Source organism: Arcicella sp. GW458-12-2-14-TSB2 (genome assembly GCF_059423785.1).
In genome coordinates, this window is record NZ_JBWKYN010000027.1 from 1 (window position 1) to 41,791 (window position 41,791).

General features: G+C 35.9%; 32 protein-coding genes. 21 read left to right on the top strand and 11 right to left on the bottom strand.

Annotation, left to right across the window (positions count from 1 at the left end; all coding sequences use genetic code 11):
* Nucleotides 1-120 precede the first annotated feature (120 nt).
* Nucleotides 121-786: a peptide-methionine (S)-S-oxide reductase MsrA gene (gene msrA / locus AC07XN_RS06060; RefSeq protein WP_309920945.1), complete on the bottom strand. Its 666-nt coding sequence runs from the start codon at nucleotides 784-786 to the stop codon at nucleotides 121-123.
* 136 nt (nucleotides 787-922) lie between these two features.
* Here msrA and AC07XN_RS06065 point away from each other — a divergent pair, with 136 nt between their 5' ends.
* Complete coding sequence (locus tag AC07XN_RS06065) at nucleotides 923-1,681, top strand: phosphatase PAP2-related protein (RefSeq protein ID WP_309920948.1); 759 nt, start codon at nucleotides 923-925, stop codon at nucleotides 1,679-1,681.
* Nucleotides 1,682-2,100: 419 nt separating this feature from the next.
* Nucleotides 2,101-2,916 (top strand): phytanoyl-CoA dioxygenase family protein, encoded by an 816-nt coding sequence (locus AC07XN_RS06070; protein WP_309920951.1) that lies wholly within the window; start codon nucleotides 2,101-2,103, stop codon nucleotides 2,914-2,916.
* 75 nt (nucleotides 2,917-2,991) lie between these two features.
* On the opposite strand, the gene AC07XN_RS06075 is transcribed toward AC07XN_RS06070, so the two are convergent.
* Entirely contained in the window at nucleotides 2,992-3,639 is a 648-nt protein-coding gene (locus AC07XN_RS06075; RefSeq protein WP_494742394.1) for a VTT domain-containing protein, read from the bottom strand.
* Nucleotides 3,640-3,756: 117 nt separating this feature from the next.
* Nucleotides 3,757-4,518: a phosphosulfolactate synthase gene (locus AC07XN_RS06080; protein WP_323246672.1), complete on the bottom strand. Its 762-nt coding sequence runs from the start codon at nucleotides 4,516-4,518 to the stop codon at nucleotides 3,757-3,759.
* Nucleotides 4,519-4,838: 320 nt separating this feature from the next.
* On the opposite strand from AC07XN_RS06080, the gene AC07XN_RS06085 reads away from it, so the two are divergent.
* The 8 genes from AC07XN_RS06085 (at nucleotide 4,839) to AC07XN_RS06120 (ending at nucleotide 12,963) form a co-directional block, all read left to right on the top strand.
* On the top strand, nucleotides 4,839-5,261 hold the full coding sequence (locus tag AC07XN_RS06085; RefSeq protein ID WP_309920959.1) for a DUF2147 domain-containing protein: 423 nt from the start codon (nucleotides 4,839-4,841) through the stop codon (nucleotides 5,259-5,261).
* Between the two features lie 46 nt (nucleotides 5,262-5,307).
* Nucleotides 5,308-5,922 (top strand): TetR/AcrR family transcriptional regulator, encoded by a 615-nt coding sequence (locus AC07XN_RS06090; RefSeq protein WP_309920960.1) that lies wholly within the window; start codon nucleotides 5,308-5,310, stop codon nucleotides 5,920-5,922.
* On the top strand, nucleotides 5,915-6,361 hold the full coding sequence (locus AC07XN_RS06095; RefSeq protein ID WP_309920962.1) for a PaaI family thioesterase: 447 nt from the start codon (nucleotides 5,915-5,917) through the stop codon (nucleotides 6,359-6,361). Before AC07XN_RS06090 ends, AC07XN_RS06095 begins: the two co-directional genes overlap by 8 nt.
* A 95-nt stretch (nucleotides 6,362-6,456) precedes the next feature.
* Nucleotides 6,457-7,866: a TolC family protein gene (locus AC07XN_RS06100; protein ID WP_494742395.1), complete on the top strand. Its 1,410-nt coding sequence runs from the start codon at nucleotides 6,457-6,459 to the stop codon at nucleotides 7,864-7,866.
* Between the two features lie 15 nt (nucleotides 7,867-7,881).
* Complete coding sequence (locus AC07XN_RS06105) at nucleotides 7,882-8,445, top strand: glutathione peroxidase (RefSeq protein ID WP_494742396.1); 564 nt, start codon at nucleotides 7,882-7,884, stop codon at nucleotides 8,443-8,445.
* Between the two features lie 31 nt (nucleotides 8,446-8,476).
* Nucleotides 8,477-9,526 carry an efflux RND transporter periplasmic adaptor subunit gene (locus AC07XN_RS06110; protein WP_309920970.1) on the top strand — a complete coding sequence of 350 codons (1,050 nt, stop codon included), beginning with the start codon at nucleotides 8,477-8,479 and terminating at the stop codon, nucleotides 9,524-9,526.
* A 31-nt stretch (nucleotides 9,527-9,557) separates the two neighbouring features.
* The gene (locus AC07XN_RS06115) at nucleotides 9,558-12,623 is read left to right on the top strand and encodes an efflux RND transporter permease subunit (protein WP_494742397.1); all 3,066 of its coding nucleotides are present in this window, start codon (nucleotides 9,558-9,560) and stop codon (nucleotides 12,621-12,623) included.
* A 91-nt stretch (nucleotides 12,624-12,714) separates the two neighbouring features.
* Entirely contained in the window at nucleotides 12,715-12,963 is a 249-nt protein-coding gene (locus AC07XN_RS06120) for an acyl carrier protein (RefSeq protein WP_494742398.1), read from the top strand.
* A 125-nt stretch (nucleotides 12,964-13,088) separates the two neighbouring features.
* On the opposite strand, the gene AC07XN_RS06125 is transcribed toward AC07XN_RS06120, so the two are convergent.
* Nucleotides 13,089-14,354: an aminotransferase class V-fold PLP-dependent enzyme gene (locus tag AC07XN_RS06125; RefSeq protein ID WP_494742399.1), complete on the bottom strand. Its 1,266-nt coding sequence runs from the start codon at nucleotides 14,352-14,354 to the stop codon at nucleotides 13,089-13,091.
* A 141-nt stretch (nucleotides 14,355-14,495) separates the two neighbouring features.
* On the opposite strand from AC07XN_RS06125, the gene AC07XN_RS06130 reads away from it, so the two are divergent.
* The gene (locus tag AC07XN_RS06130; protein WP_494742400.1) at nucleotides 14,496-15,206 is read left to right on the top strand and encodes a pseudouridine synthase; all 711 of its coding nucleotides are present in this window, start codon (nucleotides 14,496-14,498) and stop codon (nucleotides 15,204-15,206) included.
* A 29-nt stretch (nucleotides 15,207-15,235) separates the two neighbouring features.
* Here the strand turns inward: AC07XN_RS06130 and AC07XN_RS06135 are convergent, their stop codons facing one another.
* Nucleotides 15,236-15,943 carry a hypothetical protein gene (locus AC07XN_RS06135; RefSeq protein ID WP_494742401.1) on the bottom strand — a complete coding sequence of 236 codons (708 nt, stop codon included), beginning with the start codon at nucleotides 15,941-15,943 and terminating at the stop codon, nucleotides 15,236-15,238.
* Between the two features lie 228 nt (nucleotides 15,944-16,171).
* On the opposite strand from AC07XN_RS06135, the gene AC07XN_RS06140 reads away from it, so the two are divergent.
* The 3 genes from AC07XN_RS06140 (at nucleotide 16,172) to rpsJ (ending at nucleotide 18,023) form a co-directional block, all read left to right on the top strand.
* Complete coding sequence (locus AC07XN_RS06140) at nucleotides 16,172-17,005, top strand: helix-turn-helix domain-containing protein (RefSeq protein ID WP_494742402.1); 834 nt, start codon at nucleotides 16,172-16,174, stop codon at nucleotides 17,003-17,005.
* 87 nt (nucleotides 17,006-17,092) lie between these two features.
* Entirely contained in the window at nucleotides 17,093-17,596 is a 504-nt protein-coding gene (locus AC07XN_RS06145) for an SgcJ/EcaC family oxidoreductase (RefSeq protein ID WP_494742403.1), read from the top strand.
* 121 nt (nucleotides 17,597-17,717) lie between these two features.
* On the top strand, nucleotides 17,718-18,023 hold the full coding sequence (gene rpsJ, locus AC07XN_RS06150; protein ID WP_184135098.1) for a 30S ribosomal protein S10: 306 nt from the start codon (nucleotides 17,718-17,720) through the stop codon (nucleotides 18,021-18,023).
* Nucleotides 18,024-18,097: 74 nt separating this feature from the next.
* On the opposite strand, the gene AC07XN_RS06155 is transcribed toward rpsJ, so the two are convergent.
* Nucleotides 18,098-19,822, bottom strand: coding sequence for a M3 family oligoendopeptidase (locus AC07XN_RS06155; protein ID WP_494742404.1), 1,725 nt, complete (start codon nucleotides 19,820-19,822; stop codon nucleotides 18,098-18,100).
* A gap of 182 nt (nucleotides 19,823-20,004) precedes the next feature.
* Between AC07XN_RS06155 and recQ the strand changes: the two genes are divergently transcribed.
* A complete protein-coding gene (gene recQ, locus AC07XN_RS06160) occupies nucleotides 20,005-22,149 on the top strand; it encodes a DNA helicase RecQ (protein ID WP_494742405.1) in 2,145 nt (714 codons plus the stop codon).
* 492 nt (nucleotides 22,150-22,641) lie between these two features.
* Nucleotides 22,642-25,530 (top strand): PAS domain S-box protein, encoded by a 2,889-nt coding sequence (locus AC07XN_RS06165; protein ID WP_494742406.1) that lies wholly within the window; start codon nucleotides 22,642-22,644, stop codon nucleotides 25,528-25,530.
* A 71-nt stretch (nucleotides 25,531-25,601) separates the two neighbouring features.
* Here AC07XN_RS06165 and AC07XN_RS06170 read toward each other — a convergent pair whose 3' ends face one another.
* The 3 genes from AC07XN_RS06170 to rhaT form a co-directional block, all read right to left on the bottom strand.
* Entirely contained in the window at nucleotides 25,602-27,128 is a 1,527-nt protein-coding gene (locus tag AC07XN_RS06170; protein WP_309920999.1) for a response regulator, read from the bottom strand.
* A gap of 5 nt (nucleotides 27,129-27,133) precedes the next feature.
* Nucleotides 27,134-28,273 (bottom strand): FIST signal transduction protein, encoded by a 1,140-nt coding sequence (locus AC07XN_RS06175; protein WP_309921001.1) that lies wholly within the window; start codon nucleotides 28,271-28,273, stop codon nucleotides 27,134-27,136.
* A gap of 446 nt (nucleotides 28,274-28,719) precedes the next feature.
* The gene (gene rhaT / locus AC07XN_RS06180; protein ID WP_309921006.1) at nucleotides 28,720-29,796 is read right to left on the bottom strand and encodes an L-rhamnose/proton symporter RhaT; all 1,077 of its coding nucleotides are present in this window, start codon (nucleotides 29,794-29,796) and stop codon (nucleotides 28,720-28,722) included.
* Between the two features lie 388 nt (nucleotides 29,797-30,184).
* Here rhaT and AC07XN_RS06185 point away from each other — a divergent pair, with 388 nt between their 5' ends.
* Together AC07XN_RS06185 and AC07XN_RS06190 are read left to right on the top strand one after the other, a co-directional pair.
* Complete coding sequence (locus AC07XN_RS06185) at nucleotides 30,185-31,195, top strand: GntR family transcriptional regulator (RefSeq protein ID WP_309921010.1); 1,011 nt, start codon at nucleotides 30,185-30,187, stop codon at nucleotides 31,193-31,195.
* 184 nt (nucleotides 31,196-31,379) lie between these two features.
* Entirely contained in the window at nucleotides 31,380-31,823 is a 444-nt protein-coding gene (locus AC07XN_RS06190) for a transcription elongation factor (protein ID WP_494742407.1), read from the top strand.
* On the opposite strand, the gene AC07XN_RS06195 is transcribed toward AC07XN_RS06190, so the two are convergent.
* Nucleotides 31,801-32,694, bottom strand: a complete 894-nt coding sequence (locus AC07XN_RS06195; protein WP_309921017.1) for an AraC family transcriptional regulator — start codon at nucleotides 32,692-32,694, stop codon at nucleotides 31,801-31,803. The genes AC07XN_RS06190 and AC07XN_RS06195 overlap by 23 nt on opposite strands.
* Before the next feature lie 255 nt (nucleotides 32,695-32,949).
* On the opposite strand from AC07XN_RS06195, the gene AC07XN_RS06200 reads away from it, so the two are divergent.
* The 3 genes from AC07XN_RS06200 to AC07XN_RS06210 all read left to right on the top strand — a co-directional run bounded on the left by AC07XN_RS06200 (nucleotide 32,950) and on the right by AC07XN_RS06210 (nucleotide 38,939).
* Nucleotides 32,950-33,786: a sugar phosphate isomerase/epimerase family protein gene (locus tag AC07XN_RS06200; protein ID WP_494742408.1), complete on the top strand. Its 837-nt coding sequence runs from the start codon at nucleotides 32,950-32,952 to the stop codon at nucleotides 33,784-33,786.
* Nucleotides 33,787-33,878: 92 nt separating this feature from the next.
* Nucleotides 33,879-34,988: a Gfo/Idh/MocA family protein gene (locus tag AC07XN_RS06205; RefSeq protein WP_494742409.1), complete on the top strand. Its 1,110-nt coding sequence runs from the start codon at nucleotides 33,879-33,881 to the stop codon at nucleotides 34,986-34,988.
* Between the two features lie 231 nt (nucleotides 34,989-35,219).
* Complete coding sequence (locus AC07XN_RS06210) at nucleotides 35,220-38,939, top strand: PVC-type heme-binding CxxCH protein (RefSeq protein ID WP_494742410.1); 3,720 nt, start codon at nucleotides 35,220-35,222, stop codon at nucleotides 38,937-38,939.
* Nucleotides 38,940-39,092: 153 nt separating this feature from the next.
* Here AC07XN_RS06210 and AC07XN_RS06215 read toward each other — a convergent pair whose 3' ends face one another.
* The gene (locus tag AC07XN_RS06215; protein ID WP_494742411.1) at nucleotides 39,093-41,582 is read right to left on the bottom strand and encodes a bifunctional glycoside hydrolase family 9 protein/polysaccharide deacetylase; all 2,490 of its coding nucleotides are present in this window, start codon (nucleotides 41,580-41,582) and stop codon (nucleotides 39,093-39,095) included.
* Nucleotides 41,583-41,791 lie beyond the last annotated feature (209 nt).

A 41,791-nucleotide genomic window follows, 5' to 3' on the forward strand; every position in this document is an offset into this window, starting at 1 on the left:
ATTTAAATCAAATCAGGCTAAATAAATGTCTGATTACCGACTTCATTTATTTTTATGTACAAAAACAAAAAAGGTTAAATTTTCTCAAATTTAACCTTTTAAATAATTGTCTTTATTGAACTAGTTCATTTTCTTCAAATTCTCTTTGAATATCTTCGTAAATTTTTCTAGTTTCGGCTTTATCACTACTTGGCAATAAGGATTATGACCATTCAATTCATAATAATCTTGGTGATAATCTTCAGCAGGATAAAACACAGAAAATGGAGTAATTTCTGTAACAATCGGATTCGGGAAAACATGTTCAGCATTTAGTTTAGCTTTCCAAGCCTCCGCAGTTTTTTTCTGGGCTTCGTTATGATAAAAAACGGCAGAACGATATTGTGGTCCTTCATCAGCACCCTGACGGTTTAAGGTAGTAGGGTCATGGGTTTTCCAGAAAATTTCTAAAATTTTATCAAACGATATTTTCTTAGGGTCAAAAGTTACTTGTACTACTTCAGCATGACCCGTAAGACCCGTACAAACTTCTTTGTAAGAGGGGTTTTTCACCTTTCCTCCAGAATAACCTGATTCTACTTTTACAACACCTTCTACTTGTTGAAAAATAGCTTCCACACACCAAAAGCATCCCGCACCAAACGTAACTACTTCTGTTCCCTCAAGATTGACTTTTTCATTGTTCATTTTATTCTTATTTTTCTGATTATCAGAACTTTTAGCACATGAAATATTTACTAACAATGTAAATATTCCAAGAAGTATGATATTAATTTTTGTTCTCATTGTTGATAACGTTTAAAACTTCATGTAAGTTTGTATTTTTTATGAAAGTATTTCTTACAACGATTATATCCCTGTAAGATTACATACGTAAAAATAATATCCAAAGATAGTAGCAATTAAAAAATTAGATTGTCTGATGAACGACATACTTACAAAATCAGAACCACAAAAAACATCAAAAAGTTACTTTAAAGTTGTTCAACAACGCTGGAAAGATGCTATCCAGACAGATGGCTTCATTATTAAATTACTAACAGCAGTTGGTATTGCTTTTTTGGCTGCCCCAAAATTTCCTTCTTATTTTATTAATATTCAAAAACGTGATGGTGCTTACCTTTCTGATGTCGTATTAAACCATATACCAGCGTTTGATGTTTCAACGCCAATTTTTGCTATTATCTACGGGATGCTCGTATTCCTACTTTGTAGGGTAATTGTTAAGCCAAAATTATTTTTACTTTTCTGCTTAACGTTTGTGATTGAAACAGTATTGAGGATGTCATGTATTTATTTTTTTCCCTTAAATCCTCCTATTGGTTTAGTCCCTTTGCATGATACTTTTGCCGAGTTATTAATCTATGGAGATACAGAACCTATCACAAAAGATTTATTTTTTTCTGGTCATACAGCAACGATGGTAATGATTTGGTTGTTTCTTGAAAAACGTTGGGAAAAAACGTTAGCGGCTATTGCATGTATCACATTGGCAATATTATTGCTAGTTCAACATGTACATTATACCGCTGATGTTATTGGTGCATTTTTCTTTACTGCACTTTCTTATGTGATTGCACGTTATATCAATAAACAAAAATGGCCCGTTACTTGTGGGGTAATATTAGTATTTTTCTTTATATTAGAAACCCTTTTCTGGCTTAGCAATAAAATAATTTAAGTCCAAAAATTGTAAACCGTTGTATTTTAAGGAGATGATAGAAAATATATTAATTAATCCCTTAATTTTGCAAGTCAAAAAATTAGTAGACAATAGAATTTGATTGAGCATTTTTTAGTTTACAACCAATATTTGTTAATTAACAGAGGTAAATTGTAAATTTTCTAATGAAAAATTTACAATTTGATTACATTCAATTAATTTGCATTGTTTTACGGAAAAAGGAGACTAGCTTCCCCTATTCCGAAACTAAGTAAATGTAGTTCTGCCCAACTACGTTTATGAAACGATTGTAAAATCGTTAAACTTTATTTTGTACAATTTTTTACAAAACTGATTTGGTTTCACAAATTAGTCTTGTATCAGGAACTTTCTATCAAATATAGTTCTTGCAAACCACTTTAATTCAGGGTAAAAATATGGTAAAGTTTGAGTACAAAACCTTCCAATTAGGGGAGAAACTAACACAAGAGCAGAAAGATTATTTCCGCAAGTATGGTGTAATTCAATTTAAAAATTTCATTAATGCTGAAACCATACAAAAGTGTATCAGCGAATTAGATAAAATTGAAAAGCAATGGTTGGCTGATGGCATTGAGAAAATCAATGGCATTCCGTTGAAGTTTGGTAAAGACGAACACGGTAATAAAATGATTCAAAGAATGTGCTTTACCAATAAGTACAGTACTTTCCTAGGTGAATTCTTGAAAGATCCTCGCTTACAAGTATTGGTTGAGTTATTGGCTCCTTATGATGGTCGTATTAGCGACAACGAAAAGGATGGTCTTGTCTTTAATCATTATGTGAATGCTCCAAATAGTAAATTCACACAAATGGGGTGGCATACAGACAGCCCTCGTGATTTATTCTTAGGTCAGAAAATTCTTCCTATGTTAAACGTAGGAGTGCACTTAGATACTTGTCCTACTTCTAACGGAGGATTAAGAGTATTACCGGGTACACAAAACCAAAGTGTTTTGAAACTTTTGTTTGGTAAAAAACAATTTATCGACCATACCCCTGATACAAAGGAAGTTGGTTTTGAGATTGAAGCAGGAGATTTAACTGTACACGATGGTCGTTTGTGGCATAGAGTAGAGGTTTCACCATATGTGGGTGAAAAGTCTCGTCGTAGAGTAATGTATGTACCTATCATCACAGGTAAATACATGCCTAAAAACGAAAACAGCAAAACACCATTTTATCACCGTTTTGCAAAAGTTGTTCAGAAATAAGCAATTAGAAATAAAACTAAAAAGCCTGTGGAAAGTATTTTCTACAGGCTTTTTAATTTATCATTACTTAAAAATCTATTTCGATTTCGAAAATTTTGCTTTTACAAAAGCGAAAATCATTGGCACTACTGAAAATGCTACAATACCAAACACAACTTTTTCAAAGTTATGTTTTACCCATTCGTTATTTCCTAAAAAGTATCCAATGAGTGTAATTGAGCTTACCCAAAGTGTAGCACCTATTATACAAAAAGTGATATAAGTACTATATTTCATACTTCCAGCCCCAGCTACAAAGGGTGCTACTGTACGAACAATAGGAACGAAACGAGCCATGATAACAGTTTGCCCGCCATGTTTTTCATAAAATTCTTCTGTCTGTAAAATGTGTTTTCGTTTTAAAAAAAGAATCTTATCCTTCGATTTAACATATTCACTGAAATATTTTCCAACTAAATAATTAACGTTATCACCCAGAAGTGCCGCACCAATCAATAGAGGAATCACAAAGGTAATTTCTATTTTTCCCGTTGCAGCAGCCAATACACCCACCGCAAAAAGCAAAGAATCGCCCGGTAATAAAGGCATTACGATAAACCCTGTTTCAACAAAAATAATCAAGAAAAGTAATCCATAAGTAACGGCTCCGTGTTCACTGATAAAATCAGAAAGTGCTGTGAGTGGGTCATGGAGGAGTTGTGAGAAAAAATTGATAATTTCCATTTGTTCGTTGGGTTTGTTTAGTAAGTATTATACATTAAAAATCAGTTATGAGAAAAGGCACTTCTTGCATTCGCCTTCACTAATAACTGATTCTTTCTGTTTGTTGATGTTGAGTGGTTACTTATCCAAAAAATGAGTAAATGTATCACCTCTTAATCCTAGACGAATGGTCTCTAAAGAAATCACTTCGTGTGGAGCAATATTGCCAACGTTTACATTAGCCCCTACCAACTTCACGAACCAAACTTGTTGAGATTTTTGCGGAGCTTCCCAAATGATTTTCTCTTCTGGAATCTCTGTAAGAATTTCTTCTACCAATCCCTGACGAACTTCACCTGATGCACGGAACAAACCAACGTTTCCGCCCTCGCGCGCTTCGCCAATTACTTTCCAAGCACCTGCCTCTAGCTCAGCTTTCATCAATTTAATCCACTTGTATGGAGGAATGATTTTAGCTTCGTCTTTAGAACCTACTTCAGAAAGTACAGTTACTTGCTGGGCTAAAGTTCTGATATATTCGCATTTATCATCTTGTTCCATTTCTAAAGAACCATCAGAAACTTCAGCATACTCCATTCCAAATTGATCTAAAATACGACGGTACTCATCAAATTGTTTACGAATAATAAAAGCTTCAAATAAAGTCCCTCCAAAATATACAGGAATCCCTGCTGATTTGTAAACGGCTAATTTTTCTTTCAAGTTTGGTGTTACAAACGATGTAGCCCATCCTAACTTTACAATGTCAGTATAAGCAGCACTCGTTTCCAAAAAATCCTCTATCTGTCTGATACTTAGACCTTTGTCCATCACCATTGTGTATCCTTTTTGGCGTGGTTTAGTAGTTCTCTCAGGAATTTGAGTAAGTGGATAATTCATATTTTGTTATCGGTTATCAGTTGTCACCTGTCGTTTTTCGGGTATTGATTTCCAAATTTTTACTTAAAAAAAAGCACATTATTTAATCAATACAAGAACGTGAACTGCAAAATTAAATATATCCTTGCTATCCAGCAAATTAGAATGTTCATATATTGTGTTAATTCAATACAAGACACATATAACACTCTATAAAACAACCACTTAACTTTTTTTGAAAAATAATTTTTCTTAGATTTATAAAAATTTAACAAAAAGGTGTTCTTTTTATAAACACTGTTCATTATTTTTGTGCCGTATGATTTTAAACTTCTAAAAATATGAAAAATTCAATTAACACGATTATTATGTTTCTGTTAATAATCAATCTTGGCAAGGCACAGTCTGTTAATAAAGATGCTATTTTAGGAGAATGGCTTTCTGAAGAAAAAGACGGGAAGGTGTTAATTTTTAAACAAGGAGAAAAATATTTTGGAAAAGTAATTTGGGGAAAGTCTGCTGGAAAAAAAGATGAGAAGAATCCAGACCCTTCGCTAAGAAACAGAGATATTATCGGTTCTACTATTTTAAAAGACTTTAGTTTCAAAGGAAAATCATGGGAAGGCGGAAACGTTTATGACCCTAACAATGGTAAGAGTTACTCTTGCACGATGAAGCTAAAGAGTAATGACGAATTAGAAATCAGGGGTTATGTTGGTATTTCTTTATTAGGAAGGTCAACAGTATGGACAAGAGTTAAATGATTTTTGTGGAAATTGTATCCACATTTTAAAATCGAACATTCAAAATATGGGTATTATCGAGAGAAAAGAAAGAGAAAGGCAAGAAGTTCGGTCATTGATTTTAGAAGCTGCACAACAGGCCTTTATAGAAGACGGCTACGAGAAGGCTTCTATCCGTGCCATTGCCGACCGTGTGGAGTATAGTCCAGCAACAATATATCTTTATTTTAAAGACAAAAGTGAGATTTTCTTTGCTGTTCATGAATTAGGTTTTGAAAAATTAATACTGGAAATGTCTGATGCGATTGAGGGCATAAAGAATCCCCTTGAAAAACTTCGTCAGCAAGGATATGCTTATATGAAGTTTGCTTTGGAAAACCCAGCCATGTATGATTTGATGTTTATCCAGAATGCACCTATGGAAGCCATTTTTGACAATGAAGAATGGGCCTGTGGTCATAGATGTTTTGAACTTATCTGCACTATTGTACAAGAATGTATTGATAATAAGTTAATCAAGATTTCTGGATTAGAATTAGCAACTATGTCGATTTGGTCGTTTATGCACGGTTTAGTTTCACTTAAAATAAGGAATAGATTTAAAATGTTCCCACAAGAACACATTCAACAATTAATGTCTGCTTCAGTGGAACAGATGATAGAACTTATTCAACATGACTAATCCATCGCTTGATTTTTTCACTAACCTTGTCGGCAAACCCTTAGCCGAAAATAGTCCTTCGCCTGTTTCAAAATGGCTAGATGGCATTTTGGTTAGCCTTGAACATGGTTCTATTACGGTAGAATACACCATTCGCAAAGATATGTGTAACCCTGCCCATATTCTTCACGGTGGCGTAGCAGCTACGATGATGGATGATATTATCGGGATGACAATCTTTAGTATGGGGCATACGGCTTTCTATAGTACTGTCAATCTTTCGATTGATTACCTATTTTCTGCTAAAATTGGAGAAAAGGTTACCGCAAAATCCAAGATAATCAGAGTAGGCAAAAAAATAGCCCATGCCGAAGGCGAAATCAGGAACGAACAAGGGACGATTATTGCAAAATGTACGACTAATCTGGTATCTACCAGCAACGAAATAAAGTCCTTATAATTTATTCATCTAAAAAGCACTATTCCATCATTTCAGATTAAGTGCTTTTTATTTTGCTTAACAACTAAACACTGTTTATATTTTAAATAACGTTTATGAAAACCCTAAAAATTTACGCAAACCCTTTTATAGCAATCAAGCTTGCCAATAATAAAGTGGTTTTACTATTGCTTGTAAGTATTGGCTTCTTGATAGATGCGAAGGCTCAATCAGATATTTTAAACCAATATGTACAAGAAGGTTTAAAAAATAGCCAGATTATTAAACAGCAACAATTCTCTTTACAAAAAGCTGTATATGCCCTTGAGGAAGCGAAGGCACTCTTTAAACCTAATGTTAGTTTCAACACTACTGTTTCGGCTGCACAAGGTGGGCGTAAAATCGAAATTCCAGTAGGTGATTTGGTAAACCCTGTTTACACAACCTTAAATGCACTGACCAATTCAAATAAGTTTCCACAAATCTCTAATACTTCTGAGCAACTCGTCCCTAAAGATTTTTACGATTTGCGTTTCAAAACCACTATGCCCATTTTGAATGCTGAGATTAGGTATAATCAAGCCATTAAAAAAGAGCAAATAACGGTACAACAAACCGAAATTCAGGTGTATAAACGTGAATTAGTACGCGATATCAAAGCTGCCTATTTTAATTATTTAAAAGCTACCGAAGCCGTTAAGGTGTATGAAAATGCGCTAAAAATTCTTCAAGAAAGCGAACGGGTAAATGAAAGCTTGATTAAAAATGGTTCGGCTAATCCAACCGTTCTGGTACGTACCCGTAACGAAATCGCTAAAATTGATGCTGAAATTAGCAATGCCAAAGGCAATCAACTGAATGCGGCTGCGTATTTTAATTTTTTATTGAACAAAGATTTTAGTTCCAACATTGTAATCGAAAAGCTCAATACATCTTTACTAGACTTGAACCTTGAAGATGGGCACCGAGAGGAACTAGATAAGATTCAGGCAGGAATCAATATCAACAAACAGCTTGTAGGGTTGAGCCAATCTTATAAAAAACTAAAAGTTGGGGCTTCATTAGATGTAGGTTCGCAAGGACGTTTTGCACAAATAGCGAGTGCGGATAAAAACTTCTTTAGCCCAAATGCCTTTGTATTAGTTGGTGTTTCGTTCGACTTACCTGTCTATTCATTTGGGAGAAATCAGTTAAAAGTAAAACAGTCGGAAATGGATTTAGCAGCTTTAGATACCCAAGCACAACAGGTAAAAAACCAATTGGCACTCCAGACCGAAATGGCACAAAATTCATTGAGTTCATCTAAAAAAGTATTTGAATCTAAGGCTTCGCAAATATCAACTGCTGAAAGATATTACCGTGATATGCTCCGCAGATACAAAGAAGGCAACCTAAGCTTTATAGAATTGCTAGATGCTCAAACACAAATCACCACAGCACAATTACAACAGTCTATTTCTCTTTATGATGTTTGGCTAAAATGGACTGACCTAGAAAGAGCCAAAGCTAGTTACGAAATCAAATAACCCTACTAAGAAATCATGTTTAACACGATAAAAAGCATTTTCAGAAACGTTACTGAAAAAAATAATATCATCGCCCGCCCCAAAACGGCAAAAGCTGGCAAGAAGTCATTTTATGATTTAACCATCAAAAATCTGACAGGTAAGAAAGACATCAGCTTTGCTGATTTTAAAGGCAAAAAAGTATTGATTATCAACACGGCTTCTAAATGTGGATACACACCACAATATGAAGACTGGCAAAAATTTCATGAAAAATTTGGAGATAAAGTAGTTGTTATCGGTATGCCCGCCAATAATTTTCTAGCACAGGAATCTGGCAGTGCCTCTGAGATTGAAGAATTCTGCCAAGTAAACTATGGCGTTTCATTCACGATTACAGAAAAAGTAAGTGTTTCTGGCAAAGACAAACATCCTATTTATCAGTGGCTTTCAGATGAAAACAAAAATGGCTGGAACAATATAGAACCAAGCTGGAATTTTTGTAAATACTTAATCAACGAAAAAGGAGAATTAACGCATTTTTTTGGTTCAGCCGTTAAGCCCGAAAATCCTTCTTTCAAACAAGCTTTAGCATTCTAAATCAATTTTTAAGAATAAATATTCAAAGGATATGAAAAAAATTATCACTTATTCTATTGGCTTTTCCTTACTGTTTTCGTTACTGGTAAGTTGTGGCAAAAAAGCACCAGAAAAAAAATCTTTGGCAGACGAAGATGTAATCGCCGTAAAATTGGCGGACGTTGTCCAAGGTAATTCAAATGAAGTCATCAAAGCCTCTGGGTTAATAGCTTCGTTGCAAGAGGCTCGTTTATCGTTCAAAACAGGAGGAATCATCGCCAAAATTTATGTAAAGGAAGGTCAGAATGTTTCGAAAGGGCAACTATTAGCCTCGTTAAACCTTACTGAAATCAATGCACAAGTACAACAAGCTTCTGAAAGTGTACAAAAAGCCGAACGTGATTTAAGAAGAGTGACCAACCTTTATAAAGATTCTGTAGCTACCCTTGAACAAGTTCAAAACCTAACTACCGCTTTGAGTGTAGCCAAACAAAACTTTGAAATTGCGAATTACAATCAGGGATTTTCTAAAATCTATGCTACTTCAACAGGTGTCATTGTAAAAAAGCTCATGAATGAAGGCGAATTAGCTGGTCCAGGCACTCCTGTATTTTTTATGAATGCAACCAGTGCTAACGACTGGGTACTGAAAGTGGGTGTTGCTGATAAAGACTGGACACGCCTTCATTTAGGGGATAAAGCTACTATTCAATTAGATGCTTTTGCGGATACTCCATTTACGGCTACTGTCTCTAATCTATCACAAGGAGCAGACCAAAGCTCAGGGTTATATCAGGCAGAATTAAAGTTAAATACGCAAGGTAAAAAAATAGCTACGGGGCTATTCGGTAATGCCATCATTACGCCAAATGCTATCCATCAAAATACCTTTGTGCCCATTGATGCCGTCATTGAAGGTAATGGAAATGATGCTTTTGTGTATACAGTTGAAAACGGAAAAGCACACAAAGTGGCAATTAAAATACTTTCTATCAATAGTGATAAAGTATTTATCCAGCCTCCATCTGTACCTATCACACAAGTAATCACTGGCGGGTCTGCGTATTTAGTAGAAGGAAGCAAGGTTAAAATCATTCAATAAAAAGAGAGTTTCACACTCAAATAAAATTATTATGAAAATCTCTGAATTCTCAGTTAAAAATTACCAATTCACGCTGGTCGTGTTTTTGGGTATTCTTTCAATAGGAATTTACTCCTTATTGAATATGCCTCGTGGAGAAGACCCTGAATTTTCTTCTCCTCAGTTTGGTGTCACGGTTATTTATCCAGGAGCTTCCCCTAAAGATGTTGAACAGTTAGTAGCCGATGTAGTAGAAAAGCGTATTAACGAATTAGATAATATCGAAAGAGTTAGAACCAGTATTTATGATGGTGTAGCTATTTTTCAAGTAGAATATGCTTTTGAATCGGACCCAGAGGAAAAATACCAAGAGATAGTGCGTGAAATGAACGCCGTCAGAAAAGAGTTACCCGCCGACGTGCTAGATGTACGCATAGAGCGGTATCAGCCCGACGGTGTAAATATTTATCAATTTGCCTTAGTGTCTGAAAACCTCCCCTACTCTCAATTAGAAAAGTATGCCGACGATTTGGAAAAAACGTTAGAGAAAAATCGTTCTCTAAAAAATATTAAAAGTTGGGGCTTTCCTCAGCGAAAGATATCGGTAGAGTTGAATCAGGCAAAATTGGCACAAGACAAAATACCTGTAAACAGAGTATTAGGAGCGATTCAGTCTGAAAACGTCAATATTCCGGGTGGTTCACTGAATCTTTCAAACAAAAAATTTAATGTAAAAACCTCTGGAAATTTTAAAGATATTGAGGAAATCAAAAATGTCATTGTTTTTACCAACGGTACTAAAATCGTTTACCTTAAAGACATTGCCGAAGTAAAATATGCCTACGAAGACGAAACGCATAAAACACGTTTAAACGGACACAGAAGTGTATTTGTAACGGCCTGCCAGAAGTTTGGGCAAAACATTATCAAAGTACGTGCACAGACTGACCCGAAAATCGAGGAGTTTAGAAAGACTTTACCTAAATCCGTAGACTTGGTAAAGGTATTCGATCAGGCAGAATCTGTTGATAAACGTTTGATGCGTTTCGCCAAAGATTTCGGCATTGCCATCCTATTGGTATTGATTACCCTTTTGCCTTTGGGTTCTAGGGCTAGTTTAGTAGTAATGATTTCTATTCCGCTTTCATTGGCCATTGGTTTAGCACTTTTATATGCCTTAGGTTTTACCATCAACCAACTTTCTATCGTTGGAATGATTGTAGCATTGGGTATTTTGGTGGATGACTCTATCGTGGTCGTCGAAAATATCGAACGATTTATGCGGATGGGGATTCCTAAAAAACAAGCAGCGATTGATGCCACCAAACAAATTAGCTTGGCCGTAGTAGGTTGTACAGTGTTGTTAATCTTTGCGTTTTTACCTGTAGCTAACTTACCAGAAGCCGCTGGAAAATTTATCCGTAGCTTGCCTATGGCTGTAAGTGTTACGGTATTGGCTTCTATGGTTGTAGCCCTAACTATCGTACCGTTTTTATCAAGTGTTATCTTAAAAAATCATGAAAATGCTGAAGGTAATTTCATTTTAAGAGGCATGAAACGTTTGATTTCCGCTACTTATGGTAAATTGATGGATTGGTGTTTACAACATCCTAAAATCACTTTAGCAGGTGCTTTAGGCATCTTTGTAGGTGTGATGATGATTGCCAAATTCTTTTTAGGCTTCTCGCTTTTCCCTACTTCCGAAAAGCCCATGTTTTTGGTTAACGTAACAACGCCTGTTGGAACCAACCTAAAAGCAACCAACGAAGTAGTGCGTTTTGTAGAAAATGAACTAAAAAAAGAGCCAGAAATTAAAAACATAGCGGCCAATATTGGTAGAGGAAACCCTAGAATTTACTATAATGTAATCGGTGGAGCAGAATCTGAAAATTTTGGACAGCTTTTTGTTCTTTTACAAGATGTTGAAACAAAGGAGAAAAAGCAGATAATAGATAGATTGAGAACTCAGTTGGCTAATTATCCCAATGCTAAAATTGAAGTAAAAGATTTTGAACAAGGCCCACCTTTGGAAGCACCGATTGCTTACAGAGTTTTTGGGAATAATTTAGATAGCTTAAGAATCATAGCGGGGCAAATTGAAAAGATTTTAGCAGCTCAAGAGGGCTCTATTTATACTGACAATCCGCTAAGAGTTCAACCAACTGACCTAAGAGTACATATTAACAAAGAAAAAGCTGGTTTGTTAGGCGTAAACATTTCTGAAATAGACCGCACAGTGCGTTTGGGCATTGCGGGGTTGAATGTAGGTACTTATCGTGAAGAAGGACAAATCGATGACTATAACATCAATGTTTCGATTCCAAGAACAGATACCAAACAGAATTTTGAGGTATTTGACAATCTGTATGTAAATAATGCCTTAGGAACGGCTATTCCTATTAAACAATTGATTGAAGTGAAATTTGAAACTTCGCCCAACCAGATAAAACATTATAATAAAGACCGATATGTAACCATTTCTACCTTCTTGAAGTCTGGTTATAACACTGCTAAAGTGAATCAGGAATTAATTCAGAAATTGAATAAATTCAAATTTCCACAAGGTTTTTATTATACAGTATCGGGCGAAGCAGAAAATGCAGAAAAATCTTTCGGAGGCATAGGGGTAATTATCCTGATAACTGTCTTTGGGATGATTGCTATTCTTATCTTAGAATTTAGGAATTTCAAATCAACGCTTATTGTACTTTCTGTAATTCCTTTAGGAATTGTTGGAGCCATTGCTGGGCTATTAATTGCAGGAGAAAATTTATCGTTTACAGCCGTAATTGGTTTTATAGCCTTAATTGGTATAGAAATTAAAAACTCGCTCTTATTGGTAGATTTCACGAATCAACTCAGAGAAGATGGAATGGAATTAGACGAAGCTATTCACCAAGCAGGTGAAATTCGTTTCGTGCCTATTTTATTAACATCATTCACCGCCATCGGAGGTTTAATTCCATTGGTTATTGAATACTCTGATTTGTACTCGCCTTTGGCAATTGTACTGATTGGTGGTATTACAAGTTCTACACTGTTGGCTCGTTTGGTTACACCAGTTATGTATAAGTTACTTCCACCAAGTGTTAGTAAAAAAACAACACTGGCTGAATAAGCTTTACAAGCCTAAGGTGGAAATACTATTTGAATATCATTGAGCGTTTTAACAGGGAGAATTTTATCTATTAAATTAAAATTTAAAATCAATGAAATTCAGCACGAGCAAACTTATTCAATTTTTATCACGGAATTTTTATATAAATCCGAGATTAATTGCACCACAGAAACGTTTTTATGCAGATTTGGGGATGAACTCGTTAGAGTTCCTTGAATTGATTGTCTATTTAGAAAATACTTATGGAATTGTTTTGCCAGATAATGAGGTGGATAAAATTCAGACGATAAAGCAACTCTCTGAAGTAATGGAAGCAAACCTTGTTCGTGTAGAAGCTTAAGCAGTAAAGCATGGCTTTTGGGAAGAGTTTAATATAAATTTAATCTTGACCAAAATCATTTAATTTTCATCAAAAAAGGGTTTAGCAATTACTTAGTAGCTAAACCCTTTTTTGATGAAAAACATTTATCCAGCTATTTCATTCAACGCTTTTACAAAAGCATCTAACTCTTGGGTAGTAATATATAAATGTGGGGTTACTCTAACACCCATGACATTAGCTTTCTGATTAGCAATTGCCACTGTGAAGATTTTGTATTTATCAAAAAGAAGCTTTGATAATTCAGGAGGGGTTTTCCCTTTTACGCCCACATTGGCAATACCACAACTACGGGCATTTTCTTTAGGAGTATTAAGGATGATGTTTGGATTATCTCGTACTTTATCTGTCCAATATTTTTGAAGAAATCTTAACCGAGCTTCCTTTCGTTGAATACCAATTTTTTGATGAAATTTAATGGCATCCTGAATGGCTAAGTCTGTAGCAACAGGTACGGTTCCTGTATGGTTCAGTTTACGAATATCGTCATCGGCAAACCCCATATCTCCATACAATTGCCAAATTTGTTTGATTTTATCTTTCCTAACATACAGAATCCCTGCCCCTAGCGGATTTCCTAACCATTTATGTAAACTACTACCATAATAGTCGCAACCGCCAAGGTCTGCAATCTTAAAATCTAAATGACCAAAAGCATGAGCACCATCTACCATTACTTCTACCCCATGACGGTGTGCCATTTCTACAATTTTCTTAACAGGTAAAATCTGACCTGTAATATTTATTAAGTGGCAAATCATCAACAAACGAGTTTTGGGCGTAATAGCTTTTTCATACACCTCCACAATTTCTTCGTCTGATGTTGGATGATTGGGTACTGACACCATTTTATTCACCATGCCATATCTGCGGGCTTGTAGCCTGAACATATCCAACATCGCACCATAGTCTTGTTCAGCCATAATGGCTTCATCACCTTCTTTCCAATTGATGCCTGCAATGATAGTATCTAGTGACTCAGTAGTATTCCGTGTAATAATCAGTTCTTCATACGAACAGCCGAGCAAGTCTGCTAATTGTTTTCGGGAAACCAATTTATCATCAAACTGGCGAGTACGCATGTAGTAAGAGGACACCTTGTTTACATCACGTATGTGTTGAATATAACTTTCTAATACTTCGTTGGAAGCTAAAGAATAATAGCCATTTTCAAGATGAATAAAATCATGGGTAAAGTTATAGGCTTGTCGGATGTTTTGCCAAAAGGCTTCGTCTTCGGCTAATTGCTGGGCAGGAATATCAATGGTTTTAGCCAGCAGGCTTTCAATATCCAGCATCGAAATGGCGGAAATACCTGTAAATGTTTTTAGGAATTGACGTTTGGAAAGCATGGGTACAGTTTGGAGAAGAAGTATTAAATAGTTTTGCTTTCCTTGAAATTACAGAATAAATAAGACTTAAAAAATGGAATTTACTAAATTCGGTAAAAAGCATCGTAAATTGCGTCAATATTTGATGTAATCTCACGCTGAATGTCTCAAGAATTTCCACCACTTCCTATACTTTTCCAAGACGAACATTTTGTTGCCATTAACAAACCACATAATTTACTGGTACATCGTTCATCTATTGCTGCCGATGAAAGTGTTTTTGCACTGCAACTATTACGAGACCAATTGAATTGTTGGGTAAGTCCTTGTCATCGTTTAGACCGTAAAACCTCAGGCGTATTATTATTCGCTCTTTCGGCAGAGGCAGATAAAGAGGTAAAAAAACAATTTGAAGCTCATACTATCCAAAAGAAATATTTAGCCTTAGTAAGGGGTTATTTACCAGAAACGGGTATGACTGATAGACCTTTGGAACGTGAGAAAGGGGGATTTCAAGACGCCATTACTCATTTTAGATGTTTGCAACAAGTAGAACTTCAGATTGAAGTAAGTCGCTATCCAACTTCACGATATTCTTTAGCAGAAATTTCACCAGAAACAGGTAGAATGCACCAAATTCGTAGGCATTTTGCTCAATTAAGGCATTATTTGATAGGCGATAAAACCTATGGGGAATGTAAGCATAATAAGATGTTTGAAGAAAAATTCGATTTACATACCATGCTTTTACATGCTCAAGAATTAGTATTTACCCATCCATTTACGCAAGAAAGTATTCGAATCATTGCTCCGATGAACGAAGAATTTACTCGAATACTTGCTGCCATTGGTATGAGTACCGAAGGACTTTAATGCTGATGCATTAAAAGTCCTTCGCTAAACTAGATACCTCCTTGTACTTCTTGAACTGTTGCTCTTAAACCTGTATAATACAAGGTAGTAGTTGCTTCAAAACCAGAATCAGTACCAATAATCAACCAAATATCTCCTTTTGCATCCGTTTTACCCGTAAATACGCCTGATTTTCTGATTAATTTATACTCACTTTTCTCGGTACCATTGGCAATGTTACCATACACTTTCATGTCGTCTCCGCTAGTAGCTTGTTGTATTTTTTTAATATTCATTTTGTAGTGATTTGATGTACTATCTATCACTTTTTTAGGCTCGATTGAGGTAAGGCCTAAACCAAAATAAACACTTTCTCCTGGTGCGCCACCCACACCCATGGCATTTGAAGGAGCATTAGAAGCAAACTCAACTTCAAAATTTATCGAATATTTCTGATTTGCTTTCAAGCCAGAATATTTTCTGGTGATATACATAAACAAATCATCGCTATGATTATTACCCGAAATTCTAAGTGCTTTTTTGGTCGTATCCAATGGCATTGGCAACTTAGCCTGAGCAAATTTTAACTCATAGAAATCTTCAGCACCTACAGGGTAATCTGCAAAATCTCCTTTCCATCCCTCTATTGAAGTATTAAAATTTTCGCCAATAGTGTACGTCGGAATGTAAGGAGTACTATCCATCGAACATGAGAATAGTAGTGAGGCTGCGAATACACTTAAAATGATTTTTTTCATGATTTTTTTAAAGTTTGTTTCCTCAATGACCCCAGTATAGTTGGAATAGTTGGAAAATATTTCTTTATTTTTTTTGAAAAAATAGCTATCTTTATGATAATCAACACAATAAGAAACATTAAATTTAAAACTCTTATTGAACTGTTATGCTTTAATATTCATCGGTTGACAAACACCTTTATCGTAGCAACGTAATACTTTATATGTTCATTCTTTCAAAATAAAGGTATGTTTTACAAAATTTTTCAGCCACATCCAGCTCTGCGAGAGTTTGTAAATAACATCATGGTTTTTCAATTAGACATTCCTCTAAGTGAAAAACCACCAACTATTTCGTTCCCTCCTTTGGCTGAACAATGCCTTTATTTTTATCCTTTTGAAGTACCCGAAAGTGAGTACTTGACAACCAATAAAAAAGTAATTCTTCCACAAAGTATTCTGGTTGGTCCGCAAATCAATAGGATAAAACTAAAAATGCCTCATCGGAATTTTACAATTAAAGTAGGTTTTCAGCCAGGCGGATTATATCGTTTGTTGGGCATACCCATGACCGAAATGATTATGGATGAATCGTTAGAAAGTACATATTTTTTAGATAAAAATATCAAGTTCATAATTGAACAATTACAAGAAACGGCTTCTTTAGAAAAGTCGCTCGAAATTATCCAAAACTTCCTTTTGAGTAAGCTAAAAGTATTAAAACCAAAACTCCCATTAGACGCTGTCTTACCTTTGATAAACAAAAGTGGAGGCTTAGTAAATATCGACACCATCGCCTCGCAAGCTTGTATAAGTAATCGCCAATTAGAGCGTTTGTTTTTACAACGTTTGGGACTTCAACCCAAATTTTTTACAAGAATGATACGTTTTGCGAAGGCTTGGACTATTAAAGAAAAATTTCCTGACACAAAATGGACAACGATTGCTTATGAATGTGGTTATTTTGACCAAATGCATTTGATTCGAGACTTCAAAGCTTTTTGTGGAATCTCTCCTTCTGTTATAGAAGCAGAATTCAAAAACTCTCCATATTATCTAGGAAATCACTTTTATGACGACTGATACGCTCTTCAAAGATGTCGTATTTGTACTATTCTTAGGCGAACTAACAGCCTAATTTTGTAATCATAACGCTAAAAAAATATGATTATGAAATCTTTACTCCTCTCTTTTCTTTTACTCGCTAGCCCCTATTTTGGCTTTGCTCAAGACCATTCTCAAGATAAGATAGCTATCGAAAAGCAAGTTGATGCCGTCATAAATAGCTGGAATAATCACAATTATAATGATATGAAAGATTACGCTACAGAAGATGCTGATTGGGTAAATGTGGTAGGAATGTGGTGGAAAAACAGAAAAGAAGTACAATATGCACATCAAGTTTTTCACAAAGTAATGTTTCAAAACACTCCTTTATCAAAAACGAGCGTTCATACCAGATTCATTACGAATGATGTAGCCATTGTACATTTATATTGGCATATTGGAGCTTATACTACACCCAATGGTAATCACTATAACGAAGCCGAAAACTTAGCTTTGATGGTTTTCGTGAATAAAGCAGGGAAATGGCTTTTAACCTCCACAGAAAATTTAGTAATTAACGAAGCGGCACAACAAAGTAATCCCGTAAATAAAATGCCTAAAGAATAATTCAAAATATTTTTAGGCTTATCGTTCTGAGTATTAATAAATTCACTAATTTTGCAGTCCCGAAAATGAAGCTAATGGTACTTTCGTTGAGGGAATCAAATCATTTAAACGTACCAATTCGATGAATCAAAAAATCAGAATTAAATTGAAGTCATTTGACCACACTTTAGTGGACAAATCGGCTGAGAAAATCGTGAAAGCGGTTAAAGCTACAGGTGCAGTGGTTTCAGGACCAATTCCTTTGCCTACAAAAATTGAAAAATTCACAGTTTTGCGTTCTCCACACGTTAACAAAAAAGCTCGTGAACAATTCCAATTATGTACTTACAAGCGTCTAATTGACATTTTCTCATCTTCTCCAAAAACAGTTGATGCGTTAATGAAATTAGAATTGCCTTCAGGTGTTGATGTTGAAATCAAGGTGTAGTTTTCCTTGCTTTGATACATACAAAAAATCCCTTCTAACATTGTTAAAAGGGATTTTTTAGTTTTGGAGCATGCTTACTTTTTCAAAATAGCTAATTCAGCCTGCACGAAATCCATCAATGAAGCAATATGTTCTTTTGAAAAATCAAATGGAATATTGGCCGCCTCATAAATCTCACGCATTGGTTTGGTATAACCCAATTTCAAGGCATTCAAATATCCTTCCAAGCCTTTTTCTGGATTCTCCTTATAGTTTTTCCATACGCCAATTGCGCCTAACTGTGCAATACCATATTCGATATAATAAAAAGGCAATTCAAAAATATGTAACTGACGGTGCCACATCCACGATTTATAGTTTTCTAAGCCAGACCAATCCGTTACAGAATCAGTAAATTTTTCATAGATATTAACCCAAGCTTTGGTACGTTCTTCAACCGTATGCGTTGGATTTTCATAAATCCAGTGCTGAAATTTATCAACCGTTGCTACCCATGGAAGTGTACTGATGATGTCTTCTAAGTGTTGGATTTTAGCACGCTTTAACTCCTCCTCGTTATCAAAATACACATTCCAGAAATCCATCGAAATCAATTCCATCGACATCGAAGCTAATTCTGCTACCTCTGAAGGGAAATTACGGAAAGTATTCAACATCAAGTCTTTCGTCACGATAGAATGCACCGCATGGCCGCCCTCATGAAGCATCGTAATTACGTCACGCATCAATGATGAGGCATTCATAAAAATGAATGGAAAACCTGTTTCTTCTAATGGATAATTATATCCTCCGGGTGCTTTGCCAACTCTTGATTCTAAATCCAAACGCCCCATACCTTTCATAATGGTCAGGCATTCGCCCAAGAAAGGGTCTAATTGTGTAAAACACTCAATGGTTTTATTCAATAAATCTTCTCCTCCTTTAAAAGGATGTAACGCTGGGCGACCTTTTGCATCAACGGCTTTGTCCCAAGGACGTAATTCGCTAACAGCTAAAGCACTTTTTCTTTCCTTCGCTAAATTGTTCAACATCGGAACAAGGGTTTCAGCTACGGCATCATGGAAATTAAAACAATCGGCAGTTGTGTAATCAAAACGTTTTAGTGCGGCAAAAGAATAATCACGATAATTTTCAAACCCCGCATTCAAGGCAATCTGATGACGCAAAGCCGTCAATTTATTAAAAAGCTCGTCCAGCTTTTCATGATCTTGAAAACGGCGTTCTTGTATTTTTCTATAAACAGATTCTCTTAAAGAACGGTCGGTATTTTCCAAGAAAACTCCTGCTTGTTGCAAAGTTTTGGTTTGTCCGTCCAACTCAACCGTCATCGCTCCTACTATCGCTTGGTATTGGCTAGAAAGGTTCTGGACTTCAGTAAACAGCGTAATATTTTCATTTCTGAAGATTTCGGTCGATTTCTTCATTCCTCTAATCGTAATGTCAAAACCTGTATCAGTCAATTCATCCAGAAATGGACTTTCCAACGTCTTTTTATTCAAAACATCGTCGTATTCAGCCAAATGAGGTTGTATTTCGGTCACAAAATGATCAAAATTTGCTTTGATTTCTTTGTCGCCCGTATCGCAAGTCATTTTGATATAACGCCAAGCAAAGTTTTCAGAAAGGTAGCTTTCTAATTCAGAACGATCAGTGAAAAACTTTCGTAAATCTTCTGCATTATTAATAGTACGCTCTACTAAATTATCAAATAAAGGTTTTACACTCTCCCAAGTGCTTAATTGAAAATCTGCCGTTAAAAATTTACGGATTGGTGGATTAATGTTTATGGATTTTGTCATTTTATTTTAATCAAAGAAGTAGGTAGCTATTGATCAGATTTCAAGCTACTCTTATGTTAAATTTTGTTTATCAAAAGTAATAGAACTTTGTTTCATTGCCCTAATCTTAAGCAAAAATCACTTGAAAAATGTAAATTGCATAAAAATGCCATTTAAACAACTCCTACGTTCGGTAAAAATTCATGTCACTCACCAAAGAACAAGTCCTTAAACAATATTACGGCTACAATGCCTTCAGACCATTACAAGCAGATATTATTGACTGGGTCCTTTATGGCCAAGATGCAATGGTGTTGATGCCGACGGGCGGTGGAAAATCATTATGTTTTCAGATTCCAGCCTTGATGATGCAAGGCTTAACCTTAGTGATTTCACCATTAATTGCTTTAATGCACGACCAAGTGCAAGCTTTAAAGGCTAATGGCATTGCGGCAGAGTATGTGAATTCATCATTAACTACCCAAGAACAAAGCAGTATAGAACGCCAATGTAGAAATGGCGAGCTAAAACTATTATATATTTCTCCTGAGAAACTCTTTACACAAGGATATTTAGAATGGGTAGTTTCGTTAAATATAAGCCTGTTTGCCATTGACGAATCGCATTGTGTTTCTACATGGGGGCATGATTTCAGACCAGAATACACCAAACTGAGTGTATTAAAAAAAGCATTACCGAATGTACCCATGATTGCTTTAACGGCTACTGCCGACAAAGTGACTCGTAAAGACATCTTAGCTCAATTGGGCATTCCCGATGCCAAAGTTTTCATTTCTTCTTTTGATAGACCCAATCTTTCGCTGGCTGTACAAGCAGGGAGAAATCGTGTTAAAATTATTCAAAACTTTATTGCAGAGCATCCTCGGCAATGTGGTATCATTTACTGTCTGAGTAGAAAAAACACTGAATCCGTAGCCGAAGCCTTACAAAAAGTAGGCATTAATGCTAAGTGTTATCATGCAGGAATGCCTGCTAATGAGCGTTCTACCGTGCAAAATCAATTTATTCAAGATGACATTCAAGTAATAGTAGCGACTATAGCATTTGGGATGGGCATTGATAAATCGAATGTGCGTTGGGTAATCCATTATTCGATGCCATCCAATGTAGAAAGTTTTTATCAGGAAATCGGTCGTGCTGGGCGTGATGGATTAAAGTCGGATACCTTGCTTTTCTATTCTTACAATGACTTATTGGTCAGGAAAGATATGATTGCTACTTCGGAATTGCCTGCTGAGATGAAAGAAGTACAAGTAGCCAAAGTAGAGCGGATGAAACAATATGCCGAAGCAGAAATTTGTAGGCGACGCATCCTTTTGAGCTATTTTAACGAAGAGGTTACAACTGATTGTGGCAACTGTGATGTTTGTAAAAATCCACCGATTAGGTTTGATGCTACATTAATAGCCCAAAAAGCCCTTTCGGCCATCGCCCGTACAGGTGAAAACATCGCTATGAGTATGTTGATTGATATTCTGAGAGGGTCGAATAACAGAAGAATTATCGAACATAAATACCATGAAATCAAAACTTTTGGTGCGGGAAAAGAATTAAAAGCGGATGAGTGGGCAGATTATTTACAACAAATGCTGAATTCGGGCGTCATGGATATTGCTTATGATGAAGCCCATGCTTATAAGCTCAATAAGGCGTCTTGGGCTATCTTAAAAGAAGGCAGAAAAGTACAATTGGTACGTTACAGACCCTTTGAAGAAAAACAAGCCGAACGCGAAGCCAATATACCAAAAGAGAAAAGCAAAAAAGAAGTCATTAAAGATGCCTTGTTTGAGCGTTTGAGAGTACTAAGAAAACAAATAGCAGATGATAGAAACATTCCGCCGTTTGTGGTTTTCTCGGATGCTACGCTGTCAGATATGGCGCAGAAAAAGCCCCTTACTCAGTTAGAAATCATGAATGTTTCTGGAGTAGGTGAACAGAAATATCGACAATTTGGCGAGGCTTTCTTACTCGAAATTAGAAATTTTCTGAAAACTGTTCCAAAAGGTAGCCATGCTACAGGCATCGATACCCATCATTACACTTTTCAATTGTATAAAGAAGGTTTTTCGGTAGAAGAAATTGCTGAACAACGAAATTTGAATCCTGTTACTATTTTTTCACATCTTGCCAAATTGTATGAAGACGGAGAAAACATTGATATTTCAGCCTTCATCACCCAAGCTGAATATGAACAAATAATGGGAGCAGCCAAAGTAATGAATGTGAAAAAAGGCGACCCTATAAAACCTTTATTTGAAGCAATGGATGCAAAGTATGAATATCATAAGATAAGAATAGCACTTTTAATTTCAGAAAAGGTAAAATAAAAAGCTATTATCAAGATATTTTTATAAAAAGTAAAACTTTAATGTTATTTTGTATAATTATTGTAACTACACATATTTTTAACAAAAAAAATGCTAAATTTCATAGCCATTTATAAAGCTATGTAAGCCCCTATAACCTCATAAATTCAGTACAAAATAATTAATTTTTAAACTCCGGAATTCCATTTGGCACTTAATTTTAGCATTTAAAAAAACCTCTACGGATTTTAGTTTTAATCTTAAGCTAACCTGTCTTTTCCCAATAAAACACAAGCATATTGAATAAACAGAAACCATATATAAATGTAATTATCTAGTACCATTAACCATTTTTAAATTACTTAAAAGTATGATTTAAAAATTTCAACCTATAGGCTGTATGATAAATAAATATTAAGCTTTTATAAAGTCTAATATTTTGCAATATTTTATGTTTTATATATCCCAACTAGCGGGGTTGAAGGAAAAACCTTTGATTGTGTAAAAATTAATATGGAAGAAATAGAAAAGCTCAAGCGTCAAATAGAGCTAGAAAAACAAGCTCATCAAGAAACTGAGAGTATCTTGGAAAAAAAGGCTTTGGAACTCTACCAGACCACTGAAAAATTACAAATACTTAACCAAAGTCTTGAGCAGCAAGTAAAAACTACTGTTGGTGAATTACAAAAAACAGAGAAAAGGTATCGTCATTTAATAGAGTCTGTTCAGGATATTATTTATAAGGTATCTGTGGATGGCTACTTTACGTATGTTAATCCAGTTGTAAAAGAAAGATTAGGCTTTTCTGAAGATGAAATCATCGGACAACATTTCACGACTTTAGTTTTACCAGCGTATCAAGAACCCCTTATTAATTTCTATACGGAAATGGTTCAGAATAAGGAAGAAACTACTTATAATGAATTTCCTATAAAATCAAAATCTGGCCAAATAGTGTGGATTGGTCAGAACGTAAGACGCATTGAAAACGACGACGAGTCTGTTGAATTAGTAGCCGTTGCACGGGACATTACAGAACGAAAAACAACTGAAGATACCCTGAGAGCTACCCAAGCTCGGTTTGGAAATTTGATTTCAAATCTGCAAAAAGGCGTTTTGGTAGAAGATGAACATCATACAATCATTTTAACCAATCAACTGTTTTGTGACTTGTTTAAAATCAAGAAAGCACCTAAAGACCTTGTGGGAATTAATTGCTTTACACTAGTAGATGATGTAAAAAAACTTTTCAAAAACCCTGAAGAATTTGTTATTAGAGTCGAAGAGATTTTAAATAAAAGAGAAATTGTAATAGACGAACAAATTGAGTTGATAGATGGCCGAATCGTAGAAAGAAACTATATTCCTATCTTTCTTGAAGGCCAATACAAAGGGCACTTATTCAATTATTCCGACGTAACTGATAAATATTTAGCGCATGAGCAACTTCGTAAAAGTGAAGAAAAATATAGAGGTATTTTAGATAATATGGAATTAGGCTTGTTGGAAGTTGATAATAACCATACAATCCTAAGAGCCTACGACCGTTTCTGCGAAATGTTGGGCTATACTAATGAAGAACTTGTTGGGCAAAATGCCAAAGAATTATTTTTACCAGAAGCTGAAACAAATATTGTTGACGAGCGCCAAGAAGAAAGAGAAAAAGGAGAGGCAAGCTCGTATGAATTATCCTTAATTAAAAAAGACGGAACGCCTATCTGGGTATTAATTAGCGGTGCGCCTATCATGGATGAACATGGCGAGGTAGTAGCCTCTATGGGCATTCATTATGATATTACTGAAAGAAAGCTCCTTGAACAAGAATTAGCAAAAGCTAAAATAATTGCTGAGGAAGCCAGACAAGCAGAAAAGCAATTCTTGGCAAATATGAGCCATGAAATTCGCACGCCTCTGAATGCTATTATTGGTATGACCCACTTGATGTTTGATACACGTCCGACAAATGAGCAATTTGAATACTTGGATATATTAAAAACATCAGCTGATTTTTTACACAGTCTTATTTCAGATTTATTGGACATGGCAAAAATAGAAGCAGGAAGAATAGAGATACACAAGCATCCTTTTGAATTGGTCGGATTACTCCGTACTATCCAGAGGGTTTTCCAAATAAAACTTGATAGTAGTCCAGTTGAAATCAATTTATTAACGGATGTAAAAATAAGTGGCAACTATTTAGGCGATGATTTATTGCTGAATCAAATATTGCTGAATATCATAGGCAATGCTGAAAAGTTTACGGAACAAGGAAGCATTGATGTGATGGTAAAACTTCAGAGGGAAGAGCTAGAAACTTGTTGGATTGAATTCAAGATTTCGGATACAGGTATTGGTATTCCTGAAAATAAATTAGATTTAATCTTTCAGAAATTCAAACAAGTAGATTCTGAACAAGGACATAAACATAAAGGGACAGGACTGGGCTTAGCCATTACGAAGCAACTAGTAGAGCTACAAGGCGGAACCATCGAGGTGAAGAGTAAAGAAGGAGAAGGAACTACTTTTATTGTTACTTTACCTTTCCAAAAGGCTAAGACAGAAGTCATCAAAAATAATCATGTCATTAAGGAAGCGAGCAGTAACCTAGCATCGTGCAAGGTACTCGTTGCTGAAGATAATGCCATGAATCAGAAATACATCAGTAGCTTATTGAACAAATGGCATTTTACTTACTCCATCGCTTCTGACGGAAGGAAAGCTGTTGAAAAGGCTAAAAAGGAACAGTTTGATATTATCTTGATGGATATCCAAATGCCAAATATGGATGGATACGAAGCCACAATTAAGATTCGAAATACTCAAAACATCAATCAAAATACTCCTATTATTGCCTTAACGGCTTCAGCAATGCTTGACCAAAAAAATAAAGCATTTGAAGTAGGAATGAATAATTTTGTGACTAAGCCTTTTTCTCCGAATCACTTATTGAGTGTCATTCAGAATTATGTAAGTACAAAATCTGAGTATGCTGTTCTTGTACCCGAAGAGCCGTCTCATAGTACCACCAGCAATGATAACAACGAGGGCATTGTTCTTGATAAGGAACGTTTAGAAGACCTTTACGGAGAGGACAAAGAATATGCAGCGGATATTTTTCAGACATTCCTAGAGGATGTACTACCAGATTTCAATGAATTCACAGATCTGATTCATCACCAAAAATGGGAGGAGTTAAGAAAACTTACGCATAAATTAAAACCAACCTTAGGAATGGTAGGATTAACAGAGTTAGAAAGGTATTTGATTAAGATGGAAAAGAAAATCAAAGAAAATCCAGAATATGAAGGAATCTTGGCACATTGGAATACTTTTCAGATTAAATTAAGCGAAAGTATTCCCGTATTGAAAGCAGAACTAAATAAGCTTCAAGCTACTTTATAAAAACCATCTTAACCTAAAAAGGGCGTTTAATGAAAATTCATTAAACGCCCTTTTTAGGTTACAACGACTATTTATCTATAACTATATTTTGCAATCTTTTGGAAAAGCTCATTAGGGTTGAATGGCTTGGTAACATAGTCATTCATACCAACCAAAAATGCCCTGTCTTGATTATTCAAGGTAGCAGAGGCCGTTAAGGCAATAATTGGTATATCCGTATCTGATTCTCTAATTTTTGCTGTCGCAGAATATCCATCCAACACTGGCATCTGAATATCCATTAATATTAAATCATACTTCCCTTTTTCATATTTATCCAAGGCAAGTTGTCCATTCTCAGCTACATCAATTACAATCTGCCAGCGTTCTAAGAATTTAGTGGCCACTTTGATATTCATCGGATAATCTTCTACCAAAAGCACCCTTACTCCTTTTAAGGTATGCTCGTTCAACAATTCATTGTGTCCTTCACTTGACACTTTTGCTCTTAGTTCTGTACCTATTTCTAGGTCTAATGTAAAATAAAATGTTGAACCTTTACCCTCCGCACTTTCAAGATTAATATCACTGCCGTGTAATTGCAACAAGCTTCTTGTAATCACTAAGCCAAGGCCAGTACCACCAAACTGACGAGTAGTTTCTGAGTTGGCTTGCGTAAATTTATCAAAAATCATTGCTTGCTTTTCAAATGGAATACCTATCCCCGTATCAGTGATAGAAATATCCAGTGTTACATGCGTTGCCGTTCTTCTTTGTTGAGCCAGCTCTACTGTTATACTTCCATTTTTAGTAAACTTAACGGCATTGGAAACTAAGTTTGTGATGATTTGACCTAAACGCAAGGCATCGCCGACTACCACATTCGGCACATCATCATCAATCATTAATTTTATTTTATTTCCTTTTTCCTCAGCCTTAATCTGATTAGCTTTTTTGATGTTTGATATCAATTGTTTAATATCAAACGGAACATTCTCAAGCTCAACTTTACCCGCTTCAATCTTACTGAAATCTAAGATATCGTTGATAAGTACGTGTAAATTATTCGTCGAGAATTGAAGTATTTTTAAATTTTCAGCCAACGATTCTGATACTTCTTCTTGTTGCATCAAATAAGTAAGCCCTACGATAGCATTCAGAGGAGTACGAATTTCGTGACTCATCATTGAAAGAAATTCTGATTTTGCCTGAGTGGCAGCCTCAGCTTCTTCTTTCGAGCGTATGAGATCAAATTCAAGTTGTTTACGATTATCAATTTGAATTTTTAAGAAATCCATCAATTCCAGTAGATTATCAGGATCTAAAGATTTTACCTCTGAGCTTTCATTTACTTCTAACGAATAAATAGCTTCAATCAACTTTTCAACAGAAAGGCGTCTTTGTTTTATTTCTTCCTTCAGTTTAGTATTGATTTCAGCATAGTCTCTATCATTCAACAAAGAAGAATGTTCAAATAATTCTTTGTCTCTATCAAAACTAAGGTATGAGTCATTAACAGCCTTTATAAAAGCCTGGAAGTTTTCGTTTTCCAAACATTCTTCTGATAAATGCTTTTTTATTTGCTTGGCAAGTAAGCGATGAAATGTTGTATTATTCATTATAATCAATTTTCAGAAAGTGTGGTTATCGTCATGGTTTGATTATGCAATCCACAACGCGCATTCGGATTTAGGGGTGAAATCTCTCCGTATGAATAAAAACCAGTAATAATAGTATCATCACCCATTATTTCACGAGCCGCCTCAACCTCTTCTTCAGTTCTTTGTCCAAGTACTAATTTCCTTCCTACACAGCTCACTAAAATGGCTAATTCTGGTGAATCTTCAAAAGGTTGAATAGAATCTTGGGCAGCTTTGGCTGAAGCATCAATTAAACGGTCAAAATTAGCCTTCATAAAACGCACCAAAGAGCCTTTTGGTAATTCGCCAGCAAAAGTCATACTCTTCTTTTCTTCATCAATCGAGAGAATTGTTCTTACTACTGGTTCTGAATCTTCGGTTTCACGCATAGCTAAAGGGAAAAGCAAAGCTGCTCCTGGAAGTCCCTCTGCATATTTTCCAAGGTATTCTTTATATAAATCTAGCGCAGCTATGTCTCCAATTTTGTATAATGTATTGTATTCAGACTCCGTTACTCTGCGTTCAGGGCCAAAGCCATCCCAGCCACCCATGGTTCCATGACCTAATCTGAGATTTTCTCCATAAAGCCCTACAGCAACGATTTTCCCTTCTTCGGGGCCATTGTTGAGACCAACCAATGTTTTTTCAAACCTTGCTCCATCGCCTGCTAAACCACCAGAAACCAAAATATTTTCATTGATTTTGTGGTTCAAACTAGCAATTAATTCGCTTCCATTTACTTTAGCACCATCTGAAATAATAAAAATGGCTTTTAGGTCTTCTCCTTCTAAACCAGAAGCTATTTTTTCACCTGCACTTCCACTTTCATAATGGCTTTGAATATCTATAGCAATACTTTTAACAAGTGTTTTTTCGAATTGTATAGCAGTTACGATAATTGAACCATCGTGAACGGAATCTTTATAGATTTCTCCAGAGGTAGAATTAATTACGATATCTGCATTAGGGTATAAATCTTTAAGATATTGATAGGGCTTAACTGTTTCGAGACAAATTCGTTCGCCAAAGGCTAGAACCAAATTTGCATTTGAGGCAACAAAATCATTGCCTTCAGAGATACTTTTCCACTGATTGTTTTTGAATACGCTTTGTTGGATTTTCATAGTAAATTAAGGTTAGGTTTTAATCGATATTATTCATTATTATTCATTGAAATATTTTCTCTAAACCAATTATCAAATTACGATAGATAAACAACCACTGGCCTATCTCAAATCTCTGATTGATAGATAAAAAGAGAAGAAACTCTTCTCTAAATTACATAAAAATTTGTCCTTAAACCCAAAGATACTACTATTCTTAAAAAAAAGATATTATGCGTATTTCATATTCAAATAAAATTTTGTAGATGATATCCTTCACTAATCAACAAATGTTACCCTAAATAATAAGCATTTTAGATAGATTATTTTTTGACCTTAATAAAAGATACATTTATCAAAAATATTCAACGTTTATTTTAATTGTATCCTTGCATAAACCAATTTTGGGCATAAAAAAAGAGCATCAAGTTTTAAACCAGATGCTCATCTTTTTTATAAAAAAATTCTTAGCTTTTCAACGAATTGCCATACCCTACTATTAATACAGAAATGATAATTGTTAGGATACCCACCAGAATCGTAGATAATGTTTTTTTAGAAACACCTTTCCATTCCTTTAGTACCAAGCCCCAAGAATTGGCTACTAAAATGATAAATGCCATGTGAAGTATCCAAGAGCTAGGGCCATTACCTAACTTACTTTCGCCCATACCATAGAAAAAGAATTGTAAAAACCACGTAGTACCTGCCACTGCACAGAAGACATAGTTTTTCAATAAAGGAGTCTGAGCATTGGTATAGTCACCAAAAGATTTATTTTTAAAATTTAAGTAAACACACCAGATTAGGTTGGTGGTTAGTCCCCCCCAAAGAATCACTACATAAACCACATTGTTACGATACAAAAACTCGCCTTGGCCAGGGTTGTTTGTTACCCAAATTTCATTAGCAATGTTAGACATCGCCGAACCTGCTTCAATACCAAAACTAAAACAAGCACTCAATAAACCTGAGATGATTGAAAAAGTAAGCCCTTTTACAATATCAAATTCTTGGTTGTCAGCATTTACTTGTCCTGCTAAATCCTTATCTTTTCTGCTACCAGCCTTACCACAAATCACAATCCCAAGAACACAAACTGCTAAGCCAAGTAATACCATTTGTCCCCAGTTAGTAGAAATCAAATCGTAGATAGTATCTTTTCCAGCGGTTTTATTAAAGTAGTAATAGATAGAAGGAATAATTGACCCAAACACAGAGCAAAGACCTAGAATAATTGAACTACCTAATGATATACCCAAATATCTTACACCTAGGCCATAGGTTAATCCACCAATTCCCCACAAAACGCCCATCGTGTATGTCCAGAATAAAACACTGCCTTCGCTACTAGCGATAATTGAAGAAAAATCTGGAATGGTAAGGTAGGCTGCTAAAGGAGGTACTACTAACCAAGAGAACACCCCTCCTACTATCCAGTAACTCTCCCATGACCACCCTTTAACTTTTTTATAAGGAATATAAAAACTCCCAGATGCAAAACCACCAATAAAGTGAAAAATAACGCCCAAAATTGCTCCCATAATCAATTATTTTTGAATTTAACTAGGTAAACACTCCATCAAAAAGGCCATTGTGTTTACAGTTTTATAAGAAAAAAGTATTTTTAATTATTCAGTGGATATCAAGAATTACTACAAATCATATTAGGAGAACATTTTTAAAATCATCGAAGAAATTGAGTGTCAATTTTTGAGTAATTTTTATAATTCTAGTTCTTTGAAATAATAGTTTGTAAATTTGGTTCTTGGAATCGTATAAAATTTTACAAGGATAAACCAAAAACAAAAGGGAACTATCATGCACTTCCCTGCTCAGAAGATTAAATTCAAAGAATGTATAGCCCAAATTAATTTTCAGCCCTAAACCTCATTCTAAACGAAATGGTAGGGAACTGATTTTTCTAAGAATATGTACCAGCTCAAACTCAATCCAAGCGATAAAACACCAAAGTACAAGCAGATTATTCAATCGGTTATTTCGGATATTGAACGCAATGTATTGAAGAAAAACGAACAGCTCCCTTCTATTAGTGAACTTAGTGAGGAATATTACTTAGCACGCGACACCGTAGAAAAAGCCTATCGTGAATTAAAGGAAAGAGGATTTATTACTTCTGTACAAGGCAAAGGGTATTATGTAAATAGCGGAGAAAGCAGAAAAATGCGTATTCTTTTGATATTCAATAAATTAAGCTCGTACAAAAAAATAATATACTATGCTTTCTTGAAAGTATTGGGTGATAAAGCATCTGTTGATTTACAAATTCATCATTATAATGCTCGTCTTTTTGATGAAATCATCGATAAGAACCTTGGCAAGTATAATTATTACGTAGTGATGCCTCATTTTTTCCCAGATTCGGAAAAGGCTATTGCCATGAAGGCTTTGGAAAAAATCCCTTCTGATGAATTAGTACTCCTTGATAAAGATTTGCCTGAATACAAACACGAGTGCTTGACAGTCTATCAGGATTTTGAGCGAGATGTAGCAGAAGCACTAGAAAGCGCCAATGATTTGTTTGCTAAATATCACCGAGTAGTATTGGTTTTCCCTAGCGATGGCAACTATCCTGTAGATATTGTACGAGGTGTTCGTTATTTTTGTGTGAATGCACACAAAGAATTTATCATCAGAGAGAATGCCGATGAAACATTTTTGATACCCCAAACTGCCTATGTGGTGGTGGAAGAACATGATTTAGCAGAATTGGTCAAAAAAGTACGACAGTCGAGCTATACCCTTGGCACTGAAATCGGGGTGGTTTCTTTTAACGAAACTACTTTGAAAGAACTTTTAGGAATTACGGTGGTCACCACAGATTTTGAAACAATGGGTAGAACTGCGGCAGCATTGCTGTTGGACAATAAAAAAATAAAAATCAAGAATCCATTTTATATGATTCGGAGAGAAACGCTTTAGGTAGCTATCAGCTTTGAACAGTGAGCTATGAGCTTTTATCTGTCGCTGTTTAAAAAGCTGATAGCTCATTACTCAAAGCTGATATGTTCTTTACAGATGAGTAATAACCATTCCTCCTTGAGCCCCTCCCCTATAAAAATAATAAGCTAAAGGCTCATAGCTCAAAGCTGATAGCTACAAAAATATGAAAGAACAGATTGTCGATTATATAAAAAACTTTTTAGACCAAAGAATACAAACCTCCTACGATGCCATGCAGGCAGCTCAGGCTTCTGCCAATGAAGAATCTAAATCGTCAGCTGGGGATAAATACGAAACCTCACGAGCAATGGGGCAACTCGATAGAGATATGCATGGCTTGATGCACGAACAAGCCAAAAGAGAAAAAGCCATTGTAGAAAGAATTGACATGAGCCTTACCTTTAAAAAAGGAGCGGTTGGGGCTTATCTTAAAACGTCTAGCGGAAATTATTTCCTAGCTGTTAGCGTGGGCATCTGTAAGATTGGTAACGACAGTATTATGATAATTTCACCACAATCCCCCATTGGAGCTTTACTGATGGGTAAAGGCAAAGGAGAAACGTTTAATTTTAGAGGTAAAGAGGCTACGATTGAGGAGATTTTTTAAATGAAGTATCCCCAAAGGCTAGCCTGAATTGCGATGGCGTTTGGGCTTTTAAATCTTTAAACTGTTTATTAAAGTTTGATAAAGTATTGAAACCGCTTTCATAACATACTTGTGTTACGCTCAATTTATCTTCCATCAACAATTTGCAGGCATAGCCTACACGAAGTTCGCTCACAAAATCAGAAAAAGTTTTATTCGTCCTTGCCTTAAAATAACGGCAGAAAGCAGCAGGTGCCATGCCCGCTAAAGACGACACTTCTGTTAAGTTAATAGAAGCTCGATAGTTATTCAGTACATATTCGTGTACTTTATGCATTCGTTCTGTTTCTGAAGTTTTGTAAGGGTTGGTATACCCAACACTACTGATAAATTCATATTCACTAGCGTTCGCTAATAGATTCAGCATTTCTAATAATTTCAACACCCGTTCAAAGCCCTGCAAGGGCAATAGCTCTTTCATGAAAGTAAGCATCTTATCATGCAAGCCTCCGGTGATTTCTAACCCGCGACTAGCATTTAAAAAGAAGTGCTTCAGCTTAGTCATTTCATATTTCTCAAAAAAATCTTTCCCAAGAAAATCTTCTGTAAAATATACCACGATACCATGTGTTTTTAACGCATGATTTCCCTGAAAATATATTTCGTCACTCCGCCAAAGATGGGGCAAGTCAGGCCCTACAAACACCATATCTCCTGCTTCAAAGTGTTTGATATTATCCCCAATAAACCGTGTTCCCGTACCCTCCAATACTACAAATAACTGATAATGCGGATGGAAATGCCAGTTTGGGTCAAAGTATGGTTCCTTCAATTCTTTGATAGTAAAAGAATGATTGGGCGATTCTATGCTTTTGTTTAATGGACTTTTCAAAACCTATTTTTTTACTATAATTATGAATGTTAATAACAAAAATATCAAAATACAGTCAAAACTAATCAAAACAGCGGAGTTTTTTATGACTTTTTTTAGATTATTTTGTATTGTTAAAAAATCTTATCTGTTTAATAAACTTTAAACTAGCAAAGCTTTTAAGTTTTTTGCTTAACCTTTGAAAATCAGGGACTTTATTTTAAACATAGGCTCGCAGTAAAGATATGGTTTCTGATAAGTCACCTTAAATTAATTATGAAAAAATACGGAATGAATCTGCTTTTATGGGGTACAACCATTGACGAAAGTCTTTTCCCTGTTCTTGAACAAATAAAAGCAATTGGTTTTACAGGGGTAGAAGTACCAATTTTTGATGTTGACCCTGAGCATTGGCAAGCATGGCGTACAAAATTGGACGAGTTAGGCTTAGATAGAATCGCGGTGACAATATGTGGTCCAGACTTCAATCAAATTAGCCCTGACCCTGTCATGAGAGCCGCTACTTTAGCAAGAAACAAAAAGGCTATCGACTGTGCGGTAGTATTGGGAGCAGAGTTATTAACGGGACCATATCATTCAGCACTAAGTCATTTTACAGGCAAACCTGCTACAGAGGAAGAATGGAATTGGGCCGTAGAAAACCTAAGAGAGCTAGCAGATTATGCACAAACAAAGGGAGTTGTACTAGGCTTAGAATACCTCAATCGTTTTGAAAGCTACTTGGTTTCTTGTGCTGATGAACTTTTACAATTAGTAGAAGACATCAATCATCCATATTGCAAAATAATGTTTGATACTTTCCATGCCAATATTGAAGAGAAAAGCTTGGGAGATGCTATCAGAAAACTAAGCAAGCATTTAGTACATGTACAGTTATCCGAGAACGACAGAAGCACGGTAGGAAAAGGTAATGTAAACTGGAAAGACGTTTTTACCGCTTTAGAAGAAATACAATACAACGCTTATTTATCAGTAGAAGCCTTTAGTTCAAAACTTGCAGTAGCTAACATTTGGCGAAAGATGTTTGAAAACGAAGAAACACTGATGAAAGAAAGCTTGGAGTTTATTCAAGCAATGAGCTATAAGCCTTGAGCTATGAGCAATTGTCATTTGCCTAAACAAAAAAAGCTCAAGGCTCACAGCTAGTTGCTCACAACTTTTTTAATAGACTAACAATTAAAATCATGAAACTAAACATTGCCATTGTCGGCTTGGGATTTGGAGCTGAATTTATTCCCATCTATCAACGTCATCCACACACTAATATGTATGCTATTTGTCAGCGTACAGAAGAGAAATTAAATGCCATCGGTGATGCTTTCAATATCGAAAAGCGTTATACAAGCTTTGATGATTTATTGGCAGACCCTGCTGTTGATGTTGTTCATATCAATTCACCTATCCATAACCATGCGGAACAAAGCTTAAAAGCGTTGAATGCAGGCAAACACGTAGCTTGTACTGTTCCTATGGCTACTTCTGTAGAAGAATGTAAAGCCATTGTGGAAGCAACCAGAAGAACTGGCAAAAAATACATGATGATGGAAACGGTAGTGTACAGCCGTGAATTTTTATATGTAAAAGAACTATATGAAAAAGGTGAACTAGGCAAGGTTCAATTCTTGAAGGCTTCGCACCAACAAGATATGGACGGTTGGCCAGGTTATTGGCCAGGCTTACCACCAATGCACTATGCTACGCACTGTGTGGGTCCTGTAGCTGGTTTATTAAAACTACAAGCAGAGTACGTTTCATGTTTTGGTTCTGGAACTATTCGTGAGGAATTGCACCAACATTATAATTCTCCTTTTGCTATCGAATCAGCGCATATCAAATTCAAAGATTCAGATTTGAGTGCATTAGTATATCGTTCGTTATTTGATGTAGCTCGCCAATATCGCGAGAGTTTCGAAGTATACGGTTCTAAAAAATCTTTTGAATGGTCATTGATTGAACACGAAGAACACGTAGTGCATACTGCTAAGAAACCCGAGCCAGAAATACCAGAGAAAGTAACGGTGCCAGATTATGCTCATTATTTACCAGAAGAAATTCAAGTATTTACGACAGGTGGCGTATATGATACTGACGAAAACCAACACCTTTCATTCTTACAAGGTTCAGGACATGGTGGTTCGCACCCGCACCTTGTACATGAATTTGTTTCGGCAATTGTTGAAGACCGTGACCCATTCCCAAATGCTGAACAATCTGCTAACTGGACATCAGTAGGTATTTTATCACACGAATCAGCTTTAAAAGGAGGCGAAATTATTTATATTCCTGATTTTTGAGTTTTTTAATCAATTGGATTTGAGATTTTGAATGCCGACTCCGTGGTCTGTGGCACACAGAACATTTACATTCGCATCAATTGTGTTCTGTGTGCCACAGACCACGGTAGTCAGTAAAAATTAACAAGAATGAAAAGTACTATTGTCAGCTTTTTGTATCATAAAAATACTCACAATAGCCAAATATCCAATTTTATTTAAATAATCCATGAATTTATTCAATTATCAAAAATGAAAAAATCACTGTTTTGTCTTTGCTTGTTACTGACTTGCCTAATAGGTTTCTCTCAGAAAAAAGCGAAAAAAAATAAACAATCAGCTGAACAAACTACGGTGAAAGCCCGTCGTTTGGAAGTGTTATTCCTCGGTGATAATGGCCATCATAAACCGATAGACCGCGTACCAACGTTGATGGAGGCTCTAGGGAATAAAGGTATCAACATTACTTATACTGATAAATTAGAAGACATCAATACGACTAATTTGAATAAGTTTGATGCCTTGCTGATTTATGCCAACTGGGATAATATCACTCCTGATGCTGAGAAAGCACTCTTAGCCTATGTGGCTTCTGGAAAAGGAATTTTGCCAATACACTGTGCGTCTTTCTGTTTTAGAAATTCGCCTGAGTATGTTAAGATGGTAGGTGGACAGTTCTGGCGCCACACGATGGATACTATCCGAGCGAATATTGTTCAACCTAATAGTCCAATTTTAAAAGATATTTCAGGTATCAAAGCCTTCGATGAAACGTATTTGCATAGCCAATTACAGCCTGACAACAATGTTTTGATGACGCGTGACATCAAAGCTGACCAAACAAAAGACCGTCCAGATGCTAAAACTGAACCTTACACTTGGACTCGCCAATACGGAAAAGGAAAAGTATTTTATACAGCCTACGGACATGACGAACGTACATGGACTAATCCTGATTTCTTAAAACTATTAGAAAACGGAATTATTTGGGCTGTTGATGAACAAGCACAGGCTGCTCATGCTGCCCTTCACCCTGAAGCTTTTTCATATAGCCCAGCAAAGTTACCTAACTACGAAAAACGCCCTGACCCACAATTGCTACAAGCAGCTCTTTCTCCAGAAGAATCTGTTAAGCATATACAAGTACCCGTTGATTTTAATTTAGAAGTTTTTGCCCACGAGCCTAATGTAATGCACCCAATTGCTATGTCTTGGGATGAGCGTGGGCGTTTGTATGTACTAATCACCAAAGATTACCCTAACGAACGCAAAGACACTGGGGGTAGTGACTATATCTTAATTTGTGAAGACACCGACAAAGATGGTAAAGCTGATAAATTCACTCGTTTTGCAGAAGGTCTAAGTATTCCTACAGGTTTAGTCTTTGCCAATGGTGGCGTTATTGTAGCTCAAGCACCACACATGCTATTTTTGAAAGATACCGATGGTGACGACAAAGCCGATGAAAAGAAAATTTTGTTCTCTGGTTTTGGCACTTCTGATACGCATGCAGGGCCATCAAACTTGCATTATGGTTTTGATAACTGGATTTGGGGTTGCGTAGGATATGCAGGGTTTCAAGGGAAATTTGCCGAAAAAGATTCCGTTAAATTCGCTCAAGGATTCTTTAGATTCAAAGCCGACGGTTCTGATTTTGAACATATCACTAGCACTTCAAATAATACTTGGGGGTTTGCTTTCAATGAAACTGGCGATGTTTTTGGTTCTACTGCCAACAATTCACATGGCTGGTATATGGCTATTCCGCATAGAAATATTTTAGCACCTTTATCAAACAATGGTAGCCGAAGCACGGATACGCATAAAGATATGAAAACCATTACACCAAGAATTCGTCAGGTAGATGTTTTTGGTGGATATACTGCGGCGGCTGGTCATAACTTTTATACGGCTAGAGCTTTCCCGAAAAACTACTGGAACAAAACGGCTTTTGTTTGTGAACCTACTGGACACGTAGTGCACCAGAATGTAATGACAAAGAATGGTACAGATTACAGTGATGTAGAAGGTTTTAACCTTTTGGCAGGTGCCGATGAATGGGTATCGCCAGTATTTGCGGAGGTAGGACCAGACGGTGCCGTTTGGATTGCTGATTGGTATTCTTTCATCATCCAACATAACCCAAAACCAAATGGTTTTGAAATGGGTAAAGGAAATGCTTATGAAACTGATTTGAGAAATTATACGCACGGTAGAATTTACCGTGTAAGTTATAAAGAAGCTCCTAACTATACTCCTTTGAGTTTATCGAAAGACCGTCCACAAGAATTGTTAGTGGCACTCAAGAACACGAATATGTTCTGGAGAATGAATGCTCAGCGTATGTTAGTTGAACGTGGACAAAAAGACATTGTGCCAGCGTTGATTGAAATCACAAAAGACCAATCTTTAGACGAAGCAGGCATTAATCCTAGTGTAATTCATGCTTTGCGTACGTTAGAAGGATTAGGCGTAATAAACGACCCAGCAGTACAACAAGCGTTGGTTGCTAGTTTATCACATCCATGTTCAGGTGTTCGTAAAACTGCTGTACAAATTTTACCACGCAATGAGGCTTCTGTGAAAATATTGTTGAACAATAACCTCTTGAATGACAAAGAACCTTTAGTGGTATTAAATACATTGTTGGCTTTATCAGAAATGCCTTTGACAGCAGAATCTGAGAAAGTTTTGTTAGCTAGATTAGAGCAATCAACTGAGGTAAACGACCGTTGGTTACCTGATGCCTTTGCGTCTGTATTGACTAGTCACAATCAAGTTTTGCTTAAAAAATATTTGCAGACTCTTTCAAAAAGTGCATCTACGACAAAAGCAAAAACAGATGCTATGCCTGCTCATCACGACCATGCGGCCATGATGCAAAATGAGAAAGCTTCTGCTACTAAGTCTACTAGCAACAAGCCTGACTTAGTAATTGGTAAAATCAACTTTATGCCTGCTAATCCTGCATTAGGTGAAAATACTTTATTCAACATCGAAGTGAAAAACCAAGGTGGTGTAGCTTTAGCTCAAGGAGAAGTTATTAATCTTAATATCAGAATTGAAGGAGTAGGTAGAAAATTCGACTTGGTAAGCCATACATTTAATGCAGGTATTCCAGCAGGCGAAAGCGTAAACATCGATAAATATAATAACGGTGCATGGACTGGCAATTTAGGGCTAACATCTGACATGGCAGGCACTTATACTATCTCTGTAGAAGTAGACAAAACAAATATCATTGCTGAAGATAACGAGAAGAATAATGCTTATAGCCAAAAATTGACTTTCAATGCTCCGAAGAGTATGTCGAACTACGCTATCGAAAAAGCAGTGAAAAACTATGCTAACGTTTCCTCTCCTGATTCTGTGGTGGCTTTATTGAAACTAAGCCAAAAATTAGATGAAACAAGTGCTGCTTCATTGATTAAAGGAGTGGCTGATGGCTGGAACTATCGAAAAAAATCACAGGTAAAAGATAGCGATAAGGCTTTCTTGGCAAGTTTAAGCAAAACACTTTCTCCTGACAACAAAGCTAAATTAGCACGCTTATTCCAAGTGTGGGAAGTAAAAGAAGAAGTGGTAGATGCCAACAAGGTGGTGATTGTGATAAAGTCTGTGAAGGAAGAAATGAAGTTTGATAAAAAGGAATTCACGGTAAAGGCAGGCACGAAGGTTGAATTGGTTTTTGAAAACCCTGATGCCATGCAACATAACTTGGTCATTGGTAAACCAAAATCGTTAGAAATCATTGGAAAGGCAGCGAATAAAATGATTACACAAAAGGATGCTTTAGATAAAAACTATGTACCTAACATTCCTCAAATCATTGCTTCAACGCCTTTGGTTAACCCAGAAGAATCATATCGTCTGACATTCACAGTACCAGAACAAATAGGAGATTATCCATTTGTATGTACTTTCCCAGGGCACTGGAGCATCATGAACGGCATAATGAAAGTAGTAAAATAATTTTTTTGATTGAAAATAATTAGTGAAACCTCCACATGTATTTTGTGGAGGTTTTTTGTTGTATCACCGCACCGTAGCACGACTTTCCAAGTCGTGACGCTTCTTGTTATATATTACAAATGCTACGAGTTGGAAACTCGTGCTACAGACTTATTATTCAAACTTAGCAAATGAATAACCCTTAGCTTTCAACACCTGAATCAGTTCATCTAGCATATCATAAAACTTATCTTTCCTTTCTGGCGAAACGCCTATGTGGGTCAATAAGATAAATCCATTCAAGCCTTTAGCTTCACTTGCTTCATATTCTAATATCCGTTGAAATATTTGCTCTGAAGACTTATAATTAGGCATTTCTGGCGTAGTATAATCAGCATTAGAAGAAGTCCCAGCAGTATAATTAACAAGGGTAAGTCCAGCTTGTTTTGTCCAATCGACAATAGTTTGATTATACCATTCGTAAGGAGGCATAAAATACTGAGCCTGTTTAGCTTGTACACCAAACTTCGCTAAGGCATCATAATTTTGTTGAAGGTCGGTCGTAAATTGCTCTTTATTGATTAAAAGAGAATCGCGGTTTGTCCAAGGTGCATACAACAAATGTTTGTCGGAATGACAACCTACATAATTTTTTTGTGCAATCAATTTCTCAATAGTAGTCTTGAAAGCAGGATTTCTATAAAAATCTCCTGTAAAGAAAAAATTAGCCTTAATATGGTGTTTATCCAATACTTTAGCAATAATCTCACCTCCATCATTAAACTCATGTCCTGTAAAAGCTAGGTAGATTTTCTTCTCATCAGTATTCATTCTAATAATTCCACCTGATTCTTTCTCTGTTTTACTGTTGGTTTGACTCAACCCTTCTTTCTCATAATGCGATAGTAAAAACGACAAGCTAGCAGTACCATCCATCGTTGGTTCGTCAGTAGAATAATCACCATAATCATCATGATAAACTACTAAGTCAGATTGAAACTGCGCATATTCATCTGGTTGATAAAGTGTTATTCCTATCAGCTTATTCCAAATAGAACCATACACAGGGCCATCTACCAAACCGCCATCTATTTTATAATTATATAGATGCGTAAAAGCTGAATGAGGGTCTTGCGGTGATATTCCAGCACTCGGGTAACCACATATCATACTGGTTCCCCAAGGATTACAGCCCAATAGCCAATCTCGCATGGCGGCTTCCATTTCCATATATTTTGTACTCTTTGTAAGTTTTCGGTACAATACCAATTGTGTGATAAGTCCACTTACATAATTGTTTGAACACCAAACAAAGGGAACACCATTCAGAAAAGGAGTATTTTTTCCTCTTTGAAAAACCTTCTCTATCCCACTTTCTAAATATAGTTTAAACTCTTTTGAATAAGTTTTTTGAGTGGTATTTTTGGCTAAGAAGTAATGCCCTAAATTCACAAAGGGATACCACTGATAATGCCTAGCTGTATCCGCACCCATCCAAGGCGTAGTAGGTTCTTGTCGGCCAAATGATGCAGCTTCATCTACAATTTTCCGTTCAGTTAGTACATTAGACAATTGTGTCGCCGCTAATTCCATATCATCCACCCAATTGTCTTCTTCATAAAAATAAGGTGCTCCTCCAGGGGCTGTTTGACTAACCCCTGGGAATTCTTTCCCGAACTGGTAGGCATCTATGGCTTTTTCTTTTAATTGTTTAGCAAATGCTGGATAATACGACTGGAATAATTGATGACCAAGTGCGAAGGCGGAGGCAAACTTACCTACTGTAGAAGATACCCCTGTGGTTCTGTTTTTGTATTTAAACCCTTGTGGCTTACCTGTAATAAAATATACAGGTCTGGCCAAGCCTTGGTTGGTGGCATATTTTGTTAAGTCTTTATTAGGCAATCGCAGACCTCTGTGGTCGCGGTCATCAGCTAGTTGATTATAAAACTCATGTTTGGCGGGATTCATTTTCACCAACCAATCTAATCCCCATTTAGCTTCATCCAATATATCAGGAATGCCATTTTTACCAAGATTTCCCCAAGCATCATGCTTGTCGGTATATACCTCAGGGTTTTCTTGGTAAGCAAACATCATTTGAAAAATAGCATTAGCGGAGGTAGTAACGTATTGAAGGTAATCAGAAGCATCGTGCCAGCCTCCCGATACATCCAGATGCGTAGAATCTTTTTGTTTATCAGGATGATATACGATAAAGCCATCAGCTTTATGGCAAGAGTCTTTCAAGAAAGGATTATATCCACTTCTTTGCTGACGCATATATTTCAGCACAAAATCCGCCGAACCTTCATATACATCAGCATTGATTCGAAATATTGGAGATTTGGTTTGTCCTACTTGAAGATAATAAGTGCCTTGTTGGGTAAATTTTGAAAAGTTAAGTCTAGCAGCGGATTGAAAAGAAGCGTATTTGCCAAATTGTTGTATTTGGCTCGACTGAAAAACTACCTTCTTCGTCAGTACATCAATTAGTGAAAAGCTTGTTACTTTCTCTTCGTTTTTACTTACCCAAACACCCACTTTTTGTGATTGTGGTAAATACCCTACTTGATTAATTCTTATCCAAGCATTTTGAGTAGTTTGACCAATCGTAGTATAACATAAAAAGAAAGTTAAAATGATAAAGTATAGTTTTTTCATGAAGCTTTTTATCTTAAAATTAGCGTATTAATTTCTCAGATTCAAGCTTAAGTAGCGATTAGTAAATTGTGTGATTGGTGATAGTCCTGAATTAAAAAAAATGTTTCATTCTTTTTAATAAATAAATTCTTTTTGACTTTTCAGTAAACATGAGTCATCCCGAATTTTCTCTTGGAAAAGCAAGTTTTAAAAGATTTTAATGTTTTTTG

What these genes read in the sequence shown, in the direction of transcription:
- msrA (WP_309920945.1), bottom strand. Translation starts at nt 786, where the DNA reads ATGAGAACAAAAATTAATATCATACTTCTTGGAATATTTACATTGTTA.
- AC07XN_RS06065 (WP_309920948.1), top strand. Translation starts at nt 923, where the DNA reads ATGAACGACATACTTACAAAATCAGAACCACAAAAAACATCAAAAAGT.
- AC07XN_RS06070 (WP_309920951.1), top strand. Translation starts at nt 2,101, where the DNA reads ATGGTAAAGTTTGAGTACAAAACCTTCCAATTAGGGGAGAAACTAACA.
- AC07XN_RS06075 (WP_494742394.1), bottom strand. Translation starts at nt 3,639, where the DNA reads ATGGAAATTATCAATTTTTTCTCACAACTCCTCCATGACCCACTCACA.
- AC07XN_RS06080 (WP_323246672.1), bottom strand. Translation starts at nt 4,518, where the DNA reads ATGAATTATCCACTTACTCAAATTCCTGAGAGAACTACTAAACCACGC.
- AC07XN_RS06085 (WP_309920959.1), top strand. Translation starts at nt 4,839, where the DNA reads ATGAAAAATTCAATTAACACGATTATTATGTTTCTGTTAATAATCAAT.
- AC07XN_RS06090 (WP_309920960.1), top strand. Translation starts at nt 5,308, where the DNA reads ATGGGTATTATCGAGAGAAAAGAAAGAGAAAGGCAAGAAGTTCGGTCA.
- AC07XN_RS06095 (WP_309920962.1), top strand. Translation starts at nt 5,915, where the DNA reads ATGACTAATCCATCGCTTGATTTTTTCACTAACCTTGTCGGCAAACCC.
- AC07XN_RS06100 (WP_494742395.1), top strand. Translation starts at nt 6,457, where the DNA reads ATGAAAACCCTAAAAATTTACGCAAACCCTTTTATAGCAATCAAGCTT.
- AC07XN_RS06105 (WP_494742396.1), top strand. Translation starts at nt 7,882, where the DNA reads ATGTTTAACACGATAAAAAGCATTTTCAGAAACGTTACTGAAAAAAAT.
- AC07XN_RS06110 (WP_309920970.1), top strand. Translation starts at nt 8,477, where the DNA reads ATGAAAAAAATTATCACTTATTCTATTGGCTTTTCCTTACTGTTTTCG.
- AC07XN_RS06115 (WP_494742397.1), top strand. Translation starts at nt 9,558, where the DNA reads ATGAAAATCTCTGAATTCTCAGTTAAAAATTACCAATTCACGCTGGTC.
- AC07XN_RS06120 (WP_494742398.1), top strand. Translation starts at nt 12,715, where the DNA reads ATGAAATTCAGCACGAGCAAACTTATTCAATTTTTATCACGGAATTTT.
- AC07XN_RS06125 (WP_494742399.1), bottom strand. Translation starts at nt 14,354, where the DNA reads ATGCTTTCCAAACGTCAATTCCTAAAAACATTTACAGGTATTTCCGCC.
- AC07XN_RS06130 (WP_494742400.1), top strand. Translation starts at nt 14,496, where the DNA reads ATGTCTCAAGAATTTCCACCACTTCCTATACTTTTCCAAGACGAACAT.
- AC07XN_RS06135 (WP_494742401.1), bottom strand. Translation starts at nt 15,943, where the DNA reads ATGAAAAAAATCATTTTAAGTGTATTCGCAGCCTCACTACTATTCTCA.
- AC07XN_RS06140 (WP_494742402.1), top strand. Translation starts at nt 16,172, where the DNA reads ATGTTTTACAAAATTTTTCAGCCACATCCAGCTCTGCGAGAGTTTGTA.
- AC07XN_RS06145 (WP_494742403.1), top strand. Translation starts at nt 17,093, where the DNA reads ATGAAATCTTTACTCCTCTCTTTTCTTTTACTCGCTAGCCCCTATTTT.
- rpsJ (WP_184135098.1), top strand. Translation starts at nt 17,718, where the DNA reads ATGAATCAAAAAATCAGAATTAAATTGAAGTCATTTGACCACACTTTA.
- AC07XN_RS06155 (WP_494742404.1), bottom strand. Translation starts at nt 19,822, where the DNA reads ATGACAAAATCCATAAACATTAATCCACCAATCCGTAAATTTTTAACG.
- recQ (WP_494742405.1), top strand. Translation starts at nt 20,005, where the DNA reads ATGTCACTCACCAAAGAACAAGTCCTTAAACAATATTACGGCTACAAT.
- AC07XN_RS06165 (WP_494742406.1), top strand. Translation starts at nt 22,642, where the DNA reads ATGGAAGAAATAGAAAAGCTCAAGCGTCAAATAGAGCTAGAAAAACAA.
- AC07XN_RS06170 (WP_309920999.1), bottom strand. Translation starts at nt 27,128, where the DNA reads ATGAATAATACAACATTTCATCGCTTACTTGCCAAGCAAATAAAAAAG.
- AC07XN_RS06175 (WP_309921001.1), bottom strand. Translation starts at nt 28,273, where the DNA reads ATGAAAATCCAACAAAGCGTATTCAAAAACAATCAGTGGAAAAGTATC.
- rhaT (WP_309921006.1), bottom strand. Translation starts at nt 29,796, where the DNA reads ATGGGAGCAATTTTGGGCGTTATTTTTCACTTTATTGGTGGTTTTGCA.
- AC07XN_RS06185 (WP_309921010.1), top strand. Translation starts at nt 30,185, where the DNA reads ATGTACCAGCTCAAACTCAATCCAAGCGATAAAACACCAAAGTACAAG.
- AC07XN_RS06190 (WP_494742407.1), top strand. Translation starts at nt 31,380, where the DNA reads ATGAAAGAACAGATTGTCGATTATATAAAAAACTTTTTAGACCAAAGA.
- AC07XN_RS06200 (WP_494742408.1), top strand. Translation starts at nt 32,950, where the DNA reads ATGAAAAAATACGGAATGAATCTGCTTTTATGGGGTACAACCATTGAC.
- AC07XN_RS06205 (WP_494742409.1), top strand. Translation starts at nt 33,879, where the DNA reads ATGAAACTAAACATTGCCATTGTCGGCTTGGGATTTGGAGCTGAATTT.
- AC07XN_RS06210 (WP_494742410.1), top strand. Translation starts at nt 35,220, where the DNA reads ATGAAAAAATCACTGTTTTGTCTTTGCTTGTTACTGACTTGCCTAATA.
- AC07XN_RS06215 (WP_494742411.1), bottom strand. Translation starts at nt 41,582, where the DNA reads ATGAAAAAACTATACTTTATCATTTTAACTTTCTTTTTATGTTATACT.